Origin of the sequence: Trichocoleus sp. DQ-A3 (assembly GCF_039961975.1) — a bacterium.
In the GTDB taxonomy this organism is placed as follows: domain Bacteria; phylum Cyanobacteriota; class Cyanobacteriia; order Cyanobacteriales; family FACHB-T130; genus FACHB-T130.
Map to the genome: position 1 here is coordinate 401,010 of NZ_JAMPKC010000002.1, position 57,671 is coordinate 458,680.

The window sequence follows — 57,671 nt, forward strand, 5'->3', positions numbered from 1 at the left end:
GCGCTTTACCCAAGCTTACAGGGAGCGGATCAGATTGGACAAGTTCCCTTTTTGGGTGCCGAAAAGTCTTTGCCGCTTGCCGCTTTAGGCTATGACCTACTTTACTTCACGGGTCGTCAGGCACTCTATCTGAACGATCGAGAATTTGAAGCCCTGAAAAATTATTTAGAGACAGGGGGTATCCTGCTAGTCGATGCTGCCACCGATGCCATAGAACTGATTGAGAGCATCATGGCGATCGCTCAACAACTCGGAACTCCTTTAGAGGATATCAAACGCTTGAGCCGAAATCATCCCTTGCGGACACAGCCTTTCTTGTTTGCAGCCTTACCTAGTTTAAATCAACAGCCCATTCAACTCGGCTATGGAGGAGGAATTATCTTAGTCGTTGGCAATCTCTCAGCAGCATGGGGATTAGATGACAAGCTTTTACTACCGCGAGAAACGATTCGTACCGCCCAAGAATTAGGAATAAACCTTCTGCATTTCGCATGGCGCAAGCGGCAACTCACCCAATTATTAAGGGCAGACAATCCTGTGTCAACCGTTGCTAAACCATCTGTCAAACAAGCGATTTTTGACAAACTACAATTTTAAAAGATTCTCTACTTCAAACACAAACTAGGCATGTTTCCGGTGTTCTTATTTTTTGCTAGCAACGGCTAACAGTTATTTAGATATCTAGGTACTAAAGTAATTCTAATGAACTCATAAAATCCTCTCTTCTTTCCTTCTTCCTTAGCGCTCTTTGTGTCTTTGTGGTTCATAAAAAAAGGTAGCTTTCCTCAATTAAATAAGACTGCTATCGCTAAAAAGGTATATTTTCGATGGTAAATAAAAGTTTAATCTACGCTAAATTATCCACCCAGCTACTTCGATACAAACCGGGAGGTATACCCGCTGCCTTTGAAGTAACAGTTACGAATGAAAGTACCCAATTTGCAACTTTTCAAGTAGAACTACTAGCCGCTGGTGCTGACTCTAGTTTATCTAATTCCTGGTATAAACTATCTCCAGGAATTAGCGCCAAAACACCCCCTGGAGATAGTACAAAGTTTTATGTAGCGATTACTGACACGCCCGTTCCTGGGTTTGTCGGCAAAATGAATATCACCGTCCGCATCTTCTCGATGGAGCTGCGGGAAGAAGAAAGACAACTTCTGAGGATATCCATTGAGCAGGGAACTGGCTCTATCCCCATGCAGGTTGAGCTGCCAGTCCGAGAATTTGTTGTTCATCCGACAGATTTGATCGAAATACCAGTCTGGGTATACAATCCCAGCCAACTGTCCACCAACGTCGTGCTACATTTTGTGGGCATAGAGCCGACTTGGCTAGCCGAGAGTGCCGAACGACGGCTGCAAGTTGCACCCGGTAGCAAGGTAGAAACAAGTTTCTTATGCCAAATACCCATTGCCACCCTTGCCCCCAGCCAGGTATACCCTTTTTCCGTTGAATGTGCTCAGCACAATGGTCCTCCATCAAAGAATGCAGGAGCCATTAAGGTTGTTGCTGCGGGATTTATAGATTTCAGTTGCACCCCAGCCTTACAGCAAATCCCTCCATCGCGGAATTGGCTGCCGAGATGGAAGTCTAACTCCGCAACTTACAACCTCAATTTTGAGAACGCCAGCAATTTAACTCAGCAAGTAAGTTGCGAAGTCAATGCGGAAGATCGGCGGAGATTCCATTTGCAGATCATCCCTGAAGTGGCAGACCTGAAGCCAGGTGAGACGACTCAATTACAGCTAGTCTGTACGAGGAAGCGGCGCTGGTTGGGTTCAGTTCAAAGATTTCTTTTGGAAGTTAAGGCGATTGTGTCGGATGAGCGCTTAGATGTCCGAAATGACACCCAAATCTTGAAACTGCTTGTCCGGCCAGTTCTCCCTATCTGGATGCAGTTAACTGGATTAATCTTGCTGCTTTTCTTGCTCTGGGCGCTGTCGTGGCTAAACCCTTACAACCCATTTTGGGGACACAAAGCTTCTGTCACGTCGGTGCAATTTAATGGACTCGGAGAGCAACTCATTACTGGCTCGAATGACCAAACCGCAATTAGATGGCGCACTTCAGGCTTTCTGAATCCCTTGCTTAATCAACAAATGGGAGTTGTGGGAAAGGCGGGTAAAGCTGTGCGGGTCATCCGCTATAAACCAGTAGACAATGATGTGGTTGCCGCAGGCTTGGAGAATGGAGAGATCCAGCTATGGAATGTATCGGGAGAAAGAAAGCAACCGATAAATTCTTTCTCGTTCCAAAAGGACGATCGGGTTTTAGCTCTAGAATTCACCAAAGACTCGCGTTATCTATTAAGCGGTCACGGGAGTGGTTTAGTTGCAGTGTGGGATGTGGAACGCGACCTCGACAATCCTAACGCTACCAATCAACCGCTGCGAGGGAAGAAATTTGATTTTGTCGTGAATGCTCTGGCATTGGTGGGAAAAGCGGATAAAAACCTAGCGATCGCAGGACGCTTCAACCAATTTGTCGTCTGGAATTTGGCAAAAGACAAGTGGGGGCGCGTATCCTATCCTCGCCAAGGAGGTCAGGAAGATTACATCGTCAGCTTGGATAGTGCTGAATACAAGCCGAATCTTTTAGTCACTGCTGATAACCAGGGGTACATTACCTTATGGAATATGCAAAAATGTCTTGCCGAGCAGGGACCTTGTGAAGTTTTGGATGAATGGTCGGATGGTCATGGCGGCAAGTCAGTTCGCTCGGTAGCATTGAGCGCAAATGGTTGCTACTTGGTGAGTGGAGGGGATGACGGACGAGTGATGCTTTGGCCTCTGACTGCTGAAGGTAAGCGGGATTCTCAGTTAAAAGGCAGAAAAATCGATGGCTCGTTTGGTCAGTCTTGGCATATTAATAGTGTAGATATTAAGACGGTCGGAAACTCTATCTTTGTGCTGAGTGGTAGTGACGATACTGAAGTGAGGTTAAAACGTGCGGATCGGCTACCCCAACTACAGTGCGACCAACAAAACTGAGGTGAAAAAACGGAGAACTGAGCGAGAAGCCTCACTGAGTTTTCAGCCGTGTAGAGACGCCGATTTATCGCGTCTCCTCAGTCCTTATTTCTGGGGAGGGAAACAATGACAACGAGACAACCGTTCGATGCTGGTTCCTTAGAGAGACAGGATGAAAAAGCCGGTGGTCTCACAATGGTCGATGTCCTGACGCTGCCTGAGTCCCAGCGACAGATCGTGCAATGGATGATGCGTAAAAAATCCGAAGTTAGTCTGGCTGAGGTGGCAGATCGTACAGGCTCAGGGGAAGACGTAGCGATCGCGCTGTTGGACGATCTGGTTGCTCAAGGCTTTGTACAGGAAACGGAAGTAGCAGGCGAATTACGCTATCGGATGCGTCTTGCTGCCAAACGAGGCGCTCAGCAGTTGCCTAAAACCATCCACCAAGCGCTGGCTCCCGGTAATCCCCTCGCGGTGATCCTCAATCCTTCCGGAGACTACGCCCTCGTCGCCGGAGCGACCTTCGATCTCTGCATCACGGTCAGCAACAAGGGCAATCAAAGCGCCTTAATTGATATTTTTATCGATGAAGTATCCCAACCGCTCCATCAGTGGTGTACTTCTCCCCATCAGCGACTGGCGTTAGGTTCCAACTCTACCAGCGAGGTCATCTTTCAGTTTCAGGTGCCAGTCGAGACGAAACCGGGCACCTACCCCTACCTGTTGGTCGTCGATGCGCCGCAGCACTACCCGGAAGATACCCCGATCCGCCATCAAGCGCGACTTCAGGTTTTACCGCCGATTGAGACTGCCATTCGGGTTAGCGATCCTACCTTTAGTCTTCAGCCAATCACCAGTTCTGCGGTTCCGGCTCGTCTCCAACCCGGTTCGCTGTTGCAAGTTGTAGTGAATGTACACAACCGCTCTGCCAGAGTCGATCGGTTTCGGCTGATGTGCCCGGATTTGGACGAGAAATGGTTTAGCGTGCGTTATCCGGAAGGGCTAGAGTCGCCGGGACTGGTGACAACGACGACAGGATTAGACCTCAACCCCGGAGATACTGGGCAAATTCTGCTGGTGTTAAACCCGCCAATGGACGCGCTGGCAGGAACTTACTATCCTACCGTTCGCTTATATTCTGTTAACAATCCAGACTTGGTATTGCTGGATGTCATTTACCTAGAGATTCTCCCGACTTACCTTCTGACCGTAGAATTCCGCACCCTGGTCGGTAAGGTGAGACGCCTATCCGGATTGTACGAACTCAGATTAAACAATGGGGGCAACACCTCGCGCGAGGTTATCCTGCGAGCCAAAAGTTTGGATGAGGAGGATGTGTGTTCTTACACGGTCTCGCCTTCCTTGATACGGATAGCGCCTTTTTCCTTAGCCATCGCCGAAGTTCAGGTGAAACCGCTTAAGTGGTGGCGTCGCCCTCTGTATGGGGGAGGGAGGTTGATCGGCTTCGGCGTTGAAGTTGAAGATACGCAGCAGTTGCCCTTAATTAATGATGCCCCACAAGGGACGTTGTATTGGGAACCCCGTCCTTGGTGGCAGTTCCTGTTGGTACTACTGCTTTCTTTAGGAATTCTGGTAGCGATCGCTTTCCTGATTTGGTTGATCTTCTTTAAGCCAAAGCCGTCGCCAAAAATTCTTCAATTTAGCTCTTCAGATGCTCTCTATCAAGCCTCTGAAGATGACTTAATTCGTCTGAGTTGGCAAATTCGCCACCCAAATCAGATCCAGTCGCTCTTGCTCACCGGGCAATCGCCTGACGGTACAGCTACCGTTGAACCCATTTCTTACGATTTCCGCCAGGGTGTTCCAGAGCAACTCAAGTCATTTTGCGCGATTCGTCAGGTTTTAATCTGCAAAAATGTGCGGACAGATGCCCGCAAAGCCGGTGACTATGTTTTTGAACTGAAAGTCTTCTCCAAAAAAGGAAAAGATGTCGCATCGGATACTCTGAAGACGAGTCCGATCAAAATTGAACCGGAGCCTCCCCCAAAAATTATCGAGTTTTCCTCTACAAGACCGATTTATGCAGAAGTCCCTGGTAAGCCCACCAATGCCAATAAAATTCACCTCAATTGGAGAGTCGTGAATCCAGAGCAGATCAAAGAGTTGCAGTTGATCGGGCGCTCGCCTGACGGTACGGTAAATAGTGTATTGAAGCGGTTTGACTTCAGCAAAGGTGTTGCAAAGGGTTTGGCAAAATACTGTACTGCCGAAGCAGCGCTAATCTGTAAAAATGTGCCTACAGATGCCCGCAAACCAGGAGACTACATCTTTGAAATGATGGTCGTTCCCAATACAGGACAACAGGAACCATCAGATTCCAAGAAGACGGATGCGATTAAAATTACAGCCCAACCTTCGAGAATTGTTAATTTTAAAATCAACAATCAAGAAGCTTTACCCAAATATATTGTTCCAGTCAATCAGGTAAAACCTGGTGAAATTATTAAAATATCTTGGAAAGTAGAAGGCGGCAGCAATATTAAAGTTGAGCTGCTTCCGGCACCCGGTACGGTTCCCGTTCAGGGCAGTATCCCCTACACTCTCAGTCAGAAACCGGGTAGTGAAACGATTACGCTGCAAGTCACCAATGGAGCTGGCGAACAAATTAGCAGAGCGGTTACCATTGAAACTTTTGAACCGCCACCCCCACCGCCACCTGCTGCCTTAGCCCCGGCTCTACCTACCTTAGTCCCCGCTCCACCTACCTTAGCCCCGGCTCCAATCGTCCCACCGCCGCTGCCCCCAGCGCCCCCTCCCGGAGCAGCGGGTGCCCCCGCCGCAACCTCTGCCCCTGGTACCCCAGAGGCTTCTGGCACGGGTGCCCCTGCTGCCGGTACTCCTGCTGCCGGTACTGCCACTGCTAGTCCTGCCGCTGGTACTCCTGCCAATCCTGCTACCGTACCAACCCCCAGCGAACCAGGTTCGCTCTCGCCCTCTGAATTACCCCCCCGTCCTGACTGACTGAATTAACGGCTGGGTAAGTAAGCGAATGTAATTCAATTGAAGATTTTTGGAGGTGGGATTGACCTAGCAAGCCCAACACTTACAGGGGTGACGCGATCGCTTAGCCCATCCCACAAATAATTAATCCTACTTACTGACTAGGTCTTGGGGTTGGGAGCAATGTATTTAATTAGCTTTTCCCCTTACGGCTCTGTCAATCTTAATTAAAGGAGTAGGGAATTTGCGACTAAAAAGTTTCTAAAACCCGTCAAAATTTTATTGAATCAGCACTATTTAATACCTGATGCCAACAAAAATGTAAAGGAAGGTTAACAATTCAGGATTTTAGAAATGTCAGCATTTTTAAATAAAAATCCACTGCTAGAACGCCCATTCTATATATAGAAAGTAAAAACAGCGTGGAGCAGTGGAAGTGTCAATCTGCTGGAGACTAGACTTGTTAATGTTTTTGTCTTAAAACTTAGTAGCGCCGAGAGAAGCCACCGCTACTGGGTCTGCGATTACCACCGCCGCCGCCAGAGGGTCCTCTATCTTCACGAGGTTTGGCTTTGTTAACTTTCAAATCTCGACCCATCCACTCCGCTCCATCTAGAGCTTCAATGGCAGCCGTTTCTTCAGCTTCAGTTTCCATTTCTACAAAACCGAAACCCCGTGGGCGGCCTGTCTCGCGGTCAGTGGGTAGCTGAACCCGCTTAACAGTTCCGTATTCGGCAAAAACTTGGCTGAGGTCTTCTTGGGTGACGTCGTAGGATAGGTTGCCTACATAGATTGACATGGAAGTATCTCGCTTTCTGCAGATGGTGTAGAGACTTAGATTCGGAGAGACGCCTGTCAACGTAGACAACCAACTCACTTAGCCGAATTAAATTCTCAGTGATTAACTTAGCACAGGATCGGGCTTCAGGCATTCGCCATCAAGGAAAACAATATGAAATTTGTCAAGGGAATGATTTCGTAATTTAAAGAGTGACAATTTTCTGCGAAGCATTGCGGTTTATACACAAGGTAAAAACAACAGCTATACAGGGGTTCTAACCGCTACGGATGCGGGAAAAGTCATGGGTTTTGGAATCTTTACGAGACTGGATGCTTCTTAGCATATAGAGTGGGATAGCGATTATGGCAGATGTGGCTTTTAAGAACTTTGACAAAAAGTGGCTACTCGACTGGCACAAGTGACTCTCGCCAGCGCACACTTAAAGATGTACTCAAGAGGCTCCTGAACTCTTCTTATGTTTCCAGCTGAACCTCCGGCTTCTGGTAGCGGCTTTCGCGCTCTGATGAAGAATCGGCCTTTTCTCATTCTTTGGGTAGGGCAGATCGTGTCTCAGGTAGCAGACAAGGTCTTCTTCATTTTGTTGATTGCGTTGCTGGAAAACTATCAGACGTCGCTGATGGGGGCAAATTCTATGCGTTCCGCCATCATGGTAGCTTTCACACTACCTGCAATCTTCTTTGGCTCAGCTGCCGGTATTTTTGTAGATCGCTTTCCAAAGAAGCAAATTATGGTGGCTTCTGATTGGATTCGCGCTTTATTGATACTATTGCTTCCGATATTGCCAAAGCAGTTTTTAGTTCTCTTAGTAATTACGTTTTTGCTCTCGACAGTTACGCAATTTTTTGCCCCAGCAGAGCAGGCGGCGATTCCCCTATTGGTCAAGCGCGAAAATTTAATGACAGCAAACGCGCTGTTTACAACCACCATGATGGGGTCTCTGATTGTCGGTTTCTCTGTGGGCGAGCCGCTGTTGAGTCTAGCCGGAACTTGGGGGGGAACCTATGGTCAAGAATTCTTGGTGGCGCTTCTGTACCTGTTGGCTGCTGGTCTCAGCCAGTTAGTGAAAGTCGTAGAAGCTCCGATTCCGATTGAGTCGATCGCAGTTCATCCTTGGAATGATCTTAAAGAAGGCTTCCGTTATTTATGGAAAAAACGCCTGGTTCGGACTGCGATGGTACAACTGACGATTCTATATTCGGTGTTTGCGGCTTTAACTGTACTGGCAATTGAGCTGGCAAAGGAAATTGGTCTCAATGAGCCGGGTCAATTTAGCTTTTTATTATCCGCTGCTGGGGTGGGTATGGTCTTTGGTGCGGGGGTGTTGGGGCATTGGGGCGATCGCTTCCACCACAAGCCTTTGCCTCTATTGGGTTTTTTGAGTATGGGCTTTGTGTTGGGTGTGTTTACGTTGACGACAAATCTCTGGATGGGCTTAGGATTAAGTGCGCTGTTGGGGCTGGGTGCCTCGCTCATTGGCGTACCCATGCAAACTCTGATTCAAGCCTCAACGCCAGAAAATATGCGCGGCAAAGTCTTTGGGTTTCAGAATAATGCTGTCAATATTGCGCTGAGTGCGCCGCTAGCGATCGCTGGCCCACTTACGGATCAATTTGGTTTGCGAGGCGTTCTTTTGGGAATGAGCATTATTGTGAATATCGTTGGTGTCTGGGCGTGGCTCAGTACCCGTAATGTTTTGGAAGATGTCATCTAGCTTGAGAGGACTGAGGAGTAACATCTTGTAGCCAGTCCTTCCTAGAAACGCCTTTGCCTTTTGCTGGGTAAGGGGACGCGCTCAGCGTTACAACCCGATTGAAGGCGCGTTCATTAAGTCAGCCGCCCTTAGCCAGTATCCTTGGCGCACCTCCTTCTTGGCGGCGTGAACCGAAACAATAAACCTTAAAGTCACAGAAAATAAACACTCGCGAGTTTTTGGGGGGTTAATCCCTCGACAGGAATTGATATCAGGATTAGACTTAAGAATTAAACCCCTATTTCTAATGCTGAATTAGATAGAAATCTTAAAAAAGAACGTAGCTATAGTGAGAGGTTTCATGGTGCGATCGCAAAGCGTCTCGGAAAAAGAATCAATACGTCAAATGAGCAGCCGCAGAACAGGTGCCTTTGCCCTGATTGACAGTCTGAAGCGTCACGGTGTTGAACATATTTTTGGCTATCCGGGTGGTGCAATTCTGCCGATATACGATGAACTGTATCGGGCACAAACGGATGGCGGGATTCATCACATTCTGGCAAGACACGAGCAAGGCGCGGCTCACGCGGCGGATGGTTATGCTCGTGCCACTGGCAAGGTAGGTGTCTGTTTTGCCACGTCTGGCCCTGGGGCAACGAACCTAGTGACAGGCATTGCAACAGCCCACATGGACTCGATTCCAATGGTGGTAGTCACGGGGCAGGTGGCTCTTAACGCGATTGGCAGCGATGCGTTTCAGGAAACCGATATTTTCGGAATTACGCTGCCGATTGTGAAACACTCCTATGTTGTGCGCGATCCCGAAGACATGGCGCGGATTGTGGCAGAAGCGTTCCACATCGCCAGTACGGGACGTCCGGGACCCGTGTTGATTGATGTGCCCAAAGATGTGGCATTAGCGGAATTTGACTATGTGCCGGTGGAGCCGGATACGGTGAGATTGCCGGGATATCGTCCTACAGTGAAGGGCAATCCTCGTCAGATCAATGCAGCGTGTACCTTACTTCGGCAAGCACGGCAGCCGTTGCTGTATGTGGGGGGAGGCGCGATTACATCTGGTGCCCATGCAGAAATTCAGGAACTGGCGGAACTCTTCCAAATCCCCGTAACAACGACGTTGATGGGCATTGGTGCATTTGACGAGAACCATCCCCTCTCACTGGGAATGTTGGGGATGCACGGCACCGCCTACGCTAACTTTTCAGTGAGCGAGTGCGACTTGCTGATTGCGGTGGGAGCTAGATTTGATGACCGAGTGGCGGGTAAGTTGGATGAATTTGCTTCTCACGCCAAGGTCATTCATATTGACATCGACCCCGCAGAAGTCGGAAAAAATCGCGCTCCGGAAGTTCCCATTGTCGGCGATGTGCGGAACGTGTTGATTGACTTGCTGCGCCGATGTCAGGAAACCAACGCGGCTTTTGAGCCAAATCAAACGAAAGCATGGCTGGAACGCATTAATCGCTGGCGGGAAGACTATCCCCTCGTGGTGCCCCAATACCCCGATAGTCTGGCACCGCAAGAGGTGATTTCAGAACTAGCGAATCAAGCTCCCCAAGCCTACTACACGACAGACGTAGGTCAGCACCAAATGTGGGCGGCGCAATTTCTCAAAAATGGGCCGCGTCGGTGGATTTCTAGTGCCGGTTTAGGCACGATGGGGTACGGGATGCCAGCGGCGATGGGTGCTAAGGTAGCGCTGCCAAACGAACAGGTGATTTGTATTAGCGGCGATGCCAGTTTCCAGATGAATTTACAGGAACTGGGCACACTGGCACAATACGGCATAAATGTCAAGACTGTTATTATCAATAATGGCTGGCAGGGAATGGTGCGTCAGTGGCAAGAGGCGTTCTACGGAGAGCGTTACTCGTCCTCAAATATGGAAGTGGGGATGCCGGATTTTGTGATGCTGGCAAAGGCATTCGGGATTAAAGGAATGTCGATCCGCGATCGCTCGGAACTGAAAGATGCGATCGCCGAAATGTTGGCTCACAATGGCCCCGTTTTGCTGGAAGCCCGAGTTAAACGGGACGAAAACTGTTACCCAATGGTGGCTCCTGGCAAGAGTAACGCTCAAATGATTGGCTTGCCAGAACGCCGCAAGTTGGAAAAAGCCACAGAGCTAGTCTATTGCAGCGGTTGCGGTGCGAAAAACATCGCCAGCAACAACTTCTGTCCGGATTGCGGCACCAAAATCTAAGGGTAATCAGTGATTGGTGATGAGTTTTTGACCAATTGCTGATGGATTCTTAGCGTTTGGATTACCGATTTTTTCCTTTGGAGTATTAAACAGAGACTGGCTATCAATCGCCAGTCTCTTTATTTTTAGGGTGAATCTGGAACAATTTAGATGCGATCGCCTTTACCTTTCAAAGGTGCGATGGCACCATCTAAAAGGATTCGCACACTGTTTTTTAAGCCTTTAGTAATCAAAAGATTACTTATCCTTTACCTTTGGGGGTTACAGTGGCAGTGGCTATCCATCGCCAAATTTTCATAGCTGGAAATAATTACAGCCATGCCTCCAACTTCCAAAGCAGTTCTAGCAATCGATCAATACGATCCCAATGAAGGGCGTCGTTTGCATTTTTATGCCAAGGGAGACCTAATTCCCCTCGTGCCACAGGGCATTTGGCAGATCGATCGAGGTTTGGTGCAGCTGAGTACCCTTTGCCCGAATGGTGAAGAAGTGTTGCTGGGTTGGGCAGGAACTGCAACATTCTTTGGTCTTTGGATGACCTTGCTGCAAGCCTATCAGGCAACGGCGCTCTGTGATGTCTACTTAAGATGGTTTTCAGTCACAGAAATTGAAGCTTCCCCACGTCTAGCTCAGATGATTTTGCCGCAAATGGGACGACGGATGCGGCAAGCAGAGGCACTTTTAGCCATTGTCGGACAGCGACGGGTCGAAGATCGCTTGCAGCGACTGTTGTTGCTGTTAAAAAAAGAAATCGGTCAACCTGTGGCGGGTGGAACTCGTCTGGGGGCACGCCTCACCCATCAACATATCGCCAGTGCCATCGGTACCACCCGCGTGACAATCACGCGATTGCTCAGCAAGCTACAGCAACAGGGATCGATTAGCCTGGATTGCGATCGCCACATTATCCTAAAAGATGAGAGCTTTGCCAGCATCTCTGATTGGTGAGTCGCATTTGTTAGGAGTAAGCTTCTGTCTCTCTCAGTAATTTCGGTTCCATCGGCAACGAATCAACAGCCCGCTGGGTTGATTGTCGTATTGCATGGCTTTGGAGGGAATGCCCAACAGTTGGCATCCTTAGCCCCATTTTTGAATTTACCGGAGTATCAGTTTTTGGTGCCCGATGCCCCTTTTACAAATCCCTATGTAGCGGGGGGGCGAATGTGGTACGAATTTGGAAAGCCAGGAGGTTCGCAGTCTGCGGATTTAGTCAAAAGTCAGCAAATGCTAACTGAGTGGCTCAAATCTTTAGAAAGTTGTACCGGAGTCCCTCTTTCACGCACAATTTTGTGTGGATTTTCTCAAGGCGGAGCAATGACGCTGGATGTAGGATTGAATTTACCTTTAGCGGGTTTAGTCGTGTTGAGCGGCTATTTGCATCCTCTCTCTCCAAAACCTGATGCGACTTATCCACCTGTATTAATTTTGCATGGGAGACAAGATTCTGTGGTGCCGCTGAGTGCTGCCCAGAAGGCACGGGACGCTTTAACAGCACTAGGAATATCGGTACAATACCAGGAATTTGATATGGGGCATGAGGTTCAACCGGCAGCTTTAGAAGTGATGCGGAAGTTTGTCAAGGCAAATATCTGATCGGCGCTAGCCGCTAATAGCAGTCGTCAAAGTGAAATGGGTAGTGGGTGTCGAGTCTTCCCTTCCATTCCCCATTCCCACTCGGTGAAATCTCCGGTTTAAAGCTAGTAGACCCGCTAACTTGACGTTTTTTATATTAAGCGATCGCCAGTAATGGCGTTAAGATAAAATGGTTTGTTGCATCTGTATAATACATGGCACAGATGCAGATTGAGGGAGGCGCGGTCAATGACAACTGTTAGCATTTCCAACCGGGATATTTCTGCTGTAACGGCAACTGAAGTGGAACATCTGGCTGTACGGCTAGAGCAAGATAATTACACCAATCCTTTTGAAGGATTGGATGATTGGCATTTGCTCAGAGCGATCGCTTTTCAACGTCCAGATTTAGTTGAACCCTACCTCTACCTACTGGATTTTCAACCCTTCGATGAAGCTTAAATGCAAAGTGGCAGACGAGTTCTCATAGGGATAGGCGGCGGTATCGCCGCCTATAAAGTTTGTGAGGTAATTTCGGCGCTTGCGAAAACTGGGGTGGAAGTTCGCGCAATTCTTACTGATTCTGCTCAAGCATTTATCACTCCCCTAACCGTGGCAACGCTGTCCCGTCATCCTGCTTATACGGATGAAAATTTCTGGCAACCGACACGCGGACGGCCTTTGCATATTGAGTTAGGAGAATGGGCAGAGGTTTTTGCGATCGCTCCTCTAACTGCGAATACCTTAGGCAAGTTGGCTTATGGTTTCGCTGACAATCTGCTCACGAATACCGTCCTCGCTTCCACGTGTCCGGTGCTGTTAGCACCGGCAATGAATACGGATATGTGGGAACAGGTGGCAGTGCAACGCAATTGGCAACAGGTATTCGCAGATAAACGTTATCACGGTGTTGGTCCCGGTGCTGGACTGTTAGCTTGCGATCGCGTTGGTGCTGGACGCATGGCAGAACCTGCTGAAATCTTGCCGCAAATTACATCCCTATTGCACACTGGCGGTAAGCAAGATTTAGCCGGGAAACGAGTTTTAATTAGTGCTGGAGGAACGCGAGAGCATCTCGATCCGGTGCGCTTTATCGGAAATCCTTCTACTGGCAAAATGGGATTCGCATTGGCACAAGCGGCACTGCATCGCGGCGCATCTGTGACGCTGGTGCATGGGCCAATGGAGACGCAATTAATTGCCTCTTTACAATCTCTACAAAAGGCGAAATCGATTGGTGTGATGAGCGCTCACCAGATGCAGCAGGCGATGTTAGAGTGTTTTCCAGATGCTGATTTGATCGTGATGTCGGCGGCGGTGGCAGATGTGAAACCCGCCGAGTATAGTACCCAGAAATTGCCGAAGCGATCGCTTCCTGCTTCATTACCTCTAGAATCTGTACCCGATATCGTGGCAGAATTGGCGAGTCTCAAACAGCCGCATCAAAAGTTAATTGGATTTGCCGCCCAGACTGGGGATATTGTTACGCCAGCCTTGGAGAAGTTGCAGAAGAAAAATTTGGATGCCATTGTTGCCAATCCCATCGATCAAGCCGATGCTGGTTTTGGCAGCGACAACAACCAAGCCGTATTTCTTGACAATCAAGGGCGCAAAGTAGAGATTGAACCCTGTAGTAAATTGCAGATGGCTCACGCTTTATTTGACTTTGTTCAAGGTGCTGGCTAAAAGGACAAGCGGTGCTTAGATCCCATCATTTTTCAGCGATTCTCATCGCTTCTCCATCTATTTTTGATTGGACAGAAGCCGATTTCTTAGATTCATTAAAAAGTGCGGCTCAAGATGCCCATCTAACTCCCGTTGGTCAGCTTTCTTTTACTTTTCAACCACAGGGAGTATCAGCAGTTCTCTTACTGGAAGAATCTCACGTCGCCTTGCATTTTTGGCCTGAAGAAGGGAAAGTTACCGTTGATATCCATGTGTGTGATTATCAGCAGGATAATTACGAAAAAGCAAAAACTCTTGCTGAATTACTTACTTTGGAGATTGGCGACAATTCCAATAATGAGCAGTGGAAATATTTCTGCGTTACTAGTTAATTTAAACAGCCCAAGCGATTAAAAATGAAGCCGCAATATAAGCAAAAGCTTCAATTAGTCCAGCACCCAAGTTCGGGATTTGTTGACGTGCAATTTCGTCTGATATTTTTACTCCTGGCACTAAAATTAAATCTGCTACCCAGCGAATTACAATCAGTGAGGCTAAGCAAAATAGGAGTGTTAAACCATATTGAGTAAAACTAATTACCCAATTTTGAAACTCGGCGGCAAATGCTACGCGCACGATATTACCTGTGGCAATAAGTAAGCCCGCTAACGCCACACCAGCAGCAGGATTATGGCGCCTTTCAATCTCTCCAAATACATTGTATTTAGTGACACGAGGATAGAGAACGCTCACCAAAACGAGTACGCCTAAGCCAACGATCCAGCAGACAAACCCTACCAGCCAAGTGCCACTTTCCCCGCCGAGTGCGGCGCTGAGAATGAGTCCATTAGCGATGTGATTGCCAAATTCTACAGCAGCAGCGCCTGTGTTCCGTTCTTCAAGAATTTCGCGCTTACAATCAAAGCAACGCAAAATTAAGCGATCGCCTACCCAAGCGCCAGCCAACATGAATAAAATGACTGTTGCGCCATAGCTTACCAAATTGAGTAATTTGTCCTGCCAATTGCCTGAAGGTTGTCCTAAAACACCACCCAGCGCAATGACGATACCGAGGTAATATCCGACAAGAGCGATCGCTACGGCTGGATTATCCTTAACAAATAGTTCCAAGTTTAATTCTATGCGACGAAATAGTTTTTGGTAAGCGAGTTGTCCCAGCCAGAACAACCCAAAGCCTACAACTAGCTCTAGAAGAATAAATCCTAATTGACTAACTTGTTCCACTACTTAACTCCTTCTCAATATTTCTTTATTATTTAATTAATTTTATATTTTTAAGTGTTTTAATAAGCCAATCATTGTATCTGCTAGTTGGCCATAAAAAAAGTAATCATGAGCACCAATAGTTTTTACTGGTACGCCACCAAACTGACTTTTAAAACGGGAAAATTTTGCATAGCTATGATTAGGATCGTGAGTAAAACCATAGAAATCATAGAAAGTGCAACCGCGTGATTTTGCCCGTTGCATTGCAGCCCAGTGTAAACTGTAAGTTGCCATGACTTCCGGATGTTCAAAACTACGTCCGCCGTAGAGATAAGTTGCGCGATCGCCCCAATAAACAACTAAGATAGCTGCTAATATTTTTCCTTGCCAGATTGCGAAACCTAGCTCTGCCATATTTGCCTTAAATAAGGTTTGGCAAAGATTAATGAAAAATTTGTAGGGTTCACCAAAAAACTGCTGGCGTTTTACCGTTTCCCAAAAAATATCGTAAAACACAGGAATTGCCTGTGAGTCTGTTCTAAATTCAGTTTCTACACCATGACGCCAACTCAAACGCAAATTATATCGTCCTTTTGGCTTCATAGTTGCTAACATTTCAGTTTCTGTTAATTGTAAATCAATTAACAGAGTTTCCGAGGGCAATAAATCAGCAGGGGCACGCATAAACCCGGAAAGGCAATCTAGTTTTTGCTGCCATAAAGGTTCAATTCGTAGGGCAACCGCTCCTATTTTTTCAGCTAAAGATACCGCTTCTTTCACTAATATCTGCATTCCTTCTTTTTCCAATTTTTCAGGTAGCAGAGGGGCACCGGGAGCAACTAATAAATTGGCTTTATTAGGATGGGGATAAAAATAAAAAATGCATCCTCCCAATAATTCTTGCTTGTAAAATAAACCATAACGGAAGGTTTTGTATCCTTCCAATTCTTTGAAATCTGCCCAAGCCCAAGACTGCATAAAGCATCCTGCGGGAGCAGTTTGCACAAGCAAGTCCCAATGATGGCGTTCTTCTGAATTTAGTAGTCTAAGGGTTAAAGATAATTCCTCTAATTGAATTTTGTGCCCATTATTTACATCTAAAATGTCAGTCATTATTCGAGCGATTTGTTAATAAGTTTATCAACCAAATACCACCAGCCGCCGTCAAAACAAATCCTATAGTTCTATTAAACCAACTCCAGTCTCCTTCGCTATAATAAGTATTTCCTCCCGAATAGCCGCTAGAGCCAGGAGAATGGCTACTTCCTGAATAGTATCCCTTGGCAAACACAGCATCTGGAGATGCTAAATTGGCCATTAATAAAGTTACTGAGAGCATCATAATAAATTCTGCTGCTCGTGGTGATAGCGTTAAAATTTGCTGTCCAGTGCGGATTTTATCAGACAATTGTTTTAGTTCAGCGGCAATCTGAGGCGGCAGTTCTTGAGCACGTTCTAAAATACTTCCCAATAAACGTGATAAATCGATTTCTGATAGTAATTTTTGAAGGTGGGCTAACCATTCTGCTGTCATCTTTGGGTTGTGATAAGGATGTTGTACCGGCAATAGTTTGCTAGTATCTATCTCATTACCCTGAACTTCTTCTAACCACCTTTGGGCGGTTGATTCTAGCTGAAGGAGATCCCGCAACCCTATCAGTCCAGTTCCAGCTTCTTCAATGTCTAAAAAATTAATGGTTTTTTCATCAATTGCTTCGATAATTTGAGGCGATTGAATATGAGGATTTAGTAAGTAGTAAAATAGCTGCGGGCAATCCAGAGTGTGAATATTGACGCTGTGGCGGCTATGCGCGATCGCATTCTCAAACTCAAACACTTTTAGCAGATTTTTAAGCGCGATCGCTTGTAAATTTTCAGGTAGGGTAATTCCTTCTAGTTCAGCACGTTGAATTGTAACTGGAGACGCTAAGAAGAACCCCCAATTGCCGTAATCATGCCGCTGAAAGGATGGAATTGCTAGTTGTAAAGGCTTTGCCATCAATCCGGCAGCTAACAAGGTTTGATATAAACACCAAAAACCTGTTGTCCGATTTTCTGGAGAAACACCATTCGTGCTAATAATTCCACCTGGATAAAGAACCCGACTAATCGTTTTAAACCATTCTTGGCTGTATATCGCCGTATCTTCTGTACAACTAGGATAAGTAAAATCGCAAATAATGACGTGATAAGATTTTTCTTTAATTGTCGATAAAAACTCAAAAGCTTCTTGCGTGTAGATTGTCAAGCGATCGCTTTCTAAGCTGCCATCATTAAATTCCTTAAATACATTTTTACCGAGTTCTAAAACTTCTGGATTGTAATCTACTAAATCAACGTGACTCACTTCAGGAAATCGCAACACATCCCGTGCAGCTAATCCATCTCCGCCGCCACAAATCAAGACTTGCAACTCTGTGTGAGGAAATCGTTTGACTGCCAGCGCTACCGATGGGATCACTAAATACTCGTGATAAATGGCTTCATCAGCGGTATCAAATTGCAAATCACCATTGATATAAAAAGCCAATCCGTTGTTATGTTGTTCAATAAATAAAGATGTAGGCATTTTTTTACTATCCGAATACCATCAACAATATTCCGCAAGCCATCATGAAACTGGCTACTAATGCTTGGAAAATCACGCTTTCCAAAAAACTCTTCTTCGCTCCTCGTTCAATGTGAGAAAAATCTTCTGGTTTTACTATTTTGGTAGAGTAAATATGTCGTTTGCCATCAGGCCAAGCTTCAATTGCTAAATTCCATTGATGATCCTTGTCCCAATAATCCCACGTAATTCGAGATGTCTCCTCTTCATCTCCTTCATAATTACCCTTGGTTGATGATTCAAAGTAATAGCGTTTACCCAAGGCTTGTAATTCTGGGTAAGGCATTTTTCCTCCTTGCATATCGTGCCAAAAACGAATAGCCAAATTATTCAGTGATTCTGGTTCAAATATCTTAGGGTCTGAAATTTCTTCGGCAAGATACCAATTGACTAAGGATTCAGGATTTTGCGGATCAATTTCTCGTAGCAAGTAGTATTCTTTTCCTGCCTGAGATTTTAGCAACCACTCCGTTGTTTCATATCCATAGGAATCGTCATAAGTGCTGTATTCTTTAATCTGCCACTGAACGCCATAATATTTTATGCGATCGCCTGGACGTAAATTTTCAAGTTGAGTTTTCGTAGTAATGGGATACATAAAATTTTGCTCTGCTAAAATTTTGTTTGAATGTAGAAAAAATCTTGAGTTTAAGTTTATTTTATTAAAATAATATCCGGCATTTTTGCTGGTTAATAGAGCGACTTAGCGTAGGCAGCATTTATTATATTCACACAGCTCTTAACTTCATAAAATAATCAATAAGACTTCATAAAAATATTAATTTTTTATAATCATCTACTCAAGGCGATAGAAGAGGTTCAATAACCCGACCCACCAACCAACTTCACAAAAAACATATCCGCTAGGAAGATGACCTGCGGGAGCGCGATCGCAATCAAAGATAAATTCTTCATAAGGAACCCAAGCGCCATCAATCCGCCATCCGACGCGATCGCCTAAAATACACAAAATCTCATAATTTGCGCTTCTCGTCCCTCCGATCCTTTCCCAGATATATTTTTGGACGCTAAAACCAAAGCGTCCTTTGCTGTGTTTTATCCAAAGTTGGTTAATGATCCGAAGGTCTGACATTGGAAAATTTTTGATATCTTCCACTCTCAGCCAACCTTCTGTTTCTCGACCAGAAATTTTCAGCATAACCGTCGTGGTTTCTTCATCCGCTTCTTGCCACTTTCCTAACGCTAAAAAAGTCTGTAGTTGCCGGTAATCTATCTTTGACGCTGAACTTTGCCGATTTGTTAAAAAATTCCGATTTGTAGCGATCGAACTGGCATTATAAGTTTTTGAAACCGGAATATTGCTAGATACTGGCTGCTTAAAACTGTAAGTAGAAATCTTATTAAGATTAAGCAATTCTAGCCACTCCTGCACCGACTGAGGGCGTTCCTCCGCTTGAAATTCCATCCCTTTAAGAATTGCCTGATTGGCTAAATTACTAATACTGGAATTGAGGCGTTGCGGTGAATTTAACCGAATCCCCGCAGCTCTCGCAGGCGCAGGTAGCGGGACTTCTCCAGTCAGCAAATAGTAGAGCGTCGCCGCGAGTGCATAAACATCCGTATACTCGCCCCGTCTTGCTTGCTGAGCATACTGTTCAATTGGAGCAAAGCCTGGAGTAAAGGTTTGCGTATGAGTCTGCGTTATATCGGGGATAAATTCCCTAGCAATGCCAAAATCAATCAGTACCGCCTGGAATTCTTCGGCACGCACCATGATATTAGATGGCTTCACATCCCGATGCAAAAAGCCCCTGTCGTGGATGAAAGTTAGTGCGTCACCAATCTGGCGGATGTAGTGTAATGCTTCGGTTTCCGACAAAACACCCAGATTAAGTACGCGCTGCTCTAAGTTTTCTCCTTCAACATACTCCATCGCCATGCAAGGTAACTGTCCTTCAGAGAAGGCATTGTCAATCTGCACAATATTAGGGTGTCGGCACACAGCGAGTCGCAGCGCTTCTTTCTGGAAATCTCGATTAAATTTGTCTCGGTACGCTGTAAATTCGCGTTTAGTCAGTACCCGTTCATTCAGCGTCTTGATGACGACAAAATTCCCTTTTTTGTCCCTAGCTAGAAAAGTGATGCCATAGCCTCCTTCTCCTAGCACCCTTTCAACGATGTATCTTCCACCATGCAACATCTGCCCAGAGGCCCAAACCATTCCTCACACTTTCCCTGACACTTAGGCTAATTTTGCCATACCCTTGGTGCCAGTTTTGTTAAGTATTTGACCTATTCTAGAAGGCTCCATAACGGAAGGAAACAAAGGTGAGAGAAGAGCGATCGCTCTTATTTTTGAGTGCTATATTCGGCGTAGAAACGCCTAGATGAAGGCAATTGTTATGACTCAGGAACTCATGGATTTACGAAATAGCATCATTGAGGGACGCGACAAAGAAACTTTGACGATTTTAGGGGGGCTGGATTGGATGAAGAAAAGGTGGATAGAACTCAGATAATCCTGACAGCTCAACAATTACTTGCTTTGACGTATGCTCATTCAGCAAGTATTTTACCAGACATGATTGATGAGTATTTAACTCAGTTACCGGGCGGGCAAGATTGGCTTGAAGACAGGCGCGAATAGAGAATGCGATCGCTTGCCCTTCTTTTGATTGCATTTATTCTCAGCAAGATAGGTGATCTCAAAGCCACCTTTACCCAAATGCCTCTCAATAATATATCGCCCGCCCTGCAACTTCTGCCCAGGATGCCAAACCATTGCTAAAGCCGCCTCGACACTAGGGTTAATTTTGGCATAAGGGTAGCCGTTCGCTTACACTGACTTCTGGCACCTGCGCTACACCCCATTTTCAGTAGGGGTCGCTTCTAGCGTAGGTTTGTATCGCCAGTCAAAATGAGGAGAGCCAAGTCAGGGATGAAAAAAATATTGTTGTCCGGTTTGTTGTTGCTACCGCTAGCAGCGTGTTCGCCCAGCCCATCCGGGACTTCCGTGACGAACGGTGGAACTGAGGCAAAGCCTCTGGCAATCGGTGCCATTCCCGATCAAGATCCGCAAAAGTTACAGCGTCAGTATGACAAGCTAGCTGCCTATCTGGAAAAGGAACTGGGTGTGCCGGTGGAGTATAAGCCGGTTACTGACTATACGGCGGCGGTTACTGTCTTTAAAGTAGGGGATTTGGATTTGGTTTGGTTTGGGGGATTGACAGGGGTGCAGGCACGGTTGCAGGTGCCCGGTGCGGAAGCGATCGCGCAACGCGACGTAGACGCCCAATTTCACAGTCTCTTCATCGCCAACAAAAAGGCTGGGCTGAAGCCATTTAAAGATATTTCTGGTTTACAACAACTAAAAAAACATAGCTTCACTTTTGGCAGCGAATCTTCAACATCCGGGCGTTTAATGCCTCAATATTTCTTGCAACAAGCTGGACTTAAGCTTGAAGATTTGAAAGGTCAAGCTGGTTTTTCTGGCGATCACGATAAGACGATTAAATTGGTGGAAGCAGGCACCTACGATGTCGGTGCTGTGAATGAAAGCGTCTGGAAAAAGCGAGTCGATGCCAAAGAAGTAGACTTGAACAAAGTAGAAGTCCTTTGGGAGACACCCGCTTACTACGACTATCACTGGGTCATTCATCCCGATGTCAAAGAGTACTACGGTGAAGATTTTGTTGAAAAAGTGCAAAACGCCTTTTTAAAACTAGACCCCAAGGTACCAGAGCAAAAAGAAATTCTTGACCTTTTACAAGCAACTAAATTTATTCCTACCCAAAACTCCAATTATGCTCAAATTGAGGAAATTGGTCGGGGAATTGGCAAAATAAAGTGATGTAAATGACAGAAGCTAACTTTAAAATTGCAGAAAACTCCGCTAGTGAAACTCTAGTGGAGTTTATCTGGGAATTCTACAAATTTGAACACCTAAAATTTGATAAATCCCTTGTTTGCAAGGGGTTAGCAAAGATTTTGCAGGATGATTCTCTAGGACGAGTGTGGCCGATCTAGCATGGCAACAAAGCGATTGGCTACATCGTCCTGACCTTTGGCTACAGTTTGGAATTTCGAGGACGTGATGCATTTATTGATGAACTTTACATCCGAGAGAGTTATCGGGGGCAAGGGGTAGGCATGAGCGTAATTCAGTTTATAGAAAGTGTTTGCCCTTCTCCAGAAATTCAAGCACTTTATTTAGAAGTCGAGCGGAAAAAGACAGCAGCACAAAATTTGTATCAGAAGGTTGGTTCTAAAGATCGCGATCGCTATCTCATGACTAAATGGATAGCAAACTAAGCAGAGAAAGGAACTCATCTGCGCCCGTATTTGAACTGAAAAACGTTTCTAAGCAATTTGGACGTTTTGAATCTCTCGCTGATATTAACTTGCAGATTTGGGCAGGCGATCGCGTGGCGCTGGTTGGTTCTAGCGGCGCGGGAAAAAGTACGCTGATTAATTTACTCAACGGTACGCTGCTACCCACTCAAGGAGAAGTCTGGGTACTGGGTCGAAACCTTGCTCATCTGCGTCCAAAGTCGCTGCGTCAAGTCCAGCGCCAGATTGGTACGATTTACCAACAATTTCACTTAGTTGATAATTTGCAGGTGATTCACAATGTCAATGCTGGACATCTAGGGCGCTGGTCGTTTTTCAAAGCAGTAGTTTCGCTGATTTATCCTTTAGAAGTCGAAACTGCTCATCAAGCTTTGGCACAGGTGGGGATTCCAGAAAAACTTTACGAACGTACTGATAGCCTTTCTGGCGGTCAACAGCAACGGGTAGCGATCGCTCGCGTCCTCGTGCAAAATCCCACCGCCATCCTTGCCGACGAACCCATTTCCAGCCTCGACCCCGAACGCAGCCGCGAGATTATGGACTTATTGCGCCAGTTGAGTATAGAAACCGGGAAAACTTTAGTCACCAGTGTCCACGCGATTGAATTTGCTCGGAGTCATTATCAGCGAATTATTGGTCTGCAACATGGGCGTATTTTGTTTGATATTCCCGCTGAAGACCTCTCGGATGCCATGATTGAAACTCTCTATAAAACCACGGGGTAATCCTAAATATTTCTATTTAAATTCCTCTGCATTTTTTGCATCTGTAGCGGTTTGATATCTAAAGCGTGCCACAAACAAGCGATCGCAAACTAACAAACCTCCCTCAGCGCCCCTCCCCGCTTAACTGGCGTACTGCATGGGGATTGCTGTTTGTCGCGTCCCTCATTTGGTCGTTGCACGTAGCAGGCGTATTCCAAGGGAATTTAATCAACTCAGGCGGCTGGAACCTCGTCTGGCGCTTTCTCGTAGCTGCATTTTCACCCGATCTCAGCCCGGAATTTCTCCAACTCACTCTAGATTCCACTCTGAAAACCCTCGCTTATGCCGTGTGTGGCACTTTCTTCAGCGTGCTGATTGGGTTGGTGGGGGGTGTTTTTTCTTCCGAGATATGGTGGCAATCTGTTTCAAATTCAAAACTCAAAACTCAAAACTCAAAACTTAAACCTCAGCCTCCTTGGGTGGTGGTACGAGGAGTTTTGGCAATCCCCAGAGCAATTCACGAGTTAATTTGGGGATTATTTTTTGTCAATATTTTTGGACTCGATCCGCTAGTAGCCGTGTTAGCGATCGCAATTCCTTTTGGTGCGATTACTGCCAAAGTCTTCTCGGAAATTCTAGACGAAACCCCCCGCCAGCCACTCATGGCACTCCTCAATAGTGGCGTCCCCCCTCTGAATGCTTTTGCCTATAGCTTGATTCCCCAAGCTTTTCTAAATCTGCTGTCTTACGCTTTCTATCGGTTTGAGTGTTCGATTCGTTCCGCCGCCGTATTGGGGATTATCGGTGCAGGTGGGCTGGGGTATCAAATTCTCCTCAGCCTCCAATCTCTGCGCTATGAGCAGATGTGGACGTTTTTGATTGCCCTGATTGTATTAAATGGTGCTACGGATTTTTGGAGTGCTTTGCTACGCCACCGTTTGGGTGCGCCGAGTCGCCTGGATTTGAATGTCCTAAATCTCCAAGGGCGCAAACAGCGATTTTATCAAAAAGATCCCGTCGTGCAGGTGTCCTTTCTCGGCGGCATTGTTTTAGTTATCTTCTCCTTCTGGTACGTCCAAGCTGATTTCTCAAAACTTTGGGCACCGCGAACCGCACAGCTATTGGCAGGAGTGTTTCAGGATGTCTTCCCACCGCATGGGAGTCAGGTAAGTCAACTATTTACCCTTTCGGCGCAAACCCTTGCCATGTCAATCCTGGCAATGACTGGGGCTGGATTAGGCGGCATTTTATTATCTTTTCCAGCCGCAAATAATTTCCTGTTGCCAGGAGGGATTTTAGATACTGGCAGAAGATCCAGCAAACTCCCCTCATCAAAGGGGACAGCGACTCTAATACCCGCCTTTTTAAGGGGGGCTAGGGGGGATCTACGAGCAACTGCTGTACTGATTTTTACCCGCTTCCTACTACTGTTTGCCCGTGCCGTCCCCGAACCTATTTGGGCGTTAATCTTTCTATTTGTATTGTTTCCAGGTATCTTACCGGGAGCGATCGCCCTCGGTTTACACAACTTAGGTATCCTAGGGCGTCTGATGGCGGAAGTGACGGAAAATCTAAATGAACGTCCCTTGCGATCGCTTAAAGCATTGGGCGCGAGTGGTTCCCAAGTCTTCCTCTACGGCGTCTTACCCCGCACTTTGCCCCGCTTTATCGCTTATATCCTCTACCGTTGGGAAGTCTGCATCCGCGCCACCGTCATCGTCGGATTAGTGGGTGCGGGTGGATTAGGTCGCTTGCTCGCGGAACAACTGAGTAGCTTTGACTACAAAGGTCTCCTGACAACTCTAATTGTGTTTCTCGCCCTCACTTTTATCGTAGATATGATTAGTGCCTCAGTACGACGGACATTAAGGTGATGCTGAGGAAAACTCAACCTTTACACCGTCAGACTGATGTAGACACCCGGTAAAAGTTCAACACTGATAATGTAACAAACAAAACATTTCCCAGTTACACCATCAATTCAGATTGATGGAAGAAATCGTTTTGTTGCGGAATTTTACATCATTTTTGAATGTATTTACAGCGCTTATCTAATTTTAACGAATCTCTAGAGCTAAAAATAGAAATAGCAGCCTGATATCCCTTCTGAAAACATTACCCGTCTGGTAAATAACCAAAGCAAATAGGCAAAAAGTTTTCATGAGAATTTCAAAATTCACAATTTCCCAGACGTTGTCAAGTCCATTTCCTGAAGATTAAATGTGCTGCTGTGAAAGCTTTTTAATAAGGAGATACCATGAGCCAATCAAGCAATCTACCAAACAATAGTTCGATAACTACCGATGCGTCTACAGGAGAAGAACATAAGACTCAACAAGCGGCTGCAAAAGCAACAGCCAAAGTTGCTTTTGAAATGGCACCCGAAAAAATTGTCGTTGACTCTCCACCCCCAAAACCCAATTATCCCCACTATCGGGTTCATCCTGGAGAGCAGTTTGTCTTAGCATCTGTCGATCCGAATGCTTCGGAAGACTATAAAAATAAGAAAGATATTGAGCAGGAACTGCAACATCAGCGCCAGCGCCTTCAAAGTTTACAAGAACGTCTATATGCTGAACATCAGCGCAGCCTACTCATTGTCCTGCAAGCGATGGATACAGGAGGCAAAGATGGCACCATTAAACACGTATTTGGTGGTGTAAATCCGCAAGGTTGCCAGGTTTGGTCATTCAAAAAACCTAGTGAAGAAGAAGCAGGTCATGATTTTCTCTGGCGTTATCACCAGCGGACGCCGTTACGAGGAATGATTACTATCTTCAATCGCTCGCATTACGAAGATGTGTTAATTGTCCGGGTGAAACAACTGGTACCGGAGAATGTATGGCGGGAGCGCTATCACATTATTAATGAGTTTGAGCATATGCTCGCGCTTAATAACATTGCGGTAATCAAGTTTTTTCTGCACATTTCTAAAGACGAGCAAAAACGACGGTTACAAAGTCGTTTAGAAGATCCAGATAAGCATTGGAAATTTTCTAGCAACGACTTGAAGGAGCGTCTGTTTTGGGATGAATACCAGAAGGCGTTTGAGGATGCAATTAATAATTGCTCGACTGAGTATGCCCCTTGGTATGTGGTGCCTGCTAACAATAAATGGTATCGCAATTTAGTGATTGCCAGGACAATTGCTGACACCCTTGAAGCAATGAATCCACAATATCCAAAACCAGAAATGGGCTTAGAAAGTATTTTGATTTCTGATTAACTTTCTTCTATCACTCTGGTTTTATTATTTTACCAGAGTGATAGTAGTGCGCGAACAATATTTTGAATTTTGAAACAAACCCAATAAACGAAACAAGCAAAATAGCTCTAGTTTTGCCTTGGTGTAGCGGTGCTCTCTTTGCTTCAGGCTTAGCATCTGGTTGCTACGACGTTAGCGCGATCGCTTGCTGGCACGCCACCCGGTTCAATTGCATCAATCTTAGCCTTAACCAGAGCGATCGCTTCCTGTAAATCTGCTTGTCGCTTCAGTAAAATCTCGGTTTTCCCAATGACTGGATTAATGGCATAAAGATTCCAGTTGTTGTCAGAATCTTCATAAGGTTTAACGTGCCACTCTTGATAGATAAAGTCGTCGCATTCGACGCAAACTAGCTGTTGCATCATCCCGTCAAAGCGAACGCTGTCCTCGTTGTTAGGAACCCAATGGCTTTCGTGATTACTCAAAGCAATTAGGGATTCGACAAATGCTACAGCTTCCTCGTATTGCACAAAAGCCTTTAAGCTGCGATATGAATTGCCTTGCGGGTTCCAAATCTCCAGATGATGCCCGTAGCGTCCCGGTACGATTTGGTAAATCCATCCGTCAAGCATTTGTGCAGTGTAGTCTTGTTTGCTGCTCATGAATACACCTTCTATCAGAACCCAAAAATATCAGGTCTTCTCGTTGGTTAGCGATTCCTAGCCTTGTCGCTTTATCCTGATTTAGCCGTGTTGGGATACCATCTACTCTAGCGACCCTCGGAGAGAGTTTCACCCCCACTGTTGGCAGTAGCCACGAAGAACCAGAAAACAAAATCAAGTTTTGGCGTGCATCTCCCTGATTTGCAGGCGGGAGAGGAAAGCGATAGATAGCGTGAAATCTGGTATATTTCCCGTTTGCCGGACGCGATCGCATTTGTTATACTCGCACCGTTTATTCGGAAATCCGAGTAATTAGCCGTATTAAATTAACAGGAAATTCTAGAAATTCACCGATGTCTGAAGAACCAAAATCACAGGGATGGTTTCATACCGTTCCGGGCATTATGACCGCAACTGCTGCCATTCTCACTGCTGTAACCGGCTTGGTTGTAGCGCTAAAGCCAGCGGAAGTTCCAAAGCCATCACCAGCCGCATCCACTGCGCCATCGATAGAGACACCAAGCCAACAGGTATTAACTCCTGAAAACACTGGCACTACACAATTTGATGGCAAAGGAAAAGGAAAGAACAAAGACAAGGGTAAAAATAACTAGTCCTTGTAAACGACCAATGCCGCTACGGATTACACTCATGATTTAGTAGAGACGCAATAAATCGCGTCTCTATTTTTTTAGGTCGGTCGCAACTCAATTAAGATGACAAATTGCTAATTTTTTAAGGCATTTAGTCATTCGCAATTTGCCATTTCTGTAATTTAGCGATCGCGCAGTTCCGTCTCCAACTTGTCTAAATCCTCTCTCAAGAAAATGACCATTTGACCGTTATACGCCTTCCCTTCCTTGGTTTGGGCAATTTCCATCCAGTAGCCAAATCGATCTCCTAAGCGCAGTTCACCCTGTTGTGCCGCCAAAAGCGGAAGCCGCTGCCGACGAGCTAAGTCTACAGTTTGTGGTGTGGGATATTCGTAGACAATTCGGGAACGGTCGTAGTCTTGATAAATATCTGGGCCATAGATTACCCGCAGCGATTCTTTTAGACGTTGTGGCGTTACGCCATTAACCATGTCAAAAAAAGAAAAGCGTTCGCTGCGAATCGTGCCTCGATCTTTAAGAAAAGTGACTCTACCGGGAGGAAGGACAGTTGCGAGAAAAGTAAATCGCTGGGCGGCTGTATTGGTCTTTTGCACTAATAGACCATCGCCTGTAGAAGGTCGAAGAGTGGGATTAGAATTAATCCAGGCAATCACTTCTTCTGTTTTCTGTCCGGGTAGGGCGTCAGCACTTTTAGTGGCTCCTAATGCTAGTAAAATTCCCAGTGACAGAACTGACCAAAATTTAACGCTTTTCATTTAGACCTTAAACCTGCAAACACACTTCACCAATCAGCACCCTGTTCTTAGCTATCCCTATTCTTAAGATGCCATGCTGGGGTCGATAGCAACCTTAATTACCTTACGATTCTTCATATCTTGGAACACTTGCTCTAAATGCTTTAAAGGCTGATGTTCGCTGATGAGCAATTCCAAGGGGATGGCGCGACTCGCCAATAGAGATAAGGCATCTCGTACATATTTTGGGGTGTTGTGAAAAACGCCTTTTAGAGTGAGTTCGCTGTAGTGGAGTTGTTCGGTATTGACGGTAATGGTGGTATCGCGCGGACATCCCCCGAATAGATTCACGGTAGCACCCGGACGGGCACACGCGATCGCACTCTCCCAAACTGCGGGTACACCCGTCGCTTCTATCACCACATCTGCGCCCCAGCCGTCGGTTCGCTCTTTTACCGCACTCGGTATATCTGTCAGATGATGATAGTTAAACGTTTCCACAGCGCCTAGCTTTTTCCCAATTTCCAGCCGTTGGTCATTTCCCCCAAAGAGCAACACTGACGCCGATTGATGCGCCAGTACCGCCACAAACATCAGCCCAATTGCCCCATCTCCCAGCACCACAACGCGATCGCCAGACTTTACATTAGAACGTGCTACCCCATGCAGCACGCAGGCTAATGGTTCAGTCATCGATGCCAAGGCATCGGGCAAGTCATCTGGGATGGGCAACAGGTTGTGTTGCACAATCGGGGCGGGAATTTTTAAATACTGTGCGAACGTGCCGTTATTCCACGTCAAGTTAGGGCAAAGAGAATATTCTTGACGTTGACAAAAGAAACAATTCATGCAAGGAGCAGAATTATTCGCAACGACGCGAACTCCTTCCCGGAGTCGCCCCCTTGGGGCTTCGCCTACTTGCCAACCTTGGACTCCGCTTCCTACCGCCACAATCTGCCCCGCTGCCTCATGACCAAACAAGGTGGGAGGCTTCAGCATCTTTGCATGACCGCCGCGCCGCCAAACCTTCAGGTCGGTGCCGCAAGTCGTTGCCGCTGCCACTTGAATCACCACCTCACCAGCAGAGGGAGTAGGGTCAGCGACCTGTTCTAGGCGTAGATCCGTTTGTCCGTAAAGTACCGCTGCCAGCATGAAACACTGCCCCTAACCGAGTCCAAGCTGATTTTATCAGGGCAGATGAATTTTGACGCCTGACATGACGGCAAATTGGTTTCCAGGTTCAGCTTGGGAACAGTAGAACCAGGCTAAAAACGGACTTTTCAGTTTTTCTTTATCTAACAGTTAGGTATTTTTTCCTTCCCAAATAAGGGAAGGGAACTGTTTTATGGTTTTACCAGTTTCAGAGAAAGCGATCGCGCTCCCTGAACCGCTTGATGAAGTGGAAGTGTTTGATCCAGGGCTACAGGCAGCATTTCTTGTCGGCATGAAGTACAAAACCAATAAACCCCATTTTGGCGCGCATGACGTAGAAGAGGACTGCCGCAACAATGGCAAGTATTCATTCGCATTTTATTAAACTCCTTATTCACAAAAAGTACACCCCTGAAGCCTTGGTCACTCAAGCGAATGTATAGGCGAACACAATCTGAAAAAATAAATTAACTTTGAGCTTCCCGAACCTTAAAAAAAGATGTGGTTAATGAAACTTTTTGGTTGCGAGATGCTAATGCCCTAAGACCGAATATTAAGCGTGTTGACCGCTCTGATAAATAAAGATAGAACTGAACATAGGTTTTGTTCATCTATCCTGGGGATCATCTCCTGGTACGGTATCCGGACTCCGGGGGGCAAAAATTTTTAGCAGGTGTTTAACCTGGGTAAACCAGATTAAGCTCTTGGCAAGAGGTTTCTAAGACACCTGCACTCACCCCCCGACAAAGGAAGCTTTAAAGAGTGCGAATCATCGCCTAAATAAAACAAAAATAGAAGAAAATTTTGATTTTCCCCCCTCGTCTTTAAACCGGCACTTGACACGCCCACGTTCCTAGAAAACCTGTCGCAACAAACTTTACCGACCTCTAATATCCACAATCCGCTGCTACCCTTGTCCAGAAAAAAGAAAATATATATAGCACTCCTAAATAATTCCTAAAGCTGAGATACCCGACTTCGAGATAGAAGTCGGGTATCGGAAGGACTGGCTCACAACTTAAATAGGATTGCGATAGCAGTCGCTTGAGTGAAATACATTTGAAACTTCACTCCTAATCCCTCACCAAAAAGCCCAGAAGGGGCAGTATTGAACCACTAAGCAAGCAGTCTTAATTTGCATTCTTTATGAGATCGACGATCGCTGCAATTAACGCGGCTGACTCGATCGGCTTAGAAAGGTGCCGCTGGAATCCGGCAGCGATCGCTTGTTGTTGATTTAGTTCCCCCACATACGCCGTGAGAGCGATCGCCGGAATCTCACCGCCTTGCTCTGCGGGCAACCGTCTCACTTGCCGCAACAGCATATACCCATCCATTTCGGGCATCCCGATGTCACTCACCAACACCGCTGGCTGAAACTGAGCTAACGTGGCAAGAGCTTCCCCTGCTGAACCGACAGCCACAACCTCTGCCCCTTCCTGTTCTAAGACAAAGGCGACATACTCGCGCATATCTGTCGTGTCATCTACCACTAACACTTTGATACCTTGCAAGCCTGAGAGAGATTTGGACTCGCGAACGATTTGAGGAATGGTTGAGTGCTGCGACATCAACGGAAATTTCACCGTAAAAGTGGCTCCCTGCTCTTCCCCAGCGCTATCTGCACGAACACTGCCACCGTGTAATTCAACGATTTGACGGACGATCGCTAAGCCCAATCCTAATCCACCAAATTGTCGAGTCGTGGCGCTATCAGCTTGGCGAAAGTATTCAAAGACATGGGGCAGAAATTGGGGGAGAATCCCTTTACCTGTGTCGCTGACCGTAATTTGAGCTTCAGCCTCAATCTGCTCTAAGCGAATTTCAACTCGTCCTCCTGACGGGGTAAACTTGACGGCGTTGGATAACAAGTTCCAAATGACTTGCTGCAAGCGACCTGAATCGCCTAAAACTTGCCCAACCTCTGGTTCCAAAATTGTTTGAATTTGAATCGATTTGGCGGCGGCGGCTAACTGCACAGTTTCTAGTGCGGCGGTGATGGTGGTTGCTAGATTGACCGGATCGACATTGAGGCTGAGTTTGCCTTGGAGAATTCGAGAAACATCGAGCAAATCATCAATGAGCTGCACTTGCAGTTTGGCATTGCGTTCGATGATCTGTAGGGCATAAGTCGTTCGCACTTGATCCATCTTGTGGTTTTGCAGTAGCTGAGACCAGCCCAAGATCGGGTTGAGAGGCGATCGCAACTCGTGAGACAGTACGGCTAGAAACTCATCTTTAATGCGATTTGCCTGTTCGGCAGCTTCCCGTGCGGCTTGTTCTCGTTGCAGAATTTGTTCTCGTTCGATTTCACTACGCTTGCGATCGCTAATATCTTTGAACAGTACGGCAACTTTTCGGCTCTCCGGCTGCCCAACGCGGAACGCATAAACATCGAACCAACGGTTCATCACTTGGGAACCATTCTCGAAGCGAATGGATTCACCTGTTAGGGCGACTTTGCCGTAAATCTCGTACCAGTGCTTTTCAAGATTTGGAATGAGCTGACGCGCCGTTTTGCCCGCTGCCTGTTCGAGTCCCGTTTGTTTCCCAAACGCCGGATTAGTCTCCAAAAAGCGGTAATCGATCGGCTTGTTATTTGCATCAAACTGCATTTCGATGAGGCAAAAGCCTTCGTCAATGGACTCAAACAGCGTTCGATAGCGTTCCTCTGATTGGCGCAAGGCCACTTCTGCTTGTTTGCGCTCGGTAATATCGACGAGTGCGCCAGGAAAAGAAACAGGTTTCCCTGCTGCATCATACTCAACTCGACCCCGTGCCGTTAGCCAACGTTCCTCACCACTGACAGTCCGAACGCGGTACTCAGCAGCATATTCCTCACCTGTGTGGATCGCCTGCTCAATTGCAACTGAAACGCGAGGACGGTCTTCCTCGTGCATGGAGTTGATAAAGAACTCGATCGGCAAGCCTTCTGATGTCGCACTCACCGGGTCTACAGCAAACAGGCGAGCAAACGCAGCATTGACCCTGACGCGATCGCCGGGAATACTCCAGCGCCAAGTGTAGACGGCTCCCGCTGCCAAAGCAGATTCTAACTGCACATGGGCTTCTCTCAGCGCTAGTTCAGCTTGTTGGCGTTCGGCTTCAATGCGCTTCGCTTCCGTAATATCCCGTGAAATAGCAAGCAGTTGCACCACCTGTCCCTGGGCATCTCGCACCGGCGTAATAATGATATCCCACCATTTCGGTGTGCCCTTGGTGGTAGGGCGATAGCCTTGAAATTGAGAGATGTTGCCAATTGTGGCAGCGGCGATCGCAGCTTGGGCTTTTTCATAATCTTCGCTCTCCCACAAATCAGCCCAGACGCGATAAAGGATAGATTTCGGCTCGTCGATTTCTAAAAGACACAGCCCACCAGGATTGATGTAGAGAATTTCACCGTTCAACGCTAAGACTTTGATGCAGTCAGTACTGCTCTCTAGAATGCTTTGCTTTAGCTCCTCACTTTCTCGCAAAGCTTCTTCTGCTTGTTTGCGCTCGGTAATATCCGTGCAGGTACCAAACCAGCGAATGACTTGACCGTTTTCGTCGCGCATGGGTAGGGCGCGGGTGAGATGCCAACAATAAATTCCATCTGCCCTTCTCAAACGATGTTCGATATCGTAGTTTGTGCCCATTTCAGTGGATTGAGTCCACGCTTCAATAGTCCGGAGCCGATCGTCTGGATGGAGTGTGTTTTGCCAACCGCTCCCCTGGATTTGCTCCAACGTCAATCCGGTGTAGTCAAACCAGCCGGGGCTGTAATAATCTACCCAACCGCTGGCATCAGCCGTCCAAACCATTTGGGGAATAGATTCAGCCAGGAAGCGAAAGCGCTGCTGATTAGCTGCTTGGCGCGATCGCCCGAGTTCTAAATTGGCAGCGACGCGGGCAAGCAATTCACCGGAGCTAAAGGGCTTCACCAGATAATCATCGGCTCCAGCTTCCAGTCCTGCGATAGCCGATTCTTCTCCGGCGCGAGCAGATAGTAGCAAAAATGGAATTTCGCGAGTTTTGGCATCAGCTCTTAACCGCCTGAGCAACTCAAAACCATCCATTCCTGGCATCATCACATCGCTGAGGATCAGGTCAGGCGCACGATTATATACGGCAGTTAGAGCGGTTTCGCCATCTTTCGCCATTTCCACCTGATAAAACTGGCTGAGGAGGCGGTGCAGATAGTCGCGCATATCGGCGTTATCATCGACTAGCAGAATCCGGGCGGTAGCCGTCGAGATTGGAGCATCTGAGGTTCGTTGAGCGTTTTCTGCGGTCTGCAACCTCGGCGCTGCATTTTCTTCGGGTAGCCAACCTAAAGCTTCTTCAACATAAGGAATTGCACCAAAAGCGGTGGAGGCTTGGGCGCGTCTGGAGTGAATGTCATCACTCGGCAAATGAGCCGTTCCCATTGGCAATCGAACCGTGAAGGTACTGCCCCGACCCAGCGTACTGTCAACAGCGATCGCTCCACCTTGCAACTGCACGAGTTCCTGCACCAACGATAGCCCGATTCCTGTACCTTCAAAGGTGCGTCCCCGTGCCCCCTCAACGCGATGAAACCGCTCAAACAGTTTGGGAAGCTCGGCAGATGGGATACCCGTACCCGTGTCGCGCACCATCAGTTCCACATGGTCGCCGACCGGACGCAGAACCACCGCAATTTCTCCTTCAAACGTAAACTTAAAGGCATTCGAGAGCAGATTCAACACAATCTTCTCCCACATATCCCGATCTACATAAATCGGTTCTGGTAAGGGAGGACAATCAACCGTAAGTTTCAGTCCCGCTTGCTCAACGGTAGAACGAAATAGACTCGTTAATTCAGCCGTATAGGTTGCCAAATCGGTTGGCTGGTAGTTTGCCTGAGCGCGTCCGGCTTCAATGCGCGAAAAATCGAGCAGGGTATTGACGAGCTTCAGCAAGCGCTTCCCGTTGCGCTGCACCAGTTCGAGTTGCGATCGCGCTTTGGTCGGAATGCTTCCCTCTAATTCGGCTAGCGTCTGCTCTAGCGGCGATAGCATCAGCGTCAGGGGAGTACGGAATTCGTGGCTGATATTGTTGAAGAAGGACGTTTTGGCGCGATCCAGTTCTGCCAGTGCTTCCACTCGCTGGCGTTCTTCTTCAAACGCACGGGCATTCGCGATCGCATTCGTGACATTGCCTGCTACTAAATCAAAAAATTCTCGGTACTCATTCTCAAAGGCTCGATGGGGATTGATTCCCAACACCAAAAACCCAACAATCTGAGGTTGTCCTGATTGAGTCACCGGCACAACCCAAGCAGCAGCAGGCGACTTGTCCCAGGTGCCCTTCGGTAACGTCCCGAAGCGAGTTGCGACATCAACAATAACGGCTTGCCCAGTCTGATGAATTCGTCTCAATCCCCATCGGTCATTGTCTTGAGTCAGGTCTACGATTGCTGGCGTTGAAACAGTTTCTGCCTCGAATCCAGCCGTTTCCACCAGAGTCGCTTGCTTGCCATCTGCCTCCACTCGATAGAGCAGGGCAAACGGAATATCGTGAGCATTGGTGGCTAAAGCCTGAATTGCCGTTCTACAGGCAGCTTCAACCGTCTTGGCTTGAGCTGTTTTGCTCGCCAGTAAGCTTAATGTTTGTAAGCGGCGATCGCCCAGAACCCGCCCGGTTGTCTCGCTGACGATGCAAAAAACGCCGCCGACTTCCCCGCTCTCGTCCCGCACGGGGTCATAGGATACATCAAAGTAAGTTTCCTCGCTGTACCCGTAGCGATTGAGAAAGAACAAATGATCTCGCGCCCAGAATGCTTCTCCACTCGTGACAACTCCATCTAGCAAGGGTTTGAGCGCGTCCCAAACTTCGCTCCACAGCTCACGAGCAGGGCGACCCAGCGCCCAAGGATGCTTCGATGCCAAAGCAGGGCGATAAGCATCGTTGTAGAGCGCGATCAATTCAGTTCCCCAGAACAGGCAAATCTGAGCTTTTGAAGGCAGCAAAATGCTGACAGCGCTCCGCAAACTTTGGGGCCAGTAGGTTACATCTCCTAAGGGAGTCTGCGACCAATCGAGCGATCGCATCAAATTCCCCATTTCGCCGCCTGCAACAAAAATGCTGTCAGCAGCCCTTCCTTTGTCTGCAAATGTCACTGGCGCAACTCCTGCTCCTCGAAATACCTGGCTAGTCGTCTTCGACCTGTTCCCCCATTATGATTGCAGCAGTGTTTCAATCTGCTTCCAACCGAGTGGTAAGGGGCACGTTCGTTTGTTTTCCCATCGATTCACACTATGGAACGATACCCCAAGTAGCGTTGCGAACTTTTCCTGTGAAAGTTCAAGCCGCGGGCGAGTCTCGCGGACTAACCCCGCCACCTCTAGCTGTTCAAGTGTGGTTCTTGGGCACAAATCCCTCTATCTTAATGCGTAAAATTGAACGATAGCCGGTGCGATATCCTTCCATCTATTAGCCAGAATGGGGCTAGTTTCTCTTCATTCTCTTCCCCTCCTAGTCATTGACAGAAAGGATTTTTATCACTAAGTAACTGTCTTTGAACAGGTCAATTTTCACAGGCGATCTCTCCCCGTACCATCTAATGCAGGCGACCCTGGAGCGGAAGAATGCTGCTTGCACAACCAGCCGCTATCTGCACGCTGATTTAACCCCCATTCCACAACCTAAACTGCCATACTCCGAATTTTCGACATTTAAAAATTTTGGGCTTGCGATCGCAAAACATATTTACATTTTTTTTGTATCATAAATCACCTTTGTTAGATAAAAAAACCGAAATAACCGATTGTGACAGTAGGGGTGCAGAATGTGCGATATATCTGTAAAGCTGGAAAATATAGGTATCCTTTCCCAATGCCCTGCCCGAAAAGGGAAAAGATGCGAGCTTAACTTGCGAATCCATTGTTAACCCTAAGCCGCACTGAGCTTGAGTTCCCTCGACACGCTCATTGCTCGCGACTTGAGGAAGAATCGAATTTATTCAATTGACCTTTAAACTTGAGATTTTTAACAGGATGAAGATTCAGCAATTGTGCCAATGCTGGTTCAATTATCCGGTGGTAGTATCTAAATTTACAGGTAAAAGAGTTGCGAGAGCAGAACATCTCCATATGATTCTTAGAGAAAACTAGCTGATTGTGGAGCATAACATTGAACTCTTTCAACTTTTGCAATCTTAAATTCCTTGGAAATCTCCTATTTCTCAAGTCGATAGCAGGTAGCAGTAAGAGTGTCCATCCTAAACAACCAGGCTAACTCAGCTAGCCAAAAAAGTAGCCGGGAAGCATTTCCCAAATTGGGGAAATTCAATTTTTCTAAAGCGTTTTGGTTAAGGCTGCCAAAAAAGCAGCATCGCTACAAGCAAAGATGGCAACCTCGTGACCTAATTGTTTTATCGATACTGGCAGGGTCAACTTTGGGGGTGAGTGCGATCGCTGTAGTTAGCTATCAGGTTGTGCGGGGACTGATTCTGGAGAACCTCCAGCAACAAGCCTTACTGAAAGTCCAGCAGGGACGAGATGAGATTGACCAGTGGCTATCTAATCGGAAGACTGAGGTAGAGATGCTGGCGAACAGTCCCCTCGTGCGCTCTATAGATTGGTCAGTCGCCCAGCCTTATTTAAAGTCGGAATTGCAACGGTTTAAAGAAATTCACCAGCTGTCAATTGTCAACTCCGAGGGTTGGGGTGCGAATACCAGCGTCGGTCCTCATCGCAAAAATATTAAAGACCGGGAATGGTTTATCAAGGCAATGTCAGGGCAAGTCAGTGCCGCGAATCCCGTAGTCAGTCGCACCACAGGCCTTCTACAAATCAATATCAGCGCTCCAATTATGGGGGATTCAGGGACTCAAGTGCTGGGAGCAATGGGTGGAGCGATTAAAGTTGACCGAGTGATTCAGGTAGTCAGCAGGCTCCAAGAGGGAGCTGGCAGCTATGCCTTTGCACTCAACTCCACAGGGGTGGCGATTGCCCATCCTGACCCCAAGATGATTGGCTCCGCAGAGCATGAGGCACCCAGCTTCTTACAATCTTCCAATCCGGCACTGGCAGCGATCGCCCAGTCAATGGTTGCCAAACAAGCAGGGATTAAACTAATACGAGTCAATGACAGCTGGAACTACGTTGCCTACGTGCCCCTAAAGGAAGCGGATTGGTCAATTGCACTGGTTATTCCTCGCCAGAACATCGAATCTAACTTAGGCGCACTCAACCTCCTAGCGACCGTTTTAGGCGGATTGTTGCTGATTGCCCTAATTGGTGCATGGCGACAGGTGCAGCTGTTTGAGCAAACTCGCACTCGTGCCGAACAGGAAGCTCTACTCAACCGTTTGGTGCGTCGCATTCGAGAATCTTTAGAGCTACAAACCATTGTTCAGACGACGGTTACAGAACTGGCAACCTTAACACAGCTTGATAGAGTGCTGTTTGGCTGGTACGATCCCCAATCCCAAACCCTTGAGCTGGTTGGCGACTCTCACGCCCAAACATTGACGATTCAGCCAAGAAAGTTTCAGTCCAATTCGTGTATAGACATAGCAGCTTGTCTACAGCAGACAGAAGCACTTCATCTGTTGTTTGTTGATGCTGAGTTAGAGCAAACACCTCTAGAGTTAAAAGCTCACGCCTACCTTGCACTCCCTATCCCGCTTCTAGATGGCTGCTGCGGCTATCTCATTGGTTTGCACGCTCATTCCCTAAGTCCACTAGATCGGGAATTACTCAAAGCAGTTGTCGATCAGTTAGCAGTTGCTATTACTCAGGCTCAGCTGTACAACCAAACCCAACAACAGATTACACTGCTCAACCAAACGCTGAGGAAACTTAACCAGACCCAACTCCATCTGGTGCAGAGCGAGAAAATGTCTAGTTTGGGTCAGATGGTGGCAGGCATTGCCCACGAAATCAATAATCCAGTCAACTTTATCTACGGCAATCTCATTCATGCCAGCTCTTACATCCAAGATTTACTAGAGTTGATTCAGCTGTACCAAGAGCAGTATCCTCAGCCCACGCCCCAGATTCAAGACAAAGCAGAGGACATGGAACTGGAATTTCTCAAAGAAGATTTATCCAAACTCCTTGCCTCGATGCAAGTTGGCGCTCAGCGTATTCGTGATATTGTTTACTCGCTGCGTGTGTTTTCCCGTTTGGATGAATCAGAAGTCAAGGATGTGGATATTCACCAGGGCATTGATAGCACGCTGATGCTTTTGCAAAACCGTCTTAAGGCGAAGCCAGATCATCCAGCCATTGAAGTTGTCAAGGAGTATGGTCAGTTACCTAAAATTGAGTGCCATGCCGGACAACTCAACCAGGTATTTATGAACCTCCTCAGCAATGCGATTGATGCCATAGAGGAGTTCAACGCCAAGCGTAGCTATCAAGATAGGCAAGCTTCGCCCAGCCGAATTACAATTCGCACGCAAGTTTTGGCATCAAAACAAATTGCGATTCGGATTGCAGATAATGGCGCAGGTATTGCTGAAGAGATTCAACAACGATTATTTGACCCGTTCTTCACCACCAAGGCGGTTGGAAAGGGAACCGGGATGGGATTAGCGATTAGCTATCAGATAGTGACAGAGACACATGGGGGACAGTTGCGGTGCATTTCGGCACCCGGACAAGGAGCAGAATTTGCGATCGAGATTCCGATCCAACAATCACCGCAACCATCGTAGGAATTGATTGAGCAATCAGTTTAGGGGGAAAGTTAGGGCACAATTCCCCACTACCGATCAACAAAAAAGTAAGGACAAAATAGATTTGAGAAAAGTTTAGTGAAACTTTCTCAAATCTAGATTCACCTAACTTGGTGAAAATTGGATCTTGGTATTCTTGGAAATTTAGGACAAGACAGGTGAATCGTTGGGTCGGTTATAAACAGCCCAATCCTGAATTCCCCGCTCGCGAAAAACTCCTTCAACTTTGGCGATTTCCTCGGCTGTTCCATCCACAATTACCAAATAGTAATTGTAGAACAGGCGATCGCTATAAACTTTAGCGTCATCTTCATGAATGCCGAGATCGGTTAATGCCTCAATCAGGCGATTCGTTGCCGCTGTTCCAATCCCAACACCAGCAATCGTACCGGCTAGTGTCAAGCCCAGACCACCCGCTGCCATTACAGCCCCCACACCAGGAACTGCTAAAGTGCTAAGACTGGTGAATATGCCACCAAACAGCCCAACGTTAGTATTTGCGTTGGCTTTTGTGGCAGCAGTGACGCTAGCTTCATCACCAATGCGATCGCTCATATTCGCACCGGCAAGTTGATCGTCAGGTTTTGCTTGTGTGGTAATTACCGAAACCCTATCTATTGGGAAGCCAGCTTTGTTAACTTCATCGAGTGCAGTTTCTGCATCTTGACGATTAGAAAATACCCCCACAGCACGCTTATTTTCAGCTACAGTCATTTTTCCCTCCGATTGCCATATCTGCATCGCGAATCCACAAATGCAGAATTGATTTTTTAATCCTTGATGTTGAAATTTTGGTATTTTCTGCTACTAGATCCATCAATCCCTAGATGTAACTCGGAGGTAGAGTCTCTCCGGGCGTTTTGTTACGGCTGAGTTGAATGATTGAAGACTCATCTCAAATCCGTCTACTTGCCTGTAATATAAAGAACCCCTCCCCGCAAGCGGGAAAGGGTTGGGGTTCTGGGAAATTAGGGGAATCAACCAGACTTTAAGATTACTGAGTCGCCAGCCGGATTACTCGTTAGGCTTTTGATTCGCCTGCAAGAAAGCCTCGATTACCTCAGTTGCCAATTGAGTCATGGGCTTACCCTGACGGGCTGCTTCTGCTTTCAAGCGGCTGTAAACATCATCCCGGACATTGATCCGACGACGGATTTTAGCTGCAACTGCAATTTCTGATTCTTCTGGCAGCACCACCTCATTAATCAACCCGGTATCTGACTGAGGAGAGACTGCTTCTGACTCATAGTCAACTGTAAATTGACGAATCGCATCAAAACCAACGCGATCGCAGAAATCCCCAAAACCTTCTTGGGGTTGCCGCGACTGCTTGAAGTAAACGAAAATCGGCTCTAATTCGGTTTCTAGCTCGTTGATGTGCAGCCGATCCATATAGGCTCTAGAGAGTCGCGTTTGGTCGCGTGAAGCCCCTAGCCAAATCTGATAAGATTCAGCCGCACTCCCGACAAATCCTAATTCTGCCAGATAGGGACGAGCGCAACCATTCGGGCAACCCGTCATCCGCACGATAAAGTGTTCGTTTTCCAATCCCACTTTTTTCAGCAGCGCCCGAACCCGATTCAAGAGATCCGGCATGATCCGTTCCGATTCGGTAATCGCCAAGCCGCAAGTCGGCATTGCGGGGCAAGCCATCGAATAGCGCACCAATGGGTCAAGTTGATTGGGGTCTGCCTGAACGCCACAGCGGTCAAGAATCTGCTGAATTTCGGTTTTCTGCGCCGGGTCAATTTCGTAAAACAGCAAGTTTTGGTTGGGTGTCAGGCGAATCGGTAGCGAGAACTTCTGCACGATTTCCCGCAGTGCAGTTCTTAGCTTGAAGTTACCTTCGTCCTTTACCCGACCATTTTCAATCGGAATTCCTAGAAACAGCTTGCCGTCGCCTTGTTCGTTCCATCCCAAGAAATCTTTGTATTTAAAGGGCGGTAACTCTTTAAAAGCTGCCAGCGGTTTGCCAAAGTATTCTTCGACTTTGGCGCGGAACTTCTCGACGCCCCAATCTTCGATTAGGTATTTCATCCGCGCATGACGGCGGTTAGTGCGATCGCCATAATCTCTTTGAGTGGCGACAATTGCTTTGATCAGATCGTAGATATCTTGTTTCTCTACATACCCGATGGGATCTGCCATCCGGGGAAATGTCTCTTCTTTGTTGTGAGTGCGTCCTAAACCACCACCCGCAAAGACATTAAATCCCTCTAGTTCTCCCTCGGTGTTGGTAATCACCACCAAGCTGACATCTTGGGAATAGAGGTCAACCGAATTATCCCCTGGTACCGTTACGGCACACTTAAATTTCCGGGGCATATAGCGATCGCCATATAGCGGTTCTTCTTTCCCGTGAACGACGGTGCCGTTGCCGTTGCGTTGCCGCGCCGCCTTTACCTCTGGGTTTTCTTCCGCGCTAATGGACTTTTCGCCATCTAGCCAAATTTCATAATATGCACCTGTTTGCGGTGCCAGTAGGTCAGCAATATTGTTGGCATACTCCCAGGTATATTCGTAGTCCCGGCGATTTTTATAAGGCGCTGGGGGCGTCATCACATTGCGGTTGAGGTCGCCGCAGGCTCCCAGCGTTGACCCCATGTTTTTAATGATGGCAGCGATGGATGCTTTGAGATTTTTCTTTAAAATTCCATGCAGCTGAAAACCCTGGCGAGTCGTAGCGCGTAGCGTTCCATTGCCATATTCCTCAGCCAGTCGGTCTAAGGTCAGATACAGTTGTGGTGGAATGAAGCCCCCCGGATTACGGGTACGCAGCATGAACTGGTAATCTTTTTCCTGACCCTTCACCCGGTTGTCCCGGTTATCCTGCTGGTACGATCCGTGAAATTTGAGAATCTGGGTGGCATCTTCTGTGAAGCTGTTGGTGTCTTCCAGTAGCTCAGTTGCCACAGGTTCGCGTAAAAAGTTGCTGCGTTCTTTGAGTCCTTCTACTTTAGAAAGCTTTTGAACAGGGGAAATCGGAGATTTAACCATCGGAAACTAGGGGGCTGAACGGTTGAACTGGATCACCGGAAAATCTATCGGGATTACGGCGTATACATTCATGGTACTATCACCATTCTTAATCTTTAGCGATAGGTGAGAAAATCCCTAGATTTTAACAATTCTTGCAGAAAGGGATATCCCCAGAGGACGCCCTTGGGTTTGCCACACCTTGATGCAGTGATGCAGTGATGCAAGTAAGAGCGTCAAGTCTTTCGTGCCTAACCCGATTTTTGAGCCAAGCAGTCTTAAGCCGTCCATTGAATCAGCTCCATCGGTAGGTTAGCATAGCTACCCTACTGTGCGGTGTATCAAACCCAAGTGAGAACCGCTATAAAAACAAAGTGGGACAGGCTTTATCAACCTGTCCCACTTTGTTAGAAGTCACTTAAGTCAAAATATCTCGAACCAAACACCGCCAAGAACGATAGAGAGAGCGTTAATCTTAGAATCCGTAGCCGACTCCTAGCTGGACGCTAACAGAAGAAGCGGGACTGTTTTCGTAAGGCTTGATTCCCAGTTTGGCATCGCTGAAGACTACAACGTTCTTGGCAACTTCTGCTTCGACGCCAGCCGTGACTACAGGCGCATTGCGGTTGCCGAAGGTAGATGGTTTGCCTTCCGATTCATGCAAACCGTAGCCACCACCAACGTAGAAGTTGGCTTTATTGGTAACAGGCACATCATAAGTAACCATCGGAATGATTGTGCTGGTTTCGTTAGTGAACTGCACGGAACCTCTAATAGAAACTGGCGTCTTGGGAACCGCATAGCGACCTTGAATCACACCGCCGACTGCGGCAGCATCGCCATCTTGTCCGCCATTTGTAACGCTAGCAGAACCACCAACTCCGACATAATTTGCTCGTGTTCCAGTGGGTTTTGCAGAGGCATCCAAACTAGACATTAAAACAGGAGCGATCGCTAGTGCAGATAGTACGGAAATCTTAGCTACGGATTTGAGAGCGCGATTCATAATTACTTCCTTCAATTCTCTGGTTTTCAGTTGCTTTGTTACATTCAAAGTCGTTAGCCAAAGCAAAAGGTTCCAGGAATCCATAAAAAAATTTTTCGCCCGCTCAAATCAAGGATTGCTAAAGCTTTTAAGTCTCAGCATTCCCCTACGGGCAATGGCTTCAAGCTCTTTAAATCCCAAAATAACAGTAAATATTTTAGTGCCTGAATAATGTTTTTACCTCTGGCAATGGGTTGAAATAGCATTTCCTCAAATAGAGGCTTCCTGCCAGTGGACTGTTTGGAAAGTGGCACAAATCCATGAAAAATTTGAGGAACTATTTTGTTGTCTTAGCAGTCTAAAATTTAAGGGCAATTTTCATCAAAAAAAAGTAATCGTAAAGTCTCATAACCCTATCAAATTGCTCTATAAAGCTAAGAAGTTGGGAGCTGGCTGGATTAGGGAAAACAACTTTAAAAAGTTATAATTGTAACGATATTTTTAAAAATAGACTAAACTTCACTCATCACAGGTCATCGGGAAAGTGCCGGATGGTTATAGCTGTTAAGAACCGCAGACACTAACCCGAAGAGTGGCTAAGAGCAGCATCGGCTAACGCGATCGCGTCCCAGAGCTTTTGCCTGATAAAGCGCCTCATCCGCTGTCTTTAACAATATTTCTGGTGAAGTATCGCAGTCGGGAACCGTAGTCGCAACGCCCAAACTCAGCGTCACATACTGACTAACTAAAGAATGGCTATGGACAATCTTTAAGTCTTGCACTGCCACTCGAATCTCTTCTGCCACTTGCAATGCCCCATTTTGTGTAGTGTTGGGCAAAATTACGGCAAATTCTTCGCCCCCGTATCGAGCGACTAAATCCGCTGGTCGCTTGACAGCTTGAGCGATCGCACTGGCGACGGTAATTAAACAAGTATCCCCGGCTTGATGACCATAGGTGTCATTGTAGAGTTTGAAAAAGTCAATATCGCACAAGATCAGAGACAGGGGGACTTTTTCTCGTCTCAGACGCCGCCACTCCTGATCCAGGTACTCATCAAACCGGCGTCGGTTCGGCAGACCCGTCAGACCGTCCAAAGTCGCAAGGCGCTGCAACTTTTGGTTAGCTGCCTCCAATTGTTCATAGAGTTGCCCTTGTTGAATCGCAATACCCACCTGCATCGCCAAAGAAGAGAGCAGATCGATTTCCCACGGTTGCCAATGTCGGGGTTGCGAACAATGATGAGCAATCAGCAACCCCCACAACTGTTGCCCTTGCAGAATCGGAACGACTAAGTTCGCTTTAACCTGAAACTGCTCCAGCACATCGATATGACACTGACCCAGTCCTGAGTTGTAAATATCTGCGATTGCTTGAACCCGACTCTGCTGATACAGCTGGGCGTACTTTTCCTTAAAACAGGGATCGTAGACGGGAGTTCCCAGCATCGAAGTCCAATTGGGGTCTACAGACTCCACCGCCACAACCCCGCGCCAGCCTGCCTCGAAACGATAAATAATCACCCGGTCGCACGCTAGAAATTGCCGCACTTCTGCCACCGTCGTGTTCAGAATCTCGCTGAGATTGAGAGACTGACGGATGCGCTCTAGCATCGCCCCTATCAGTTGCTCCCTGAGAACTTGCAGTCGCAGTGCCTCCTCCGCCTGCTTGCGTTCGGTGATATCGGTGAGCGTGCCAATAAAACCAACTGTCGTACCGGCTACTCCTTGTTCCGCCACCGCCTGACCAAACACCCAGGTGACGACTCCATCCGCACGCCCAAACCGATACTCTGAGGCAAACCGCCGGTTTTCTATTATCGCCTGCTTCCATTCGCTGATGACGCGATCGCGATCGTCGGGATGCAGCGCTCTCGTCCAACCTTCTCCGAGTGCTTCCGCCAGGGTCAATCCTGCCAGTTCGCGCCAGCGCTCGTTGACATACAAACAGTTCCCTTCTACATCTGTGTGGAAAATCCCTACCGGCGACATTTTAGCTAAGGTGTAATACCGATACTCACTTTCCTGAAGGGCTTCCTCGGTTCGCTTGCGCTCGGTGATATCAGTGATTGACCCTGCCATACGATAAGGTATGCCTTGCTCATCTCGAAATGCAATCCCCCGACAGAGAAACCACCGGATATTGCCATTCTTGTGGATCATCCGATGTTCGATTTCATACTGGGGTGTCAACCCTTCGAGATAAATACTTGCAGCCGTCATCACCCATTCCCGCTGATCCGGATGTACCAGATGGAGCCAAGCCTCTATACGGTTGTCAATTTCGTCTTCGCGATAGCCCAGCATCGCTTTCCAGCTAGCGGTGAGATACATTTCACCAGTTTGGAGATCCCAGTCCCAAAGTCCTACTTGACCGGCATTAACGGCTAGGACATAGCGTTCCTCTGCCTGGTGAGCAGGAGTCATGTCCGTCATAAAGCGATCGCGCCCGTAAATAAATCGGCAAAAACTTTTAAAAAGTTGTCCCAACACAGCCCGCACGCTTTGTTGGCATCCGTGAAGAATGCTTTATTTTTCCTGCCTTCGGCTGCGAATGTGCCTGCATTCCAAACTTGCGGTTGATTTGTCCCAACCTGCACTGGGATGAAGTACATCGAGGCAGGTTGGAAGAGGGTGCTAAAATATTGCTTCAATTTCCCTACCTTTTGACGCAGCGCTTTCTCTAGTTGGCGACGTTCTAGATGCGATTGGGGTTGCTGGAACGTAAGCACGAAGGCTTCATCCTGGAAATCATGCCAGGAAGCTGGGCAATCAAAGCGCATTTGAGTTTGTTGTTTAAGAGGGGTGTTTTAAAGAGTCTCAATCTACCGGGGGTTTAAATCAAAACGACACTCCCCGGTCATCCAAAAAAGTCAGTTGAGATGCCCCAAGGTTCTAAATTCTATTATTGTCGAAAGGTTTAAGCGATCGCGTAATTCGCTTTTGCGAACATAAAATGCGTTGGCAAAAGCGAGGCGATTTTAGGGAGAAGGGTTGCAGATAAAATGCACTGAGCAAGTCTAACGAGCAACCTTACGGAACCAGCAGTTCATACGCCTGCCGTTGTCCCAAAGGAGTTACCACAACCGCTTGAATTTTCCGTTGCTTAGGCAGTGGGACTGTAATATCAAATTCACCCGTGCGCTCCACATTCTGTAAAGTAGACGCCACGATCAACAGATTGAACGGATCGATTAGACCGCGAATGCGTACGCGATCGCCCTCTATCGCCGCCAGAACTCGGATCTCTAATTCACCCTCTTCTTTCAAAGGAATTGGTTGGGAAGGGGGTTCGCCAGGAATCACTAAAGTCCGAAACCCAGCATTGACTTCTACCGCTTGCCCCTGAGCTTCCTCGACCACGCTCCCTTCTAGGGTGGCAACGCTCGTTTTGCCATTGGGTTTGACGCTCACACCAAATTGCGTCCCGCGAACGCCACTCAAACCGGCAGGTGTTTCAATTTCAAACCGCGAATTAGGATTCGTAAACGGTCGTACCTCCAGGCGAGCTTGTCCCCCCTTTACTTGAAGTCGCGTAATTCTTCCCCCATCAGGCATTGTCTGCAATTGTTGTACTTGCAGAGTGGTATTTTCTGAGACATTCACGAAGCCAACGCCGGTATCGACGGCTAGGACGGCTTTAGACTCGTCGCCCGTCGTGATAGTATCGCCCACCTCCTCAAGGCGCAAGCCGACCCTAACCGACCCAGCAGCGTCTCTAAGTTTATAAGTGACTTTACCTGCATAGGAAACGACTTCTAACCGTCGGTTGAGTCGAACCTGCAAAGGTTTTGCCACTGAGTCTGTACCGATGCTTAAGAGAGCCACCAACAGCAGGAGAGACACGAATGCTCTACGACTTTTCACTGCTCACCTCTTGTAGAAATGAAAAATTAAAAATTACTAATTTGATTTTGCAGTTTTAATTTTTTCAGATGATTTGTGCATATTAACTTGATTAAGCGATCGCACTTTAAAATCGCCCTTTATATCTGCGTGGCTGATTGTATCCACCGATGCATCATCGCCAGAAGCTGCGTCTAGGAGCATACGCGATCGCGTCCCCCTGCTTTTGCCCGATACAACGCCTCATCAGCTTCCTTAAGTAACGCTTCTGGCGAGGCGTCATGCAAAGGAATCGCGCCAGCGACACCCAAACTCAGCGTTACATACTGGCTAACAGCAGACTTGGTATGAACAATTTCTAAAGATTTCACAGCCTGTCGAATTTCCGTTGCGACTTGCAACCCACCCGCAGCAGAGGTATTAGGCAAAATCACTGCAAATTCTTCGCCGCCATAGCGTGCGACTAAATCTGTCGAGCGCTTGACCACCCGAAACAGGGCACTAGCAACAGTTTGTAAACAAATATCTCCAGCTTGATGCCCGTAAGTATCGTTGTAGGTTTTGAAAAAATCGATATCGCAGAAGATGAGAGACAGGGGCAGTTGTTCGCGCAACATTCGCCGCCACTCTTGACCAAGATACTCATCAAATCGACGGCGGTTTGCCAGCCCCGTCAGACTGTCGAAGGTCGCAAGTCGCTGCAAGTCTCGGTTTGCCACCTCCAGTTGTTGATAAAGTTGAAATTGTTGGATTAAACGCCTCACCCGCTGACGCAGTACGGGCCAGTGAATAGGTTTGGTAACGAAATCAATGGCTCCGACTTCAAAAGCTCGGTCAACGGATTCTTTGTCGTCAAGACCTGTAATCATCAATACGGGAGTGCGATCGCATGAAGGGATGTCTTGTAGCCTGGAGCAGCAAGTGAAGCCATCCATTACCGGCATCATGGCATCGAGCAAGACAATATGCGGCTGAAAGCGAACATAAGCACTCAAGCACTCCTCTCCATTGCTCGCTTCAACAACCTGGTATCCTTCCTGTTGCATTGCTTGACACAGTAGCTGACGCATGATTCTGTCGTCGTCTACCACGAGGACGATAGAGGGTTCTTGGGGAAGGGAAAGCATTTTTATTAGACCTATCCGTTAATTGGTATAGGATGTACCCCGGACGGAGGTTTCAATCTCGATCAAAGATGGAAATCTTGCAACGCACAGCGCACGCGCTCATACTCCGCCTCCATCTGCGATGCGATTTCCGGTGCTCCTGCTAGAGTATCGTCTTTCGCGATCGCTTCGAGTTGCTTACACAAATTGGATAGGGTCATAGCACCCAGCGTCGCACTGGTTGACTTAAGCGTGTGAGTCGCCTGTCGCAGCGCCACGGCATCTCCAGCATCTACTGCATTCCGAATGACTTGCAATATTTGGGGTGTATCTTCCAAAAAGCTATCAATGACTTCCACCAGAACGGATGAAGCATTCTCTCCAAACATATCGCAAAGCCCTTGGATTGCCTGGAAATCAACGGCAGAGGTGGAGATGGGGAGGCGGGGAAGCGGCTGCAAAGCAGCGAGTGCCTTCAGCAGCGCCTCCATCTGGATCGGCTTGCTGACGTAATTATCCATCCCCGCGCTCAAACACTCCTCGCGATCGCTCTGCATCGCATTCGCCGTCATGGCAATAATCCAGGGACGTTGCTCGTAGGGCCATTCCTCACAGATCCGTCGCGTAGCGCTCAATCCGTCCATTTCTGGCATTTGCACATCCATCAGAACAACATCATAGGGCTGGCGTTGCAGCGCTTGCAGCACTTCCAAACCGTTGCTGGCGATATCCGCTCGATATCCCAGACGCCCCAATAGATGCAGCGCCACCTTTTGGTTGACGACATTGTCTTCGGCTAACAGAATTCGCAGCGGTAGCCGTTGCGCTAGATTCGGGTCAATCGGTTCGGGATGGGGACGCGGACTTGGCAGCGCAGCGGGTTCGCCAAGCAGACCGCTCAAGACATTGTAGAGCTGAGATTGTTTAATCGGTTTATTCAGGAAGGCGGCAAAATTTGCTTGCTGGGCTTGTAGCTCTATCTCCGACTTGCCTAGAGAAGTTAACATCACCAATGGCAACGTCCGAGTATTGGGTAGTTTGCGAATTTCTGCGGCTAAATTCAAGCCATCCATCTGCGGCATTTGCATATCCAGAATCGCAATATCAAAGGTCTCCTGATTGCTCAGCCAGTTCAGGGCTTCTTCCCCAGAGGTGGCGGCGCGGGAGATCATTCCCCACGCGATCGCCTGCAAAGTCAAAATTTGCCGATTGGTCGCGTTATCATCCACAATCAGCAACCGTTTTCCAGCTAATAGTTGTTGGGAGTCGCGGCTGTCAGCAAGCGTTGAAGTGGGAACGGAGGTGGCGACAACGGCGAAATAAAATGTGGAACCCTGACCCCCTTCACTTTCCACCCAAATTCTCCCGCCCATCATTTCTGTTAATTGTCGGCTAATCGCTAATCCCAACCCCGTACCGCCATAGTTGCGAGTTGTAGAGGAGTCAACCTGGCTGAAGGGTTTAAATAGACGGTCTATACGGTCAGAAGGAATCCCAATTCCGGTATCTTTAACGGCAAAACGAATCGCATATTTGTGATTTTTTATTTTGGGTTTTCGATGTTGGATTGCAGCTTTTTCTTCTAGTTCTTCAACAGAAATCGGTTTGTTCGTCTCATCGGTAAGATGAGCAATTTCTTGTTCTAAATTCGCTCCCCAGCTCGCCAGCCCCCCTGTCCCTCTGCCTCGTTCTCCCAGTTGACGAGCTTTTACCGAAATCACAACTTCCCCTTGGTGTGTAAATTTAACTGCATTCGCAATTAGATTTACCAGAATTTGGCGGAGTCGCGTCACATCCCCCACAATCATTTTCGGTACAGAAGGATCTATCAAATACGCTAATTCCAAGTTTTTTTCTGCCGCCTTGTGAGCCAGCAAATCAAGCGATTCTTCGATACAATCTCGCAGATTGAAAGGTTGCTGTTCCAGTTCCAGCTTACCGGACTCAATTTTAGAGAAGTCAAGGATGTCATTAATAATTGTGAGTAAGCCATCGCCGCTGTTGCGAATGGTTTCTACAAAGTCTCGCTGTTGTGGCTTGAGTTCGGTATCTAGTAGCAACCCAGTCATGCCAATTACCGCATTCATGGGAGTGCGGATTTCGTGGCTCATGGTAGCTAAAAATTCACTCTTAGCACGGTTAGCTGCTTCTGCCTCTTGTTTTGCTTTTTCTAAGGCAACATTTTGCTGAGCTAATTGTTCGCGTTGGCGGGTTTCTTGCTCTAATAGGCAAGCTTGAGCCAGAGCAATACCGACTTGATCTGCCACTGCTTCGAGTAATTCAATTTCCTCTTTAGTCCACTCACGGAAGGTGTTACATTGATGCAAGCCAATCACACCGTTAGTTTCTCCTTGATAGGAAGTGCGAATCGCCAGCATCGATTTGAGTTGAATTTGCTGACACAGAGAAACAGTTTCTTTGAGCAGCGGATCGGCATAGACATTTGAGGAAGCGATCGCGCGATCTTGAGCAATTGTTTGTTCGGCATGGGGATTGCCAACAACGGGGATTTGTACATCCATGATCGAATCATACCCAGGCTCCAAATACTCCGCCACTAGGGGAATTTGTGGTTTAGGGGTGGCGATGTATGAGTAAATCAAACAGCGATTCACGGCGAATGTTTCGCCCAATAACTTACAAGTCGTTTGAAAAATTTCTTGTGTTTCTAGCTTGGCGCGAATCTCTTGAGTAATCCGTTTAAGCAGCAAAGTCCTGGTAACTTGCTGTTGCAGGGCTTCTTGGGCTTTCGCACGTTCAACTTCACCCCCTACCCACTGTGCCATGAGCTTCACTAGCTCTTTGTCTACTACTGTAAACTGGTGCGATCGCACCTTTAAACTGGAGAAACTGAGGGTACCGTAAACAATCCCGCCTGCCACTACCCTAGTACCAATATATGCCTCTATTCTGAAAGGGGTATTTGCCGGATACTGGTACCATTGCGATCGCTCAACGGACTCAAAGCAAATCGGTTCGTCGCAGCGCAGTGCTTCACCGCAATAAGTCTGCTTAACATCGAAAAGATTTCCTTTGGCAAGATGAATGGGTGAGTTTTCGGGCACCTGAGCAGCAATCAGGTAATATTTATCCCCTTCAATCTTCGCTAGCGTCCCGATTTCTAAGCCAAATCGCCAGCATCCCATTTTCAGCATCCGCTGGATGCGTTGGTCGAAGTGTAGCGGCGTTCCTTTTCCGCCTTGAGCTGCCGTCACTTCATACAGCGCTCGTAACCCTGCCTCGCTCTCTCGCAGTTCGTGTTCCGCTTGCTGGCGCTGCGTGATGTCGCTGCCAATTCCGAGAAACCCAGTAATGTTGCCCTCAGTATCCCGTAACGCCGTCATCGACACCAGCACGGGAAAACGACTACCATCTTTGCGGATAAACGTCCATTCGCGCTCGTCCACTTCTCCACGACGCGCCTTGGCAACAAAAACCTCAAACCTTGGATCGATGGGGATTCCCAACTCCTGTGACAATTCTTGGGCACGCCGGAATACTTCGCGTGAATCGTGAAATCGCAGGGGTGTTGTTTTGCCCACAACTTCAGCAGCAGCGTATCCTAAATATCTCTCGGCGGCGGCATTAAAGGTGCAAATTGTGCCATCTGGTGTTGTAGATACGATCGTGTAGTTGGCACTATCCAAAATTGCCCGCTGCAAGCTGGTTGTCTTTTGAAGTTCCTCTTCAGTTTGCTTGCGATCCGTAATGTCATTCAAGGTGCCGGAAATACCCACGATACTTCCGCTAGCGTCCAGTGTCGCGCAGGCATAAACGTCAAGCCAGCAAAAGCTGCCATCAGCGGTTAGGATGCGGATCTCCTGTCGGTAAAATTTTGTTTGGGATTGAATCAGAGCTTGAAACAGTTTTATATTGCGTTGGCGATCTTCAGGATGAACGTAGTTTAGAACGTGAGTGCCAAGACTTTGGGCAATCGAGAATTTGGTGATTTCTGTCCAAGCCGGATTCAGAAAGGTCCACAAACCCGTGACGTCTGTTTGAAAAATTACTTCTTTGACGTTATCGACGACAGAGCGATATTTTTTATCGCTTTCTCCTAACGCTTCCACTACCTGTTGATGCTGAGAAACAGTGCGTTCTAATTGATTGAGATGAATTCGGAGTTCCATCTGAGCGATCGCTTGCCGCGCCAACGCTTTGAGCGCTTCAATTTGTTGGCTCATGAGCTTTCGAGGAATCTGGTCAATTACGCATAAGCTGCCCAAAACAAAGCCATCGGGCGTTACCAAGGGAACTCCGGCATAAAACCGGATATAAGGGTCAGATGTCACCAGAGGATTTCTGGCAAAGCGTTCATCGACTAACGTATTGCGTACAATTAATAATTCGTCTGGTTTTAAAATTGTGTGAGCGCAGAATGCTAAATACTTTGCTGTTTCTGTTGCTTTCAGACCGATGTTTGACTTAAACCACTGGCGATTGCCATCAACCAAGCTGATGAGGGCAATGGGAGTGTCACAAATATGGGAAGCTAGAGCAGTCAGATCGTCAAATGCCTGTTCTGCCGGAGTATCGAGAATTTCATAGCGATAAAGTGCTTTGAGCCGATTTGCTTCAGCGTCAAGGCTGGCTGCGTCGCTGTTTAGGGGCAAGAATGGGTGCCGCTCAAAAGAGGAATATTCGCTCTCCCCTTGAGGCAGAAGACTTGGGTTTTTTTTTGGTTGCTGAAACAGCAAATACCGTAGAGGCGGCTTGCTAAGGTGTCTGGATAGCGATCGCAGGATAGGACGGAGGATTTTCATCATCAATATGAACTAGAGCCGATACAGCCCCAGAAACTCTTCCTTTGATGTTTGCGGGCTTTCATCCCCTGAAGGTCTGTCTGGCTTTTGCGAGCGGTTGTTCGGCTTCCAGGTTAACTTTCCGGGCAGGCAGATAACTCCCACTTAAACCTGTGTCCAATATAAGCTGCCCTTACATTTAAGAAAGCATATTCGTTGGCGCTGGCGATCGCTCACTTGTGAGTCGTTTTTAGCGCTTAGTTACGAGTCCTTGGTTGGTTACGACTGCCCTAACAGACAAAGTTAATGATTTGGAGGATAGGTAGAGCGCTTTTCGTTAACATCAACCTCTTGTTAATGATGAGTTTCGTCCCTCAAATCCATGCTCCTCAACGCTCTTAAGAGTTTAACCCCACCCCAAACCCTTCACTGCTTTTCGATGAGGGCTTTAGGGTGAGGTTACGAGGATATATTGCAACAAAGCGAGAACCGCTATCGTGACGAGTGACAGACTAATCAACCTCTTCAGGCGGAATTAAGTCCTGCTTGGATTCAATGATTACACTGGGTAAACCTTCAAGTTTTTCTGTAACTGGCAATTCTTCGAGAAGGGGGACTAAGAGCGTTAGGCCGCCAGGAATGCACTCGACATCAATCGGAGTGGTGCCGATAATTTCCCCATCTACGACAACTTTTTGCAGTGGATTGGTTCGTACCTGAATCCGTCTGGCTCGCAGATAGCCGATGTCATCTCGTTCTGTGGCACTGCCGCTTAGGGCAGTTTGAAGTAAATGATAGGAGGCAGCGATCGCTCCGGCAACATTACTCGGTGCCACGACGGTTAAATCGAGCAACCCATCATCAAAAAGAATGCCCGCTGGACCTTGAGCCAAAATGGATGTGGGGGGTGCAGCATTGGCAATTGTTACAGCAGCAGCGGTTAGTTTCACGATTTTGTCTTCCGTCTCAATCTCAACCTCAAACGTGTTGAACTGCCGCAACTGTTGAATTCCTGCCAGGATGTATGCCATCATCCCCAAGCGGTTCTTCGTCTCTCTGTCCGCCCGTTCGACGGCTTCTGCCTCAAAACCAATCCCCGCGAGTAATATCATCGGTTTGCCGTTGCAGTAGGCGGCATCCACGACCCGCGTTATACCCCCCAAAATTGTCTCGCAGGCGGCCTCTATCGTATCCGGTAGCCCTAAAGCAGACGCCAGGGCATTTGCGGTTCCTCTTGAAATCACGCCCATTGGAATGTTCGTCCCCACCAAGGCATCGGCGGCGGCTGAGAGGGTACCGTCACCACCAGAGGCAATGATGGTACTGGCACCGCGTTCCACTGCTTCTCTTGCCAGTTGAGCAGCGTCAATTTCAGGCGTTGTCAGATAAATATCTAGGTCAATTTCCGGCTCTAAAAGTGCCCGGATTTTTGCCAAATCTTGATCGGGATCGCTTTGACCGGCAACTGGATTAAAGATGAGACAGGCAGAGCGTTTTATGTCATTAGTCATTAGTCATTAGTCCGTTGTGATCAGCGGAGAGTCGTTGTCATTCGCCTACTGTATGAGTCTATTACCAGTGGCGAATGACGAATCACCGCAGTATCTCTATTCACATCCTTGACCGAAGCGACGTAAATTGAGAACGTCGCTGATTTGGCGAATTTGGGTAAAACACCGCTCCAGTTGTTGGAGATCTCGGATATCAATGCATAGGTCGATGATTGCCGGTCGCCCGTCGGATGTTTTCACGCCTGCACCCCGCACATTAATATTGTCATCGCTTAAACGGGACAGGATATCGTTAAAGACTCCGACGCGGTCAAGCACTTCAATTTGAATGCTAACTTGATAGGTTTGAGGACGTCCGCTTGAGTCAGTGGGGTTCCAGCTAACGGGCACTAAGCGATCGCCTAGGACATTCGCCACATTATTGCACCCTTGGCGGTGAATGGAAATTCCGCGATCGCGTGTGACTGCACCAATAATCGCTTCACCAGGGAGCGGCCCGCAACATCCAGCACGATGATACAGTAACCCTTCCACACCAGCGATAGGCGTTTTGGTGCTGGGAGCTGGGATGGGACTTTTCGAGGTGGGAAGTGCAACAGCCGCTGCAAAATCTTTTATTGGGTCGGGGGCAGTCGCAATCGTTTGAGTTGCTTTCACGGCTTCTCGAATGCGATTGACTACCAGGTTGAGAGTGACTTCCCCGTAACCCAGAGCAGCCAATAAATCATCAACGCTGTGGTAATTACATCGTTCCGCGACCGACTGCATGGGGGTTGACTTCAGCAGAGATTCAAAGCCACTTTTGCCCAATTCTTTTTCTAGGAGTTCTCGACCGCGAGTAATATTTTCATCCCGATGCGATCGCTTGTACCATTGACGAATCCGGTTTTTCGCCCCGGTTGTCACCACAAAATTCAGCCAATCTAAACTGGGACGGCTATTTTTCTGAGTGATAATTTCAACAATGTCTCCATTCCTCAGCAGCGTGTCCAGCGTCACCATCCGTCCGTTGACCCGCGCCCCTGCACAGTGATTCCCCACTTCTGTATGAATCCGGTAAGCGAAATCGACGGGAGTGCTACCCCCAGTTAGAGGCACCACATCCCCTTGGGGCGTAAACACATAAACATCATCGTCAAATAAGTTGTCTTTGACGTTTTCCAGATATTCCTGAGCATCCTTGAGATCGCTTTGCCATTCCAAGAGCTGCCGCAGCCAGGTAAACTTCTCATCGGTTGCGGTCATTTGGGTACGGTTGGAATTCCCCGTTTCCTTATATTTCCAATGAGCCGCAATCCCGTACTCGGCAATGTGATGCATTTCCAAAGTCCGAATTTGCACCTCTAAGGGACGACCCGTAATTCCGAGAACTACCGTATGCAGAGACTGATAGCGGTTGGGCTTAGGTAACCCAATGTAGTCTTTAAACCGACCGGGGATCGGTCGGAAGGCATCGTGAACGACAGCTAAGGCGCGGTAGCATTCTTCATTTGTCTGGACAATCATCCGAATTGCTGCTAAATCGTAGATTTCGTGAAATTCCTTCTGTTGCCGCTGCATCTTCTGGTAAATCCCATACAAATGCTTGGGACGCCCGCTGATGTCAAGGCAGGTAATACTAGATGAGGCGAGTCCCTGCCGCAGAATTTCTTTGACGTTCGCCAATCGAATCTCTCTGTCTGCCCGTTTTTCTGCCACCAACTCTTGTATTTGCCGGTAGGCTTCGGGTTCGAGATACTTAAACGTCAGATCTTCCAGTTCCCACTTAAATCGTCCGATCCCCAAGCGATTTGCCAGCGGTGCGAAGATTTCTCGCGTTTCCTGGGCAATTCGCCGCCGTTTGGCATCAGGCAGGTGTTCTAGCGTCCGCATATTATGCAGCCGGTCGGCTAGCTTCACCACAATTACCCGGATATCTTGAGCCATTGCCAGAAACATTCGGCGGAAGTTCTCAGCTTGGCGTTCGGTCTTGCTGGAAAAGGTTTCTGAAAATTTAGAAAGTTTGGTGACACCGTCTACCAGCAGCCGCACTTCTGAGCCAAAGCGCTGTTCGATTTCGTCGAGGGTGACGGGCGTATCTTCTACCACATCGTGCAGAAAGCCAGCCGCAATCATGGCAGCGCCACCGCCTAGGTCTCGCAAAAGACCAGCAACGGCGACCGGGTGACAGATGTAAGCTTCCCCTGATTTACGAGTCTGACCTTCGTGTAACTGATAAGCAAATTCAAAGGCGCGACAGATTAAATCAGCATCCGCAGGCGTTGGGAAAACTTTGACACTTCCCCCTTCGGACGTTGTGGGCTGTTTGGTGGTTTGATTGTCCTCATGGCGTGCAATCAAACATTCCTGTAGCCAGTCAGGAATGACACAACTAATTGTAGAAGTTGGAGCTTGTGAGTTCATAGTGTTGAGCAGGTCGAGCATAAAGAGTAAAAATAGCGAGGAGTTGTGCTGACGTGGAAAATGATTTTGTCTAGAGGCTAAAAGGGCATCTCCTAGTGTCTGCATTGAAGAGTCCCTAGGTTCGCTGAATTTTGGATTTTCAATTGTCAAGGGTCGAGGGTAAGAATATTGTCAGAAATAGAGCGATCCACCAAGATACCGCTTGGCTAATGCCTACGCTTACTGCGCGTCGCGCTTCCGGTGCGACGTATCGCTCTTGCCCTTACCTAAAGCTTGCTTGAAGATTGCAAGCCTACACCAGTTAGCTGGTGCTTAGCAATTGCCTTGTTGAATAGACAAAATTCTTTACATTGATTCTAGCGGAACAACGTGCCAATGTTGCCTCAGTCTTACCAACAACGTTATCAGGAACTTTTGACAGCTCTAGAACAGCTGCTGCATACAATGACAGCCGCTAATCAAGAACAAGAAGGGATCGGTGAAAAATTTCAACACGTCAAACAAGTTTTTGCACAGCAAATTACCAGTTTGACGGGTGATGAATTAGACCCAGAGATTGAGCCTCGGTGGAGGTCTTTCCAGACGGAAATCTATCGAGCGCTGCGACTTTTAGAGATGGATATGACATTTTTGCAGGCGTCTCGCCGTTCGGCAACCGCTAATCCTCGACAAGCGGCGATAAGCGATCGCTTATCAACCCTGATTGGCTACTGTCAAGCCCTCCTGCAAGCAGACGGAGATCGGGAAAGCCAGGGAGAAATATAGGGGCGGATTTCACCGGCTTTCTCTGGTATCTCGCAGATTGCCTTGATAAACCCACCCGCTTTGACAGCAAGGGATCGCAGGAGTCGCTGTCCTGGTGCAAGTGCAAGATGTCCGAAAAAACAGAGTAAATTAATAAAAAATTAAACTAGGAGAGGAAGAAAAACTGGTGAACTGTCCAAAATGTAAGAGTGTATCGCTACTCGATGGCACCTTGGCGGGAAATTTAGCTGTAAAACACTGCACCGATTGCAAGGGAACCTGGATTCCCTCTGCGGAATACGAAGCATGGCAAGCACAGCAACCGGAACTGACTCCCGCAGATCCGGAATCTATCGCTCAAATCCTAAATGTGGATTTTGTGCAGTCTCCCTTTGATACCAAAGCAGCACTGTGTCCGGAGTGCGGTCGTTATTTATCTCGCGCCAAGGTAAGGCTGAAAACGCCGTTTTATGTAGAGCGTTGCCTGAATTGTAATGGGATTTGGTGCGATCGCGGAGAGTGGGAGGTACTATCTCAATTAGGGTTGCACACGACGATTGAGCAGCTG

44 protein-coding genes (2 of these 44 cut by a window edge) are annotated in these 57,671 nt (G+C 47.5%); 21 read left to right on the forward strand and 23 right to left on the reverse strand.

The features are described 5' to 3' along the window. From NDI44_RS05050 to NDI44_RS05060, 3 genes are all read left to right on the forward strand, one after another. A protein-coding gene (locus NDI44_RS05050) for a DUF4159 domain-containing protein (RefSeq protein WP_190412628.1) crosses the window boundary here: on the forward strand, positions 1 to 597 show its 3' portion. The gene continues 663 nt to the left of window position 1, outside the view; 597 of the gene's 1,260 nt are visible here — the last part of the coding sequence; its start codon lies beyond the left edge, outside the window; it ends in the stop codon at positions 595 to 597. Between the two features lie 230 nt (positions 598 to 827). Next, positions 828 to 2,993 (forward strand): hypothetical protein, encoded by a 2,166-nt coding sequence (locus tag NDI44_RS05055; RefSeq protein WP_190412629.1) that lies wholly within the window; start codon positions 828 to 830, stop codon positions 2,991 to 2,993. A 105-nt stretch (positions 2,994 to 3,098) separates the two neighbouring features. Next, entirely contained in the window at positions 3,099 to 5,954 is a 2,856-nt protein-coding gene (locus NDI44_RS05060; RefSeq protein ID WP_190412630.1) for a hypothetical protein, read from the forward strand. A 463-nt stretch (positions 5,955 to 6,417) separates the two neighbouring features. Here the strand turns inward: NDI44_RS05060 and NDI44_RS05065 are convergent, their stop codons facing one another. After that, the gene (locus NDI44_RS05065) at positions 6,418 to 6,732 is read right to left on the reverse strand and encodes an RNA-binding protein (protein ID WP_190412631.1); all 315 of its coding nucleotides are present in this window, start codon (positions 6,730 to 6,732) and stop codon (positions 6,418 to 6,420) included. Between the two features lie 457 nt (positions 6,733 to 7,189). Here NDI44_RS05065 and NDI44_RS05070 point away from each other — a divergent pair, with 457 nt between their 5' ends. From NDI44_RS05070 to NDI44_RS05100, 7 genes are all read left to right on the forward strand, one after another. Then, complete coding sequence (locus NDI44_RS05070; protein WP_190412632.1) at positions 7,190 to 8,446, forward strand: MFS transporter; 1,257 nt, start codon at positions 7,190 to 7,192, stop codon at positions 8,444 to 8,446. Between the two features lie 340 nt (positions 8,447 to 8,786). Further along, on the forward strand, positions 8,787 to 10,649 hold the full coding sequence (gene ilvB, locus NDI44_RS05075; RefSeq protein WP_190412633.1) for a biosynthetic-type acetolactate synthase large subunit: 1,863 nt from the start codon (positions 8,787 to 8,789) through the stop codon (positions 10,647 to 10,649). Positions 10,650 to 10,967: 318 nt separating this feature from the next. Next, positions 10,968 to 11,597, forward strand: coding sequence for a Crp/Fnr family transcriptional regulator (locus NDI44_RS05080; protein ID WP_190412634.1), 630 nt, complete (start codon positions 10,968 to 10,970; stop codon positions 11,595 to 11,597). A gap of 24 nt (positions 11,598 to 11,621) precedes the next feature. Beyond that, entirely contained in the window at positions 11,622 to 12,242 is a 621-nt protein-coding gene (locus NDI44_RS05085; protein WP_190412880.1) for a dienelactone hydrolase family protein, read from the forward strand. A gap of 228 nt (positions 12,243 to 12,470) precedes the next feature. Beyond that, on the forward strand, positions 12,471 to 12,683 hold the full coding sequence (locus NDI44_RS05090; RefSeq protein ID WP_190412635.1) for a DUF2555 domain-containing protein: 213 nt from the start codon (positions 12,471 to 12,473) through the stop codon (positions 12,681 to 12,683). After that, the gene (coaBC, locus tag NDI44_RS05095; RefSeq protein ID WP_190412636.1) at positions 12,684 to 13,907 is read left to right on the forward strand and encodes a bifunctional phosphopantothenoylcysteine decarboxylase/phosphopantothenate--cysteine ligase CoaBC; all 1,224 of its coding nucleotides are present in this window, start codon (positions 12,684 to 12,686) and stop codon (positions 13,905 to 13,907) included. 11 nt (positions 13,908 to 13,918) lie between these two features. Continuing rightward, positions 13,919 to 14,278, forward strand: coding sequence for an S-adenosylmethionine decarboxylase (locus NDI44_RS05100; protein WP_190412637.1), 360 nt, complete (start codon positions 13,919 to 13,921; stop codon positions 14,276 to 14,278). Position 14,279: 1 nt separating this feature from the next. Here the strand turns inward: NDI44_RS05100 and NDI44_RS05105 are convergent, their stop codons facing one another. From NDI44_RS05105 to NDI44_RS05125, 5 genes are all read right to left on the reverse strand, one after another. Continuing rightward, a complete protein-coding gene (locus tag NDI44_RS05105; RefSeq protein WP_190412638.1) occupies positions 14,280 to 15,131 on the reverse strand; it encodes a DUF350 domain-containing protein in 852 nt (283 codons plus the stop codon). Between the two features lie 42 nt (positions 15,132 to 15,173). Next, entirely contained in the window at positions 15,174 to 16,226 is a 1,053-nt protein-coding gene (locus NDI44_RS05110; protein ID WP_190412639.1) for a peptidoglycan bridge formation glycyltransferase FemA/FemB family protein, read from the reverse strand. Beyond that, positions 16,219 to 17,682: a spermine synthase gene (locus NDI44_RS05115; protein WP_190412640.1), complete on the reverse strand. Its 1,464-nt coding sequence runs from the start codon at positions 17,680 to 17,682 to the stop codon at positions 16,219 to 16,221. The genes NDI44_RS05110 and NDI44_RS05115 overlap by 8 nt, the downstream gene beginning before the upstream one ends. 7 nt (positions 17,683 to 17,689) lie before the next feature. Next, positions 17,690 to 18,319 carry a DUF4178 domain-containing protein gene (locus NDI44_RS05120; protein WP_190412641.1) on the reverse strand — a complete coding sequence of 210 codons (630 nt, stop codon included), beginning with the start codon at positions 18,317 to 18,319 and terminating at the stop codon, positions 17,690 to 17,692. Positions 18,320 to 18,517: 198 nt separating this feature from the next. Beyond that, complete coding sequence (locus NDI44_RS05125; RefSeq protein ID WP_190412642.1) at positions 18,518 to 19,903, reverse strand: serine/threonine-protein kinase; 1,386 nt, start codon at positions 19,901 to 19,903, stop codon at positions 18,518 to 18,520. A gap of 166 nt (positions 19,904 to 20,069) precedes the next feature. Here NDI44_RS05125 and NDI44_RS05130 point away from each other — a divergent pair, with 166 nt between their 5' ends. From NDI44_RS05130 to NDI44_RS05160, 7 genes are all read left to right on the forward strand, one after another. Then, a complete protein-coding gene (locus NDI44_RS05130; RefSeq protein ID WP_277877560.1) occupies positions 20,070 to 20,201 on the forward strand; it encodes a hypothetical protein in 132 nt (43 codons plus the stop codon). Then, on the forward strand, positions 20,183 to 20,329 hold the full coding sequence (locus tag NDI44_RS05135) for a hypothetical protein (RefSeq protein WP_242037054.1): 147 nt from the start codon (positions 20,183 to 20,185) through the stop codon (positions 20,327 to 20,329). Before NDI44_RS05130 ends, NDI44_RS05135 begins: the two co-directional genes overlap by 19 nt. Positions 20,330 to 20,620: 291 nt before the next feature. Beyond that, entirely contained in the window at positions 20,621 to 21,532 is a 912-nt protein-coding gene (locus NDI44_RS05140) for a putative selenate ABC transporter substrate-binding protein (RefSeq protein ID WP_190412643.1), read from the forward strand. A 191-nt stretch (positions 21,533 to 21,723) separates the two neighbouring features. Continuing rightward, complete coding sequence (locus NDI44_RS05145) at positions 21,724 to 21,993, forward strand: GNAT family N-acetyltransferase (RefSeq protein WP_339380679.1); 270 nt, start codon at positions 21,724 to 21,726, stop codon at positions 21,991 to 21,993. Then, entirely contained in the window at positions 21,978 to 22,757 is a 780-nt protein-coding gene (locus NDI44_RS05150) for a phosphonate ABC transporter ATP-binding protein (RefSeq protein ID WP_190412644.1), read from the forward strand. The genes NDI44_RS05145 and NDI44_RS05150 overlap by 16 nt, the downstream gene beginning before the upstream one ends. A 143-nt stretch (positions 22,758 to 22,900) precedes the next feature. Continuing rightward, positions 22,901 to 24,610, forward strand: a complete 1,710-nt coding sequence (locus NDI44_RS05155; RefSeq protein WP_190412881.1) for an ABC transporter permease subunit — start codon at positions 22,901 to 22,903, stop codon at positions 24,608 to 24,610. Positions 24,611 to 24,993: 383 nt separating this feature from the next. Continuing rightward, complete coding sequence (locus tag NDI44_RS05160; protein ID WP_190412645.1) at positions 24,994 to 25,962, forward strand: polyphosphate kinase 2 family protein; 969 nt, start codon at positions 24,994 to 24,996, stop codon at positions 25,960 to 25,962. Positions 25,963 to 26,111: 149 nt separating this feature from the next. On the opposite strand, the gene NDI44_RS05165 is transcribed toward NDI44_RS05160, so the two are convergent. Further along, positions 26,112 to 26,603: a hypothetical protein gene (locus NDI44_RS05165; protein WP_190412646.1), complete on the reverse strand. Its 492-nt coding sequence runs from the start codon at positions 26,601 to 26,603 to the stop codon at positions 26,112 to 26,114. A 353-nt stretch (positions 26,604 to 26,956) separates the two neighbouring features. On the opposite strand from NDI44_RS05165, the gene NDI44_RS05170 reads away from it, so the two are divergent. Next, positions 26,957 to 27,217 (forward strand): hypothetical protein, encoded by a 261-nt coding sequence (locus NDI44_RS05170; RefSeq protein ID WP_190412647.1) that lies wholly within the window; start codon positions 26,957 to 26,959, stop codon positions 27,215 to 27,217. 161 nt (positions 27,218 to 27,378) lie between these two features. Here NDI44_RS05170 and NDI44_RS05175 read toward each other — a convergent pair whose 3' ends face one another. The 5 genes from NDI44_RS05175 to NDI44_RS05195 all read right to left on the reverse strand — a co-directional run bounded on the left by NDI44_RS05175 (position 27,379) and on the right by NDI44_RS05195 (position 35,447). After that, entirely contained in the window at positions 27,379 to 27,972 is a 594-nt protein-coding gene (locus NDI44_RS05175) for a hypothetical protein (RefSeq protein ID WP_190412648.1), read from the reverse strand. Positions 27,973 to 28,035: 63 nt separating this feature from the next. Continuing rightward, a complete protein-coding gene (locus tag NDI44_RS05180; protein ID WP_190412649.1) occupies positions 28,036 to 29,103 on the reverse strand; it encodes a zinc-binding dehydrogenase in 1,068 nt (355 codons plus the stop codon). A gap of 191 nt (positions 29,104 to 29,294) precedes the next feature. Next, the gene (locus tag NDI44_RS05185; RefSeq protein ID WP_347275937.1) at positions 29,295 to 29,474 is read right to left on the reverse strand and encodes a hypothetical protein; all 180 of its coding nucleotides are present in this window, start codon (positions 29,472 to 29,474) and stop codon (positions 29,295 to 29,297) included. A 759-nt stretch (positions 29,475 to 30,233) separates the two neighbouring features. Continuing rightward, on the reverse strand, positions 30,234 to 35,168 hold the full coding sequence (locus tag NDI44_RS05190) for an ATP-binding protein (RefSeq protein WP_190412882.1): 4,935 nt from the start codon (positions 35,166 to 35,168) through the stop codon (positions 30,234 to 30,236). Between the two features lie 114 nt (positions 35,169 to 35,282). Further along, a complete protein-coding gene (locus NDI44_RS05195; RefSeq protein WP_339380422.1) occupies positions 35,283 to 35,447 on the reverse strand; it encodes a helix-turn-helix domain-containing protein in 165 nt (54 codons plus the stop codon). An 869-nt stretch (positions 35,448 to 36,316) separates the two neighbouring features. Between NDI44_RS05195 and NDI44_RS05200 the strand changes: the two genes are divergently transcribed. Further along, the gene (locus NDI44_RS05200; protein ID WP_190412652.1) at positions 36,317 to 38,770 is read left to right on the forward strand and encodes a cache domain-containing protein; all 2,454 of its coding nucleotides are present in this window, start codon (positions 36,317 to 36,319) and stop codon (positions 38,768 to 38,770) included. A 165-nt stretch (positions 38,771 to 38,935) separates the two neighbouring features. Here the strand turns inward: NDI44_RS05200 and NDI44_RS05205 are convergent, their stop codons facing one another. The 11 genes from NDI44_RS05205 to NDI44_RS05255 form a co-directional block, all read right to left on the reverse strand. Next, positions 38,936 to 39,505: a general stress protein gene (locus tag NDI44_RS05205; RefSeq protein WP_190412653.1), complete on the reverse strand. Its 570-nt coding sequence runs from the start codon at positions 39,503 to 39,505 to the stop codon at positions 38,936 to 38,938. A 300-nt stretch (positions 39,506 to 39,805) separates the two neighbouring features. After that, positions 39,806 to 41,788 (reverse strand): sulfite reductase, ferredoxin dependent, encoded by a 1,983-nt coding sequence (gene sir, locus NDI44_RS05210; protein WP_190412654.1) that lies wholly within the window; start codon positions 41,786 to 41,788, stop codon positions 39,806 to 39,808. Positions 41,789 to 41,905: 117 nt separating this feature from the next. Next, positions 41,906 to 42,058, reverse strand: coding sequence for a hypothetical protein (locus NDI44_RS05215; protein ID WP_190412655.1), 153 nt, complete (start codon positions 42,056 to 42,058; stop codon positions 41,906 to 41,908). 184 nt (positions 42,059 to 42,242) lie between these two features. Then, on the reverse strand, positions 42,243 to 42,857 hold the full coding sequence (locus NDI44_RS05220) for an outer membrane beta-barrel protein (protein WP_242037055.1): 615 nt from the start codon (positions 42,855 to 42,857) through the stop codon (positions 42,243 to 42,245). 491 nt (positions 42,858 to 43,348) lie between these two features. After that, positions 43,349 to 45,244 carry a diguanylate cyclase gene (locus NDI44_RS05225; RefSeq protein WP_190412656.1) on the reverse strand — a complete coding sequence of 632 codons (1,896 nt, stop codon included), beginning with the start codon at positions 45,242 to 45,244 and terminating at the stop codon, positions 43,349 to 43,351. Next, entirely contained in the window at positions 45,184 to 45,534 is a 351-nt protein-coding gene (locus NDI44_RS05230) for a hypothetical protein (protein ID WP_190412657.1), read from the reverse strand. Before NDI44_RS05230 ends, NDI44_RS05225 begins: the two co-directional genes overlap by 61 nt. Positions 45,535 to 45,784: 250 nt before the next feature. Continuing rightward, positions 45,785 to 46,618, reverse strand: coding sequence for a FecR family protein (locus NDI44_RS05235; RefSeq protein ID WP_199302560.1), 834 nt, complete (start codon positions 46,616 to 46,618; stop codon positions 45,785 to 45,787). Positions 46,619 to 46,791: 173 nt separating this feature from the next. After that, positions 46,792 to 47,724, reverse strand: coding sequence for a PleD family two-component system response regulator (locus NDI44_RS05240; RefSeq protein ID WP_190412658.1), 933 nt, complete (start codon positions 47,722 to 47,724; stop codon positions 46,792 to 46,794). Positions 47,725 to 47,786: 62 nt separating this feature from the next. Further along, the gene (locus NDI44_RS05245) at positions 47,787 to 52,469 is read right to left on the reverse strand and encodes a response regulator (RefSeq protein WP_199304834.1); all 4,683 of its coding nucleotides are present in this window, start codon (positions 52,467 to 52,469) and stop codon (positions 47,787 to 47,789) included. Between the two features lie 488 nt (positions 52,470 to 52,957). Then, a complete protein-coding gene (locus tag NDI44_RS05250) occupies positions 52,958 to 53,944 on the reverse strand; it encodes a YegS/Rv2252/BmrU family lipid kinase (RefSeq protein WP_190412886.1) in 987 nt (328 codons plus the stop codon). A 108-nt stretch (positions 53,945 to 54,052) separates the two neighbouring features. Next, positions 54,053 to 56,359 carry a bifunctional (p)ppGpp synthetase/guanosine-3',5'-bis(diphosphate) 3'-pyrophosphohydrolase gene (locus NDI44_RS05255; protein WP_190412659.1) on the reverse strand — a complete coding sequence of 769 codons (2,307 nt, stop codon included), beginning with the start codon at positions 56,357 to 56,359 and terminating at the stop codon, positions 54,053 to 54,055. Positions 56,360 to 56,734: 375 nt separating this feature from the next. On the opposite strand from NDI44_RS05255, the gene patD reads away from it, so the two are divergent. Further along, entirely contained in the window at positions 56,735 to 57,124 is a 390-nt protein-coding gene (gene patD / locus NDI44_RS05260; RefSeq protein ID WP_190412660.1) for a heterocyst frequency control protein PatD, read from the forward strand. Positions 57,125 to 57,290: 166 nt separating this feature from the next. Next, positions 57,291 to 57,671: the 5' portion of a zf-TFIIB domain-containing protein gene (locus NDI44_RS05265; RefSeq protein ID WP_190412661.1), read on the forward strand. Its footprint extends 189 nt past the window's final position; only the first 381 of its 570 coding nucleotides appear in the window; the start codon lies at positions 57,291 to 57,293; its stop codon lies beyond the right edge, outside the window.

Bases quoted from the DNA above. Each gene is read 5' to 3' on its own strand.
- NDI44_RS05070 (WP_190412632.1), top strand. From the start codon at position 7,190: ATGTTTCCAGCTGAACCTCCGGCTTCTGGTAGCGGCTTTCGCGCTCTG.
- NDI44_RS05185 (WP_347275937.1), bottom strand. From the start codon at position 29,474: ATGAATACTTGCCATTGTTGCGGCAGTCCTCTTCTACGTCATGCGCGC.
- NDI44_RS05220 (WP_242037055.1), bottom strand. From the start codon at position 42,857: ATGGATTCCTGGAACCTTTTGCTTTGGCTAACGACTTTGAATGTAACA.
- patD (WP_190412660.1), top strand. From the start codon at position 56,735: ATGTTGCCTCAGTCTTACCAACAACGTTATCAGGAACTTTTGACAGCT.
- ilvB (WP_190412633.1), top strand. From the start codon at position 8,787: ATGGTGCGATCGCAAAGCGTCTCGGAAAAAGAATCAATACGTCAAATG.
- sir (WP_190412654.1), bottom strand. From the start codon at position 41,788: ATGGTTAAATCTCCGATTTCCCCTGTTCAAAAGCTTTCTAAAGTAGAA.
- NDI44_RS05180 (WP_190412649.1), bottom strand. From the start codon at position 29,103: ATGCTGGCAGCGGTACTTTACGGACAAACGGATCTACGCCTAGAACAG.
- NDI44_RS05060 (WP_190412630.1), top strand. From the start codon at position 3,099: ATGACAACGAGACAACCGTTCGATGCTGGTTCCTTAGAGAGACAGGAT.
- NDI44_RS05165 (WP_190412646.1), bottom strand. From the start codon at position 26,603: ATGAGCAGCAAACAAGACTACACTGCACAAATGCTTGACGGATGGATT.
- NDI44_RS05170 (WP_190412647.1), top strand. From the start codon at position 26,957: ATGTCTGAAGAACCAAAATCACAGGGATGGTTTCATACCGTTCCGGGC.
- NDI44_RS05090 (WP_190412635.1), top strand. From the start codon at position 12,471: ATGACAACTGTTAGCATTTCCAACCGGGATATTTCTGCTGTAACGGCA.
- NDI44_RS05125 (WP_190412642.1), bottom strand. From the start codon at position 19,903: ATGGTTTGGGCCTCTGGGCAGATGTTGCATGGTGGAAGATACATCGTT.
- NDI44_RS05055 (WP_190412629.1), top strand. From the start codon at position 828: ATGGTAAATAAAAGTTTAATCTACGCTAAATTATCCACCCAGCTACTT.
- NDI44_RS05245 (WP_199304834.1), bottom strand. From the start codon at position 52,469: ATGATGAAAATCCTCCGTCCTATCCTGCGATCGCTATCCAGACACCTT.
- NDI44_RS05215 (WP_190412655.1), bottom strand. From the start codon at position 42,058: ATGGACGGCTTAAGACTGCTTGGCTCAAAAATCGGGTTAGGCACGAAA.
- NDI44_RS05175 (WP_190412648.1), bottom strand. From the start codon at position 27,972: ATGAAAAGCGTTAAATTTTGGTCAGTTCTGTCACTGGGAATTTTACTA.
- NDI44_RS05130 (WP_277877560.1), top strand. From the start codon at position 20,070: ATGAAGGCAATTGTTATGACTCAGGAACTCATGGATTTACGAAATAGC.
- NDI44_RS05065 (WP_190412631.1), bottom strand. From the start codon at position 6,732: ATGTCAATCTATGTAGGCAACCTATCCTACGACGTCACCCAAGAAGAC.
- NDI44_RS05140 (WP_190412643.1), top strand. From the start codon at position 20,621: ATGAAAAAAATATTGTTGTCCGGTTTGTTGTTGCTACCGCTAGCAGCG.
- NDI44_RS05080 (WP_190412634.1), top strand. From the start codon at position 10,968: ATGCCTCCAACTTCCAAAGCAGTTCTAGCAATCGATCAATACGATCCC.
- NDI44_RS05240 (WP_190412658.1), bottom strand. From the start codon at position 47,724: ATGCTTTCCCTTCCCCAAGAACCCTCTATCGTCCTCGTGGTAGACGAC.
- NDI44_RS05190 (WP_190412882.1), bottom strand. From the start codon at position 35,168: ATGGGGAATTTGATGCGATCGCTCGATTGGTCGCAGACTCCCTTAGGA.
- NDI44_RS05205 (WP_190412653.1), bottom strand. From the start codon at position 39,505: ATGACTGTAGCTGAAAATAAGCGTGCTGTGGGGGTATTTTCTAATCGT.
- NDI44_RS05115 (WP_190412640.1), bottom strand. From the start codon at position 17,682: ATGCCTACATCTTTATTTATTGAACAACATAACAACGGATTGGCTTTT.
- NDI44_RS05230 (WP_190412657.1), bottom strand. From the start codon at position 45,534: ATGCGCTTTGATTGCCCAGCTTCCTGGCATGATTTCCAGGATGAAGCC.
- NDI44_RS05120 (WP_190412641.1), bottom strand. From the start codon at position 18,319: ATGTATCCCATTACTACGAAAACTCAACTTGAAAATTTACGTCCAGGC.
- NDI44_RS05110 (WP_190412639.1), bottom strand. From the start codon at position 16,226: ATGACTGACATTTTAGATGTAAATAATGGGCACAAAATTCAATTAGAG.
- NDI44_RS05150 (WP_190412644.1), top strand. From the start codon at position 21,978: ATGGATAGCAAACTAAGCAGAGAAAGGAACTCATCTGCGCCCGTATTT.
- coaBC (WP_190412636.1), top strand. From the start codon at position 12,684: ATGCAAAGTGGCAGACGAGTTCTCATAGGGATAGGCGGCGGTATCGCC.
- NDI44_RS05255 (WP_190412659.1), bottom strand. From the start codon at position 56,359: ATGAACTCACAAGCTCCAACTTCTACAATTAGTTGTGTCATTCCTGAC.
- NDI44_RS05160 (WP_190412645.1), top strand. From the start codon at position 24,994: ATGAGCCAATCAAGCAATCTACCAAACAATAGTTCGATAACTACCGAT.